The sequence below is a fragment of the Leptolyngbya sp. FACHB-261 genome (assembly GCF_014696065.1).
Classification (GTDB): domain Bacteria; phylum Cyanobacteriota; class Cyanobacteriia; order FACHB-261; family FACHB-261; genus FACHB-261.
On record NZ_JACJPL010000028.1, the window covers coordinates 114483 to 172153 of the forward strand.

The following is a 57671-nucleotide window of genomic DNA, read 5'->3' on the forward strand; positions in this document are numbered from 1 at the left end:
ATATCCAATTTCTCCCTCAGCTGTTCTTTTTGAACTCCTGAAGCATCAGTCCCGCCTTGCTGCTCTCGTTCGAGTTCCTTCTTCTGTACGTCAAGCAAACGCTCGATTGACGTTAGGTGAGCTAACACCTGTCTAGCAACTCGTTTAACCAAGATTTGCTCAGGTCGGCGCTTGACTAACCCTTCCAAGGACTTACAAAATTCGTCTAGCTCTAGACAAGAGCTGAAAGGTGCTTTTGTTAGCTCGGAGAGAAAAGAAGGTAGTGATAACGAAACCAAGTCAAAAGATTGCTCATGACCTTGCTCCTGAAGCCAATCCCTAGCTTCAGTTAAAGCTGTTGCCACTGGTTGTAGTGACTCGCTTTCAAATCCTGGCGTCTCTACTAACAAGATCTTCTTAGTAATCTGGGCTTTACTCGCCTCTAGAATAAATTGTTTTTCATTAGCTGTTAATACCTGCCCGGAATCAGTCAGCAGGCACAAAACATCGCAGCCCAGAAATAGACGTTCAAATTGGCTTTGCGCAGAGTCTACATCTGACGAACACTCGAAAATGAGTTCAGCGCTCTCTGGGCTAGAAGTTGGCGCTCCCAAGCTAATTCGGTCACCGGCTTGTAGCACCTGGCTCCCTTGTACTTGTTGTCCATTAACGTATGTACCATTTTTGCTGAAGTCGCAAATCTGCCACTTGGGGTGGCTCTCACCCAAAGAAGGGCTTAAAGAAGGGGCTGCAACAGACTGCACTTCAGCATGATAACCAGAGACAAGAAGGCAAGAATCTGAAATTAGAATTGAAGACTCTGGATGACGTCCAATCACTAATGTTTGAGCTGTGGGAACTTCGTATAGTTGGTGCCTCCCACAGGCTTGTCGCAGGATGATCTTGGCAAAAGGTTTCGACAAAATCTCCTGAGATTGATCAGGCAAAACAGCAATCTTAAACTCATAGAGTGCTGCTAGGCCTTTACAACGATATAAATAGTCATGTAGTGCTTGAGCTAAAGCTGAGTTTTGACAAACAATCTGCAAGGTAAGCTGGCCCGTTTGTAGGGATTTGCCAATTTCTTCTAAAGCTTGAGCAATCGAACTAAATTGCTCGTTTTGCTCAACTCTACTCAGCACGAGCTGGCGAATTTCCTGAATCTGCTTAGCTAGTCTCTCAGATTTCGGAGACATGGACTGGATGCTTCTCATGGTACCTGCCAAATCCTGATTGTTTTATCCAGACTACTGCTAGCAAGAGTTTTGCCACTAGGGCTGAAGGCGACAGAATAAATAGGATCTAAATGCTCATCAAAAGTATGAAGTCGTTCGCCAGTACGTAGATTCCAGAGATTAATTTTGCTGTCTTCACCGCCACTAGCCAGAGTTTGACCATCAGCGCTGATCGCAATGGCATGAACTGCCCCGTTGTGTCCTTCAAGTGAGCGCAGCAATTTTCCTGTGTACAGATTCCAGAGCTTGATACTGCCGTCTGCACTCGTGCTGGCAAGAGTTGCGTTATCTGGGCTGATGGCAACAGTGCTGACTTTACCTGAGTGCCCTCTCAATACCCATTTAAGCTGACCTGAATGCAGATCCCAAACTCTAATAGTATTGTCTGCACTACCTGCCACCAGAAACCAGCCATCTGAACTAATAGCCACCGAGGAAAAGGCAGCCGTATAGCCAGAGAGAGTTTTGAGTAGCTGTTTTGTCTTTAGATTCCAGAGCTTGATTGTATGATCCTCGCTTCCACTAGCGAGTATTTGGCCATCGGGACTGATAGCAATAGATAAAACTGGCCAGAGGTGCCCTCTCAATGTATGAAGCAATCTACCTGTGTGGGCATCCCAAAGATCGATCGTGCTATCTTCGCTACTACTAGCGAGGAGCCGACCATTGGAACTGAGCGCAACCGAAGTGATCGAGCCTGCGTGGTCGGCTAGGGTTTGGACTTGGCTACCCGTTTTCAGATCCCAGACCTTTACTAAGTTGTCTTCGCCGCCACCAATTAAAGTCTGTCCATCAGGACTAAACGCAACAGAGCGGATCAATGCGGATTGTGCAGTCAATGTCTGGACTAAGAATTTTTGGGTTGGAGAGGCTGGAACTGAAATGTGAGAGCTGTGGGGCTTAGTCGAGTGCAATCCGAACCCCTTAGTAGCACCAACCATTGAAATGAAGACAATAGCTACTCCCGTGACAAACAGCCCACTGCCAACTAGCAAAGAAATTCTCTTAGGGGTGAAGAAAATCTTGATCCTTTGGGCCAGCGGCTGAATATCTGTTTTGTGTCCACTGTCAGAAGCAGGCAATAGCGTCGAAGGTAGCTCAGCAAACAAGTCTTGCTCTGGTTGGATGCCAGTTGGCTGTTTCTGTGGAAAAGCTGGCTTCAGAGGTGAGACAAGCGCAGCCTTTGGTGCTTGCTGGAGGGGCACGACCTTAGTAGGGGTGTAGATTGGAGAGTTTATGGGTGGCGTTATCGGCGAGGGAGCATTAGAAAGCTGAAGTGCTTGGATGACCTCTGCCACAGTTTGGTAACGATCCTCGGAGTGTGAACGAACCATCTTTGTTAGCACTGCTGCTAGCCCATCACTAGCCTCAGTCAGATGCTGCCAGATAATCTCTCCTGTATCTGAATCCTCTGCAAATTCTTTGGGGTGCGATCCTGTTAGGGCTTGGATAGCAATTTTACCCAAAGCGTAAATGTCGCTGCTCGGCTCTGGTTTACCCTCTAATTGTTCAATCGGTGAATAGCCTTCGCTGATCACCGCTACTGCTTTGTCAATTTGCAGCAGTTGCACTGGTGTAGCTGAGCCGAAGTCAATCAAGACTAGTTTCTGATCTTGACTGCAACGGATGAGGTTTTCGGGTTTAATATCGCAGTGGATAATTTTCCGTCTGTGCAGAAAGTCTAGAATGCTTAGAAATTCCACTAGTAAATCGATAACCCGCTCCTCAGCCCAGCGCTGCGCAGGTACTAGTTCTTGACTTAGGGGTTGGCCTTCAATCAGCTCCTGCACGAGGTAAAACTCTTGGTCTTGCTCGAAGTACGCCAGCAGCCTAGGAATTTGAGGATGTTCCAGTTGTTCAAGCACCTCTGCCTCAGCTTTGAATAGGCGCCTGGAAAGTTCCAGGCTGGTTGAGTCAAAGCCTGTAGGTTTTAAATGTTTGACAACGCATTTAGGGTAGCCTGACAAACCTGTATCTCGGGCAATATAAGTCTGACTGAAGCCGCCCTGACCTAGGCTTTGGATGATTTGATAACGCCCGTGTAAAAGTTGAGCCGAGGCCAAAGATCCTGACAAGTTAGAGATATGACTGCCGGGGCCATTATTTTCAGACTCCAACAGATAATCTCGATAAACCTGATTGGTCAAGTCTGGGTTAATGCCCTGAAGTGCATTCTGGAATAAATCTTTCCAGCCAGTAGCATCTCCAGGTAGCCCATTGGCCGTGATTTGCTTAACTTGTTCATCCAAGACGTCAAGATTCCCCTGACTATCAAGAACCGCTAAACGAATTGCTTCAACACATTGCTTAGTTGTTTGGATCTGTGCAACCTTCATTTTTCACTAAAGCCTTTCCAGAGACTCTCTGGCTTCCGACAACAGGTCAACCGCTGTTTTACAAGTATTACTAGTCAGAACATCCCATCGACTACGGCGCTACTGGCATCTAGTACGCTAGAACTTGCTGTCTCTACAGCGCTCTCTAGCTTGCTCATGAGTTCTTCCATTTTCTGAGTTGTGATCTCAAGCTGCTGAGAAAGCTCCTCTTGATCGAGGCATTGCAATCTATCTGAATTATTCTTGGACTACAGGCAATACTTCTATCAATCAAAACCAGTCATTAAGCATGCCCCGATCAATAGCGCTCCTTGTATTCTCAAAGGCCCCATAAACGCCTAAAGCAGTTATAGGCTGACCAACTACTATCCCAACAGGATTCATAGACATTAATGTTCCTACAGTAATCTCGGCTCCTGCTAGAGCCATACGTTTTGCCCAACCCTCTGTCACGCTATCTTCAGGGTTATTAAAAATGTCAATAGACGCTCCAGTGATAGGGCCTGTATTAATTCCTATTGTTTCAAGGCTGGGAACACCATAGACTGCTATAGCGAAGTGTGCTGGATCGATGAATCCATTCCCACCTCCTTGAGCGTTGTCGTAGGCGTTGACATGAACTTGATAGAGATCGTCAAAGGAGAGTCTGCCTGATCCGCCAGCAGCAAGACGACTGTCGATCAAAGCTTTTTCTTGGCTAACCAAAGACGTTCGAATGTTGTACCAGGGATTGCCTGGTTCTGTGCCGTGCCCAACGTAGTTGGTTGCAGAGTTCTGAGCCCAGGCACCACTGGGAATACCGTCGATGTTATACCCTGGCATGTATTGGGCGTAATCACGGTAAAAGTCATTATCTTCTGTAGGTGGTCGAAGAGTCGTATCATAGCCAATTAAACTCATGACACCGTTAACAGTCCCGTTAATAGCGTTAGAGATTAAATTATTTTTGGGAACCATTACTTCATCGTTAGGTCCATTGGTAGTGTATTCTGCTGCTTCTTCAAGAGTGTATTTAGAGCGACCTCCTCGAACAATTTCCCGCTCATAATCACTACTTACAGGGGGCTCGCGTTCTAATCTCTGAATTTCTGACAACAAGCTTTTAGATGCTTGAAGTTTATCTCTAGCTTGCTCTATACGAGCTGTTAAATTCGCTACACTCATGACTTCAGTCTTCTTAATAGGTAAACCAAGACAAGCTAGTGCTATGTTGGTTTCGGCAATTTCCTCAGTCTTAGGTTCGAAGGTTTCGTCGTTTTCAGGTTTTACCGGGGAATATCTTTGAGGTGCCTCTGCCGCTTGGCTTCAGGAAGCAGAGCCTCCAAGTATGCATTCCAAGGCTCCACCTTGAAACGAGTTTTGTTACTCAGCCATCTAGATGTGTTGCTGTTAGAGGTTTAGATCGCCTCTAAAGCGTCCCTGGATTTTGTTAGGACTTCTACTGCTTTTTGGCAGCTTTCATTACTGAGTTCAATGCCCTCTACCAGAGCTTCTGTGGCATCCACAACACTGGTTTTTGCTGTCTCAACTGCCCCTTCCAACTGGGTCATCATCTCGTCAAGTTTGATGGCGGTGCCATCAAGCTCAGTAAACAACTCACCTTGGGACGTGCTGACTTCTTCCATTAATCCTTGAATGGACTCTTCCATGCCGTCTGAAACCGTTTGAATGGAAGTGTTGAAGTGTTCAATTGCGCTGTCAAAGTGTTCGGAGAGGGATTGTTTTCCGCCTTCAATCGCAGGTACAACCTGCTCAGTGATAGTAGAGTCCAGCCCATCAACCTGACCTTCTAACCCTGACTCAAATGCAGTGAGTTCGCCTCCAAAGCCATTAAGCTCTTCGATCGCCTGCCCAATTGCTTCTGCAACTTCAGTGCCAATCTCTTTTTCACCAAGGTTGTTTAGGGCTTCTTCGGCTTCGGTGATGTCACTTTCCATGTCCAGTTCAGCCAGTCTGTCGTCAATTGCGGCGATCGCTCCCTTCGTTGCCTCCAATTCCTGAGTTAACTCACTTTGAGTTGTGTCAATAGTCTGCTTCAACTGAGTGATCATCTGGGTAACAGAATCCACTTCAGCCGCAAGCTCTGTTTTGCCTTCGCTTACCTGTTGAATGAGGGATTGAGCGCGATCGCTCAGCGTTCCCCAAGCCTCATCAACCGCTTGACGAATCCGCGTGAGTTCAGTCTTAAGGTCAGTGAGTTTGGTCTGGGTCGTTTCTGTTGCGTCTGCTAGAGACGAAAGTTTGCTAACAGTTTCACTTGCAAGGGTTTGTAAATCACTCATCGGTTTTCTCCTAATTCGGGGTAATTGATATATCTATACAAGGCGCTTTAGCTCCAGGGGATACCCAGTTTGTCAGCTGCATCTTGGGCGCTGGTGACACCCTGTCGCAGAGGCTCAATTAACTCTCGTAGCTGATCGACCAAGCTGCTTAACTCTTCTCGCTCAGTGGAGATGTTGCCCTCGGTCCCAGACAAGTCTGAACCCGCTTCTTGAATAGCGCTAGTGACTTTCTCCAGAGCATCTTCAATACTGGTTCCCAGGGTATCTACTGATTCTCTAGCTGTCTCCAGAAGGGAGTTGATTTCGGTTTGAACAATGCTGTCTTGCAGAGTAGTTAACCCGTTGCTTAACTCATCCAGGTTAGAGAATTCATCCACTATTTCCTGAACTTCAGTATCAATTTCTCCATTGGCTTCCTCTAGAGAATTGGTGGCTTGAGAAATATCTTCGGCGATCGCACTCGTTGCTGTTTCAATCGCCTGTTTTGCCGTATCCACACTTTCCTCAACCGTATTCACTACCTGATCAAGCTGCTGTTGACCGCCCTGAATTTTGCCCTGCCCTTCACTCAACATATTCAGCGCAGTTTCACCTGCTGTTGAGAGGGATGTTAGTCCTTCTTCCAAACTGGTGTTAAGTTCAGTGAGTTTGGTTTGGGCTTCTTGCAGTTCGGTTTCAAGTTCGGTGCGATCGCTCATTACCTCACTTTGCAAATTCTCAAACTCACTGCCCAAATCTGAGATACTTTCGGTCAATTCTGTCTGATGCTCTGTGATTTCTGTTTGCAACTCATCCAAACTAGTTTCGATCTGGTCAACCAATCCACTAAGCTCCTCCTGCATCCCACTCAAACTTTCCTCAAATGTATTGATTTCTTCCTGAACTGCACTTGCTTCTTCGGTCAGAAGCCGTAACTTTTCAGGTAGATCCGTCGCCAGTTGTTCTAAAGAACTGGTTGCTTCACTCATGGTGATTACCTCTAATAAATTGTGAGAAATGCTGGGCTTGAAATTCTCAAGGTTCAAGCTTAAAACCCGAACGATGCTGCCTTAAGCTCGATAGTTGATGTTCCCTTCTGAGGGAAAATTTTGGGTGGCGATCGCAACCATTGAGCTTCTAAACCCAAAATCTTCTGCTCCTGATCTAAATCATGCATCAGCCCGAACTTCATTAAGCATTCGGTGCATTCTCATCCCTGATAGATCCCCCAAACAAATTTACGGTAGATTCAGTGAGATTTCCCTCCGGCAATATTGCATCAGTGATTGCATCAGGGATTAAACCTCCATCAATGCTATTCAAAGCTGTCCGCAACGGGTCTTCTGTCTTAACGTCTAACGAAATGCCAATGCCGGCGGGAAGGGGAACATCTGCGCCCAAACCAACTTCTCTAAATCCATCGCCGTCGACATCATCCCAATGCCCACGGACTCCTGCTCCTGGGCCTAAATTTGCGCCTATTCGTGTTGTTTCGTCGTTCTCTATTTCTGCACTGCTAGTTCCCTCAGTAATTGCCACTGATGCAAGGTCTGCCGAGCCTCCAAACGAGAAGCCATCAGTCCCAGCACTCGCTTCTACCGCAGCGGTCCCTGCGCCTAGCTCAACTTCTAAGACATTTTCTTCTGGCAGATTAAGACCATTAGCCAGGTCCACTTCAGTTCTTGCACCGCGGAAATTTCCTGAAAATCCTCCACGAGTATTGCCGTTGGCGTCTTCCCAAGTCCCAACTTTACCCTCGTAGGTGCTAATATCATACTCCTTTATAAGGGAGCCTTCGCCCCGAACAGAAGCAACCCCAGACGAAATCCTTGCGCCTCTTTCATCTACCTCTACCTCTGCATAACCAGCTTTGAAATCAATGCGCTCGGCTCTTATCCCCAGCGGGCCAAGCCGTCCCTCTACGTTTTCAACACTCCCTTGCAAAAGGCCGGACGAAATCCTTGCGCCTCTTTCATCTACCTCTACCTCTGCATAACCAGCCTTGAAATCAATGCGCTTGGCTCCTACTTTGCCCTCTCCAGGCCCTACCATTCCTTCTCGGATCGAGATTCCGTTTCCTCTTAAGTCTGTGAGAGAGTTTTGACTCTCCTGGATGCGGGATTTTGCATCTTCAATTCGGGCAACTAAGCTGTCAATTGATTCAGCCATTCCACAATCCTGCTAGTAATTTTTATTGGGATTTCTAAGCCAGCATTTCTTCGATCATGGTGTTAGCTGCGACCATCACATTTCCGGCAGTGACGATTTCCTGAGTGAGAGGATCAAGTTCACTCATAACAGATAAGGCCTCTTGCATTTCACCCCTAGTTTCTTCTGTCTCGCTCGCAATTTCCTCAACAGCTCCACCTGTGACTTCCTCAACTGCGTCACCAATCACAGCTTTGTGGGTGTTTTCGCACTCGTCCGCAAGCCCTGAGATTACCTCGGTGACATCTTGTTCGTACTGGTCAATGGCTTCACTCACGTCGGTGCTGAAGGCTTCGAATAGCTCTTTGAGGTTGGTTTCGCAGTCATTGCTGGCAGTGGTAACTGCTTCGGAGTGAGTAGTTTTCAACTCCTCGCTGAGTTCATCAAAGTTGGTTTCGATCGCTTCTCGATGAGTACCCTGCAGTTCGCTGACGAGTTCATCAATGTCAGTTTCAATTTCAGAAAAAGTGTCTACCTGGGTTTCTGCTTCGGTGATGGTTTGATCCAGGGTTTCAAAGGCTTCTTGCGTGGTTTGAATTGCCTCTGTCAGACCATCCTCAAGCTGGGTCACTGCCCCTTCAAATTTGCTTAGTGCCTGTTGAGCTTCGGTCATTTCTGTCTCAAATTCCGTGATGGCGGTGGAGAGTTCTTCAAACTCTCCCTGCATCTCGGTGATAGTACCGTTTGCCTCTTTGAGTTCTGTGGAGATGTCGGCGATCGCCCCTTCCAACTCATCTAGAGCAGTCGTGATTTCGGTTTCCGCGGTTTCCAGTTGTGTATTTGCATCGGACAAACTTTGCTCTAGCGCTTCTAGCTGAGCGTCCAATTCATCGCCCTGGCGTAGTTCTTCTGTCTCAGTTTCCAGTTCTGTGGCAAGCTCTCGGAAATCTCCACAGGCCTGTTCCAGTGTTGTAAGCAGTCGTTCAAGTACCTCTGAGGTTTCTTCAACATTAGTAGCGAGTTCAACAGCTTCAGCCATAATCAATTTCTCCGTTCAACATTGGCTGGACAAATTTTTTGGAGGTCTTAACCGAGGGTTTCCTCTACGTTTTCGAGAGTAGGCATCATCTCTTGGATAATCGCCACCACATCACCGCACTTGTCGATAATCTCGCCAAAGTGCTCATTCATTTCTTCACAGTCGGTTACAGCTTCTTCCCCGACTGCAGCAACCGCATCGACTAATTCTTGAGCTGATGTGGTGATTCCTTCACCAATCTCATTGAATTTTTCCTGAATTGTGGTGAAAGCATCACTGGCAGCTGTCTCTAGGGCCACATCCAGTTCACCTAACTCGGTGCTACTGGTCTCAACCAGGAATTCAAAATCTGCTTGCAGTGCTTCTAGTTTTTCGCCTATCAACTCCATCAGAGAGGTAAACTCATCAGTGAGTTGGGTTTGGCTTTGGGTGAACTCACTGCGAACCGATACAATGGATTCTTTCATGCCGTCAATCTCTCCTACAGCTTCATCCTCCAGCGTGTCTACTTCGGAGCTAAATTCCTCTGACTGAGTGGTCATCGTATCCAGATTCTGCTGAATTTCAGTTGCTTTGGTTTCGATTTGCCCGATCATTTCTTCAGCACTGCTTTGCAAATCGCTAAGTTGACTGCGAACTATTTCTGCAAATTCAGTGAGTTGCGTTTCAATTCCTTGAGAAGTTTCCTGAATGGGGATGAGGGTATCCTTTGCCGTTTGGACTTCAGTTGTCAATTGTTCTTCTAGTGTTTCTAGCCGTTGACTGAGAGTTTCAAAGCTAGAAAGTGTTTCCTGCTCTTTAGACGTCAAAGTTTCACTCAGCGAGTCAATCAACTCCTCTAGCTCATTCACTTCCTCAAGGGCGCGATCGCCCTCACTAGAGAGTTCTCGCATCTTCTCAAGATTCTGATCAATTAAGTCAGTGATATCTGCTGTGGCCATAAGGTTCACCCTTTAGAAAGTAAGGAGTCGCTTGAAGAGTTTTACGGATGGTACCGATTAGCCTGTTCCATTCCTCAATCAGAGGCAAGCCGAAAAACTATGAAAATTGTTCAGAGAGGTGATCAATGTACAAGCTGTTGAAAGTCCCTTTGAATAGGTTGCTACTGACATATCAGCGCAAGGACGACTAACTATGAAAACCCGCGGCGCAGACAATATTTGCAGCGTCTCTAATCTCTTTCTCAAGGGAGAAGCTTGGTGCTCGAATATACTGAGATAGCTCGAATAGACAAGAGAATTTATTCTCTTGTCTTGAAAGTATCAGGTCGGCATCTCAGCCTATGATCTGCACTCGGCGAGGTACCAACATGCATCAATACACTCTTTACTGTGTGCTCAAATGCTCTCTGAGCATCTCCGTAAGGTTTTCATACTTTCTTGATTTCTACCTGAGCAAAGAGTAAGGTCAGCTCAAGGAGGGGTTTTTCAAACTACTCTGTTCTGATTGGCCAACCTGGCCGGACTGTTCCTTGTTCGAGGAAGCGCCCATGGAAGACCAAGACGAACTCTTACGTCAACTGATTGCCGAAGTGAGACGACATTCGCTAGGAAGTCCAGCATGGCGTAGGGGCATGAGCCGTCTACTCATGCTCATTCAGAACTTCCCAGAATTTAGAAGGTACTCCAGGCCAGATTGTCCAGACTACCTTCTAGATGCCTTAAATCGAACTTGGGAGTGGCTCAGTCGTAACATTCAAGATTTTCAGCCCCGTACGACTTCAATTCGGGCAGATCTTGTGAAATGGATCGACGGTTACCTTTACTGGCGGGTCAAAGATCTAGCCTCACCAGGCTCTTGGGGTGGAATTAGTTCGCCACTGTCCCTAGACGAAACCATTAAGGAAAGTGACAGCGTAGAAAAAACTACCTGGCTAGAACGTTTATCGGATCAGGGGCAGCTCATAAGCACCTTGAGCTCTCATACTCAAGATGGTTTAGAGCTTTACATTGCGCAACTCCAGAGGCAGACGGAACAGCATATTGCTACACGCCTCGCTCGATACATTGAGCAAGATCCAGACCAGAAGCTTCAGAAAAGCCATCCTCGTAAACATCCTCAGTGCAACTGTCAGTTACTCAGTAAGAGGCTGCTATTTATTTTCAAAAATCCTCCAGATAGCCTGGCCGATATTGCTCGGGAATTCAACGTTAATTACCAGACCTTAGTTGCCCATTGGAAGCAAAAAGGTCTACCCCTTCTGCGAGAGATCGTACTCGAACTCGGATACAAACCAACCAAAGATTATGAATGACTTGGAAAGAACCTATTTGACTGTTCCCTTGGGAAATGAGCCTCATCGCCTAGCCCAGCAGTTCGCTGCTGAGCAAACAACGCCTGAAAAAGGTAGCCAAATTTATTTGAATACCTTGGCAGTCTATGCTGTCCACAGTTACTTAAAATGGCTACAAATAGAAACGGATCTTAGCCAAGGGGATAGTTGGCATCCGGGCCTACGGACCTTATTTGATGTTGCCGATTTACCTCTGCCCAGCATTGGTCGGTTAGAGTGCCGCCCCGTAGCCTCTGGAGCGACGAATCTACCCTTACCTCCTGAAGTGACTGAAAATAGAATCGGTTATGTAGCGGTTCAGTTCAACGAACCACTTAACCAAGCACAGTTGCTAGGATTCTGGGCGGTCGAGCCAGCTGCTGCCTTAGACGTAATACCACTCGATAAGCTTCGGCCACTTGACACTCTTCTAGACCTCATCTCCACTGTTACAGACACTGTTGCAGATGAAAATCTTGGTTTGCTTTCCAGCCAAAAGCGGGTGAACCTGAGTGACTGGCTCGACAATGTATTTGAAACGGGGTGGCAGTCTCTAGAAGACTTATTCAGCTCAGGAACAGTTGGTTGGGCCTTGGCTAGAAGTTCAAAGGAGCTGCGAGAAACAGGCACTGACTCTCAATCCCTTGGCCTTACCAGGGGTAGACTGATTGACCTGGGCGTGTTGCTGTCCGGTCATCAAGTGGCTCTCATCATCACTCTTCTACAAACAGCAGCTGAGGAGATGGATATTCGTGCGGAAGTACGACCTGCCGGTGGGCAACTTTGTCTACCGCCTGAGTTGCAACTCATCGTCCTAGATCACTCAGGAATTTGTCTGCAAACACAAGCACGAAACGCAGATAATCGAATTCAGCTTGAGTTCAGCGGTGAAGTGGGAGAACAGTTTAGTATCAAGTTAGTCCTCGGTAATGTCGACCTCACAGAAGACTTTGTGATTTGAGTGCTGCGGTGAATGATTGGGGGGGAGACAGCTATGGGAAAACGGGTGATCCTCACGTTGCTGAAAGGAAGCCTAGAGCAGGGCTTTCCAGCCATTCTACGCATCCGAGAAACGAGTGCCTCTTCTGAGACTGAACTTCAAGAGATAGGCCATTTACCTCCAGCCCCAAATCTTTCAAAAATATTCAACAACTGGTGCTCAGCTTATCGCCAGATTGTGATGCCCTCTCGGCTCAAACCTAAGCCAAGCCAAGTCACCAATATTTCTTGCCATCACTTGGCTTTGGAGTTGAGCCAAAGCCTCAACCAGTGGCTGAATTCTGAAGTGTGGGAGTGGCAAAAGATCCGAGACCGATTGCAGCGTCACTTGAACGAGACTGACGAAATTCAGGTCATTCTTGAGACAGAAGACGTTCTTCTACGACAGTTGCCTTGGAATTTATGGGATTTATTCTCCGCGCACTACAAGAAAGCAGAAGTCGCTTTGAGCGCGCCTCAGTATCAGCCATTGTTAGCTAGACCCAGCACGAATAGCAATAAAGTCAGAATCCTGGCAGTTTTGGGTGATAGCACAGGGATCGATACCCAAGCAGATCGGGCGTTGCTAGAGCAATTGCCCAACGCAGACATTTGCTTTCTAGTAGAACCACAACGCAAGGCATTGAATGAACAGCTTTGGAGCCAGAAGGGCTGGGATCTACTCTTTTTTGCTGGGCATAGTTCAAGCCAAGCCGATCGAGAAACGGGTCGAATCTACCTCAATCAGACCGATAGCTTGAAGATCGATGAGTTGAAATATGCTCTAGAGAGAGCCGTAGAGGGCGGTTTAAAAATTGCTATTTTCAATTCCTGCGACGGCTTAGGCTTGGCACGAGAACTAGCTGAGTTACAAATCCCGCAAGTGATTGTCATGCGAGAACCTGTGCCAGACCAGGTTGCTCAGGAGTTTCTGAAACATTTTTTAGAAGCTTTTGCACAGGGAGAATCTCTCTATTTGGCTGTGCGCTCAGCTCGTAAAAGACTGCAAGGCTTAGAGAATCTGTTCCCTTGTGCGACATGGTTGCCCGTCATTTGCCAGAACCCAGCTGAACTACCACCCACCTGGCAAGGGTTGTGCCACTCAGATGTTGAACAGAGGAAGCGAGAGCAGCCAATCTCGCTAGGCCAGTTCAGTTGGCGCAGGTTGCTCTTAACCAGCCTTGTGATCACCTCTCTGCTAACCGCTACACGCTACGTGGGATGGTTACAACCCTGGGAGCTCTGGAGCTTGGACCAACTAATGCAGCGGCGACCCATGGAGAAACCTGATCCGCGTCTATTGATAGTTGCTGCTGCAGAGGAGGACCTTGCCCAATACGCCTCGGGAGCTTCGCTAACCGATACAGCCCTAGCTCAACTCCTGGATAAGCTACAGCAGTACCAGCCCCGTGCCATCGGTTTAGATATCTATCGAGATCGCCCTGTTGGTTCTGAAGGTAGCGATCTGGCCATGCACATACAGAGCAATGACTCCCTGATTGCAATCTGCCAAACCGGCGAAGTCAAACGGGGCGGCGTTGCTCCCCCACCCGAGATCCCAATTGATCGTTTGGGGTTCTCAGATGTTGCTGTCGATCCTGATTTCATTCTTCGTCGTCAGCTTTTGTCGATCAATTCAAATCCCTTATTTCCCTGTCAAACAACCTATTCTTTCAGCCTTTTGCTGGCGCTTCGTTACCTTGCCGCACAGGGTATCCAGCATCAAACCAACTCGGATGAGTCCATCCAAATTGGCGAGACTGTCTTCAAACGTTTGAGGAATCATACAGGCGGCTATCAGGCCATCGATGATCGAGGCTACCAAATGCTGCTTAACTATCGAGTTGCCGAACCACTTGCCCAAACGATCAGCTTTAGTGAAATTTTAACGGGACAATTAGATTCTCGGTTAGCTGATTTAGTGAGAGATCGAATCGTTCTCGTTGGAGTCACCGCTCCCTCCGTCAAGGATGATTTCTTGACGCCTATTAGTATCAGTCAGCAAGATAATCCAACAACCCGAGGTTTGCTGATTCAGGCCCAAATGATCAGTCAAATTCTGAGCACAGTTCTCGATCAACGGCCCTTATTATGGGCCTGGCCTCAGTGGGGAGAGTTTCTCTGGTTTTGGATCTGTTCCTTGGCAGGAGGTCTGCTGGCCTGGCGAATCCGATCGCTCCTCTGGCTGGGAGTAGCAAACGCTGTTGCACTCGTTGTTCTAGGGAGTTTTTGTTATGTCCTTCTACTGATCAATGGCTGTTGGGTACCTCTCATTCCAGCGGCTCTGGCCTTGATGTCTACCAGCGGCGGCGTGGCTTACGTGCTACCTAAGAGCCATCCATAGTCGTAGAATTTGGAGTGCGAGCAATGTCTTGGCAACAACAACTGACGACTCAATCTCTGCCAAAAATAACCCTGGCACAAACAACGCTTGTGGCTGCATTCATACTTGCCGGACTTGCAAGTAACCCTGCGAGAAGTTGGGCACAATCTACGCCGCCAACAGCCCCAGAAACAGCAGCTGCAAACCTCCCGATTCTGAGGCGGGGAGATCGAGGTCAGCTGGTGCAAAGGTTGCAGTTTGCGCTCATCAATCACCGCTTCTACAACGGTCGAGTCACAGGTATTTTTAATTCTCAAATCGAGACGGCAGTTAAGCAAGCTCAACAGCGCTTCAGGCTTCAGGCAACTGGCGTAGTGGATGTGTCAACTTGGAATGCATTACTCAACACTCGCGTGAGGCTGATTGCCCTGCCCTCTCAAGGGGCTCCAGGGCTTCGACAATCCGCAGCTACACGGGAGCGCTGTCCTCGCGTAAACCAACCGCTTACCGCCTTAATTCCTTCCACGAATTTGGCATTGACTGTTGCTAGCCATCCGACCTTTTGGGTGTATATTCCTTACTCGGCCACGCCCAATAATTCTGTGGAATTTGTCCTTCAGGATGAGCAGTACCAGGACCTTTACCGAGCTCAGCTACCTGAGGCATTTCAGTCACCTGGTATTGTCAGTATCAGTCTTCCACTCACTGAAGCTCCCCTGGAAACTGGCAAGCGCTACTATTGGTATTTTCTGGTTTATTGTGACGACCCAGAAAGGACGACCGAGCCTGCTTTCGTCACTGGGACTAGTCAGCGCATCTCCTTAGACCCAACCCTTAGCTCCCAACTGGGAACTGCAGTATCCCCTTGGGAACGTGTTCTTTTTTATACCCGTCGTGGTTTATGGTCTGACGCTTTGACCACTTTGGCAGAATTCCGAAGAACTGAACCAGAAGATGTGTTCCTCGCCGTCGCCTGGAGCAATTTGCTTCAAGATGCTGATCTGACGGAGCTTAAATTAGAGCCAATTGTTGACTGTTGTACATCATCAACGCCTGGACAGACTGTTAAAATCCAGAGATAAATTTGGGGTGCAGCAGTGTTCAAATGCAACTCCTACGTGACGCTTAAAGTTATCAAAAATCTTGGTCTGCTATTCACTATTCTTTACTTGCGAGGATTGGGAAGTGCTGAGCCCGTCCTTGCACAAGCAATCGTGCCAGCTCCAGATGGCACAGGCACCCAAGTTGATCGTGAGGGTAACCGCTTCAATATTGGGGGTGGTCAACTTTCGAGAGATGGGGCAAATCTCTTCCAAAGTTTCAGTCAGTTTGGCTTGAACGAGAGTCAGATTGCCAACTTTCTTTCAAACCCCAATATCGTCAATATTCTGGGGCGAGTCACGGGTGGTGACGTCTCGGTGATCAATGGGCTGATTCAGGTGACGGGTGGGAACTCCAACTTGTTTCTAATGAATCCATCGGGCATTATTTTTGGCCCCAATGCTCAGCTGAACGTCCCAGCCAGTTTCACGGCAACGACTGCTACCAGCATTGGCTTTGGTTCGCACTGGTTCAATGCAATTGGTTCTAATGATTATGCCGCGCTAATAGGCACACCTAGCGCCTTTGCCTTCGCAGCTAATCAGCCCGGTTCAATTATCAATGCGGGCAACCTAGAAGTCCAATCTGGCCAAACGCTAACTCTACTGGGCGGCACCATTGCTAGTACGGGTCAACTCTCAGCACCAGCAGGTCAGGTAGTTGTGACTACGGTTCCAGGCACAAATCTGGTGCGGTTGAGCCAACCAGGACATCTGCTGAGTTTAGATATTCCACTGCCAGTTTCTGGGAATCAACCGGGCAACTGGACATTACCAGTTCTATCCTTACCTGAATTACTAACTGGCAGAGGTGAGGAGAATGTGGCAGGGCTGTCTGTGGGTCGTGACGGCCAAGTAGCCCTCGCTGGGTCTGGCGGCCTCTTAGTCGAAGCCGGGGACGTGGTCGCACGCGCTGTTACAGCCGGGACTGCCACCCTGTCAGCGGCCCGTAATTTAACCTTGGTCGAAAGCCAACTGCACACAACTGGAGATTTGAATCTACTCGCTCAGGATACGGTCAGGGTGCGCGACAGCACCGCGAACCCGTCTCTTGTGCAGGCGGGCAGCAATCTCTACATTCAAGGCAACCAGGGCATTGATATCCTGGCACTCAATCATCCTGAAATACCCTTTCAAAGTGGAGGCAACTTAAGCTTAGTCAGCAGTGGCAATGTTTCTGGTGATGCTCACTTTGCAAGTGCCGGTGATTTTTCAATTCTCAATTTAGCGGGTGGCTCTGGCAACTTTGTCAGTCTCTACGATCCTGTGATTACCGTGGGTGGAGATTACAACGCCGGTGCTTACACAGGGGTTGCGCTTAAAGTTGTGGCAGGCGGAAACATTGCGTTCGGGGGCAATATTAGAATTACGGGACCGGATACCAATCCTGGTTCTATTCCTACTACTGACCCAGACGCTAATATCTTAACCAGCAGTTCAGCCTTGATCCTTCAAGCTGGAGCCAACATTTCAACTCGCAGTATTAGCACTGCATCGACTGAGGCAACCGGTAGTGGTGGTCCCATTCGTCTGTCAGCGGGTGGTGATATTACAGTCAATGCTCTAACCAATGAGCAAGGAACGGCAATCGCGCTTAACTCAACCTCTGTTGGCAACGTTACCGGCAACGCTGGGGATGTCACGTTGAACGCGAATGGAAATATCACCATTATTGGCGGCCCCGATATTAACAATAGACCTGCTGCTATCAACGCAATTAAAGCACCTGGCTCTGGCAGTGGGAATGCTGGCAATATCAACCTTTCCAGTGGTGGAGCTATTAACATTACAGGCTTATTAGATACTGGAAACAGCTCTTCGGGTGGAACTGGCGGGAGCATTATTCTTGATGCTCAAAATGATCTTACTGCCGGAGCCATTAATTCCGGAGGCACGGGCAGCGGTAATGGCGGCAATATTTCCCTGACCAGTAGAGCAGGCACTATTAGAACCACAGGTAGAGTGGGCTCTAGCACTAGTGGCAATGGTACTGGCGGTGCCATTGCCTTAAATTCTCCGAACGGCATCACGACTGCGACCCTAGAATCTGTAGGCGGAAGTAGTGGTGGCCTGATTAATCTTGATTCTGAAGGGGATATCACTACAGGTGTGATTACACTCGGTTCCAATGCAGGAATGGGTGGAGGAGAGTTAATTGTCAATACGCCTAGAACCATTGACCTGTCAGCAGGTATTGTCTCAACTGGCGCAGATATCTCTTTGGCACAAAACGAGCTGCCCAGCAACATCGTGCTACCCGAGAGTGTCAACACGGGTGGCGGAGATTTCTCCTTACGCTTTGGCAGTGACTTTCAATTAACCAGCTCTATTTCAACGGCTGGTGGAGATTTTTCTCTAGCTAGCCCTGGGACGCTAACTATTTCCAATTCTGTGCAGACGGCTGGAGGAGATATTACCCTAACTGGTTCAACCCTTAATATTACAAACCCTCTAGATTCCAGCTCCAGCGCTAATGGAGGAGATATTACCCTCAGCGCAACCGCAGGCACAGTTACCAGTCGTGATCTCATCTCTTCAGGAGCAATCAGAGGCGGACAAATCAACATATCTGCTCAAACTAACATCACCACTGGAGCGATAAACTCCAGTTCTAATTCTGGTGAGGGTGGTTCGGTCAGTCTTAATCCTCAAGGTGACATTACCGTTACCTCAATCAATGCAGGCGGAGGAGCCAGTGGTTCAGGGGGAAGAGTTGATGTAACCACTGACCGTTTCTTCAGAGCAACAGGAACTTTTTCTGATCAAAATGGGATAGCTGCAAGCATCTCTACTGCTGGTGGAACTGGCAGCGGAGCCATTACCATTCAACATGGGGGCGGAGCAAATTCAACTCCATTTATTGTGGGAAATGCTACGACTAATGGTACAGCTGGAGCGATTACCAGTGGAGCTGCAAATACGATTGCCCCAACTCAATCTTTCCTCGATCCCTTCACTCAAGGCAATATTCAAATCGTTACTCAAGCGCAACCGCCAACATCGCCACCACCGTCACTAGTGCCATCGCAGAGTGATGTATTACCAATTTTAGGGCTCAATCCAACCACGGATTTTCCCTCAAATTTTTCCTTCGCTGGTAATGTTCTTCCTACTGAAGTTGATCCAGTTGCTGCTCTTGAGCGGATAATCACCCGTCAGTTTGATGACTATTTGGATCTGCCTGGGGATGTTCCCAGTCTCGATCTGAGGGATGCTCGCGCAATCCTCAGCCGGATCGAAAGGGAAACAGGAATTAAGCCGGGAGTGATCTATGCAATTTTTGTACCTGAAGAGATAGCTAATAAAGCACCAGTCGGCCAGACCAGTTTAGAACCAATCAGTGGACAACTTGGCCCGCAAGGTGCAATCCTCAGGCACTTAATAGAGCAACAGATTCGACCCCAAAACAGGCGTCCAGAGCGAGGCAGTGACCGACTAGAACTTGTGCTGGTTACAGCGCGAGGACAGTTGATGGGTCAGCTAGTGCCCGATGCGACACGCGCTAAAGTATTGGAGTTGACCAAGAGGTTCCAGGGCGAAATTAGAAACCCAATTCGCAGGAGAAGTACGACCTATTTAGGCCCAGCTCAACAAGCCTATCGTTGGCTAGTTGAACCCCTGCGCACAGAGTTGCAAGCCCAGGATATTGATAACCTGGTCTTTATCATGGCCGATGTCGGTTTGCGCTCTATGCCACTAGCTGCAATGCACGATGGTCAGAGATTTCTGATTGAGAATTACAGCGTTGGTCTAATGCCCAGCCTCAGCTTAACGGACACTCGCTATGCCAGTGTGAAAGCTGCCCAGGTTTTAGCGATGGGGGCGTCAGAATTTACCGATCAGGAGTTCTTGCCTGCTGTACCAGTGGAGCTGTCTGCGATCAAGCAAGGCTCTTGGCAGGGCCGATTTTTTCTGAACCAAGACTTTACCTTGGAGAATTTGAAGGCACAAAGCCAACAGATTCCTTTCGATATTATTCACTTGGCAACTCATGCGGAGTTCCAACCTGGCTCGCCGCGTAATTCCTACATTCAGCTTTGGAGTGAATCAAAGCTGCGGCTGAACCAACTCGAACAGGTAGGCCGACGGGAATCTCTTGAATTGCTGATCCTGAGTGCCTGTCGAACAGCCTTGGGGGATCGAGACGCAGAGTTAGGCTTTGCAGGGGTTGCAGTTCAGGCTAGAACCAAGTCTGCCTTGGGAAGTTTGTGGTCGGTTAGCGATATAGGCGCCTCGGGATTAGTTGCGGAATTTTATCAGCAGTTGAGGACAGCCCCAATTAAGGCGGAAGCGCTAAGGCAAGCACAACTAGCCATGCTAAGGGGACAAGTGCGTTTAGAAGATCGCCAGCTGCGTTGGTCAGGGGGAAGCTTACCTTTGCCCCCAGAGCTTTTTAGATTGGGAGACCTTGAGTTATCCCATCCCTACTACTGGTCAGCTTTTACAATGATTGGTAGCCCCTGGTAGATCTATTTACCAGGGCAACTTTAATCAAGTACTAACGCACCCAATGTAGCCATTCATTGATTTTGCCTGTAGAGAGCCCGTAGATATGAATTCAGAAGGCTGGAGAGATAACTCTTGTCTAGAAAATGTTTAGAAGCTGCTAGCTAGAGTTGAAGAAATAGAACCATGAGCGCTAGACTGAGCACCCACTCCCCGATACTGCAGACAGGCGGCAAATTTATGAGTTGCAGGCACCGTGAAGCGTTGGGCTCTTAGTGCTGCGCCTCGGTACTGACCAATAATCTCACCTGAGCTAGTCGTAACAGAGGACTTAGCGTTGTAGGCAATACCACGGTAAGAAAGTTGCATTGGTCTATTCTCCAAAATTAGTGAGCTGAGCGAGAGGGGCCAGTTGATCAACCACTACTGGTATCTAGTGGAAGTGTCTTTAAACTTAAGCAGTAATTGAGAATAACGAGCGTTAGTGATAAGGGTTAGTTTTCAGCCAAGAACCACTTGCAGGTCAACTTGCCATCGACCAAAAGCCATTTAGCAGTCAAACCGTGTTTCTTAGGCTGTTGTGTAGGTAAATCAAGAGAATCAATCTTAATATGAGGCGTTTGAAGAACTAAAGAACTCATAATTTAACTCCAAGAAACCGTTGTAATTCATCGACTGTGGAGCCCCACACCTTTAATAATGAGCTAGTGAAAAGCATGGGCTCGTTGAGCGCAATTGCTTCCAGATAATCTCCAAGGTTTTGGTGCAGGCTCCCAGTACGATGTCTCTGGGATTCGAGAGCGCTCTTCTCGATTGCTCTCTATTGATATAGAGGTTCAGGTTGAGCGGGTTATGCAGCCAGCCCCGCAAACGCTGCTACTGAGGATTATGAAGTTTTGCTACAGGGGAGCCTGCAACCTCTAGCTGCCAGTAGCAGAACATGAACGCGGCAGGCTGGAGCAAACCTATCTGGCAGAAATCTCCGCTCAACATCAGTCCTTAGACTTCTTAGATCGGCGGCTTGCTCCAAATCTTTAGAGAAAATTCAGGTTAAAAACTGTTTTGTTTATCCTTGCCTTTGTCGTCCGCTATCTGTATATGCCTTAGGTGAAGTTTATTGCACAAGTCTTTAAAATTGCTGCTTATTGATGCAGCAATTCTCCATATAAGTCCTGCATCTATTAAGAGTCTTTGCAATACGACTAATTGGCCAGTTCAACACGCTAAAACAGCGTGGTCAGCCGTCATACAGAGCGTTGTAAGGGTGCCGCTCGGCTGAGATCGAACAACACAAAACTATTCCCTAATATTTAGAGTGGGGGGCGTCGATGCCGTTTAACGTGGCGCTCGCAGATCTTGTTTCACCCTATCTTGTCAAGGGTGAAAATCTCGGGCCTAATCATGCCGCATTGTCGGTTATTAGAGTCACCTCATTTGACCTTGCCTCCGACGCGTTTGGTATTGTCATTCGAGGTCATTGCGAATTCAATGGGCGCGCGCGCCTTGACATTGGCGCAGGTCGCCTTGATGTTAATGCCGCAGTAGATGAGGCTGAACCGCCGTTTGACCCCAACCGTCGTTCGCCCGTCTTTGACCTGAGAGAGACCACGCTCGACTTCGAGCTGTTCGTGCCACGCGTAGGCTCTGACATCATTGCGAGTGGCGTCAATACGATCACCGCAGGTGGCTTCACGCCAACCCGAGACGTCTTGGATGTCTGGGATAAGTTGCCGCTCGATCCTGCCCCATCTGACTTTCCGACCAGCGGCTTCGTTCTCGATCTAATTTTGAACGCGCCGACCGTTAGGCCGCCGTTTTTACACCCGGCCAAGATGACGTCAGAGGGCCTGCTGATTCCGGATCCCTCCTTCCAGGAAGTAGCGATTCGCCTACCCAAGCTGCGCTTCCGTCTAACGCATGGCAATCCGGTTGATAGCCTACTGGACTTTGATTTGGTGTCAGTGGGGGTAGCGGGTCTCGATGACCCGGCTGAGATCGGTGCGGCGGAACTGATTTCGATGGAGCCCCCTTACGCCTTTGTTGGCGGGGCGCAAGACCGCACGGTCGGCTTCGGCTTCCGCAAAGCCGTGCTGGATCTCTCAGATGGCTTCACACCACCAGCGATTACCGAAAAGTTTGGCTTCGGAGATGACTGGGGTGGGCTCTACCTGCCAGAAGTCCGGTTCTTTGTGGCACCAGAAGGGGCACGCGACTTTGCCTTTGAGGTCGGCGTTCAAGATCTCTTGATCGGCTTTGGCCAGCACGCAGGAGTTTCCGGCGACTTTGAGGCTGCGTTGATCAACCAAGGCTCCGGCGCACTTCAGATTAGTGCCCGCTTCTTCGAGCTTTCTGGACGAGCTTACGGCATCGAACGCAGGAGCGAGACGCAAGCAGCCGCCCGCATCCCCGAACAAACCCGCATGGTGGTTGATATTCAGGGTGGTCGGGCTCCCTACAACTGCACGGTGGCAGTGGGGGGCGGGGCGGCGCAGGGCGGCGGCCAGCGAGCCTTCAACATCGACCTCAGCGGCTCAACAGTGCAAACCATTGTTATCAATGTTGCTGACTCGACTGCCGGAACGGCGCTTACAGCCACTTTAACGATCGACGCTCAGCGCTACACCGCCCAGCCGCTTTTGCCGACTCCAGGCACACAGCCTGCTCCGGCACTGCCAGTAGCACTAGTCGTTAATCTTGCCGATAGCCTGCGCATTGTTGTTTCAGCTCAGAACGAGCGCGAAGTCCTGCTTACCACTGACCCAATTGATCCGACCGTCTGTTGGAGTGTGGTCGGCAGTGGCGAGTCAGAGAGCCCAGCGCAGACCAGCTTTGCCGTCCCAGTGGCAGCGGGCGAAAACAAGACCGTGCGTGCTCGACGGCCTGGCACCCCGGTGCCCACTTCGGTAGATTTCTTTTTCTACTTCAATGAGCCGGAGAGCGTGCCGCCAGCCAGCGAAGCGGAGACGCTGGGCCAGTACGGGGCAACCTCAGACAACGTCTCTAGCCTGCGTGCCAAGAGCCGCTTGCGCGTCGATGGCCGTGATGCTGGGGCGCAAGCGCCTCTACAGGCTTATGGCAGCTATTTCAATCTGGCCCCATCCGGCTCCAGCTTCAGCGTGAGCGGTGAAGCCAGCTATGAAGGGCTGGATGGCAAGCGCGACTATAACTACGCACTGGCACGGCGTCGGGCCATGACCGTCCAGCGCCTAATCCAGAACGCCTATCCCGCCAAGAATTTCGTGATCTCGCTTGACCCAGAGCCCCGGGATCCGAGCAACTATGGCGGCTTAGCAACCTGGACAGCTAATTGGAAAACCCACAGCGCCCCCAATGACCGCGATTGGTGGAAGGCGACGCTCAACCTGCCACCCGGTCTGAGCCAACCGGAGCAGCAGGCCGATGGCGTTCTTACGCGTCCAGCTACACCATCAGTCCCAGCTGAAATTCCGATCAGAGACGAGCCGCCACAGCCACCTCGGGCCCCGGATTGGTTCCGCTCCCTCAAGCTCAAAGTGCGCATCGTCCGCAACACCCTGGTGGCCGGCGAGATCGAGGGCGAAATCGACATCCAGACCGCGACCGAAGAAAAACTGGCCCAGTCCGGTGAACTTGGTAGCAACGCACCGCCCGACGTGCGCACGCTTGAGAATGGCGCACCCTTGGGAGCCGATAACCCCGCCGATGGCATCACTAAAATCCGGCTACTGGCCCAAACGGACAATGCCACAGGTCAAGTCACCACCCTGATCCAGATTGGGGCTGACCCTGCCGACAAGGACGGCTTAGCTGCCCTCGGCTGGCTACCCGGTGAAACGCCCCCTGCCAGCAAAGATTTTGGGCTCACCCTGCTAGGCTCCTATATTTCCTTCTGGCCGTTGCTAGTCACCGTTTCCGAAGGGAACCAGGGCCGAGTTGAGGATGCCCTCCTGGCGGGCGCTGCCTTGGCGCTGCCGGGTGTCGTTGCGGCCCTGCCCTGGTTCCGGGTCGAGCGGGTCATCTTGTTCGGCGGCGAGTATCTCCAACGCGATCGGGGCGGTGAACTAGAGGCCTTCCTACTGTTTGATGTCGAGGCCGATTGGTCTGTAGAGATCAAGCTCGGTGACACCGTGCTGATCGAGATCGAGCGCGATCACCCGTTAGCCGTACGTTACAAGGCGATTGGCTTACGCTTTGGCAACCGGGGAGACGATGGCACACCACAATTCGCCCTACGCCCGGTTTTTGACTCTGCGCGCGGCTACACCATTGATGTGGCACGCAACGGCTCGTTGAAGGTGGCGGAGCCTTTTGACAAGATCCTGAGGGTGTTGGGCGCGCGCATTTCGCGCACCAATCCCACCGCGTTCGAGGTGGATATTGGCATTGCGGTCGACTTGGGGGTCGTAGCCATCGACCGAGCCCGTGTGCGCGTCTATCTCGACGAACCCCGTTTACCGGAGCTAACGGCGCTTGCCGCCCGCATCGATGTGCCAGGAGCCATCGTCGGCCATGGCTATCTGGAGATTGGTGAGGGCAAGATTGGCGGTCAAATTGACCTTACAATCCGACCCGTAAATCTGCGCGTGGCTGCGGCTCTAGAAATTACCCAGATCACGGCTGAGGATGGAGGACCTGCAACCGGCGTCTACGTCAGCCTCGATGTGGTCCTGCCATTCGGCATTCCGCTGGGCTCGTCGGGGCTGGGCATTCTCGGCTTCCGGGGCATCTTCGGTATGCACTACGAGCGCAACCCAGCCATTGGCTCGGGCAGTAGCATTCCGGCTCTGGCTTGGCTCGCTGAAACCGGCGGAAAGCCGCACTTCCTGACCAAGCCTGACAGCAGCCTCAGACTCTGGACGCCCAAGATCGACCGCTGGTCGTTCGGCATTGGGGTATTGATCGGCACGATGGAAGGCGGGGTGCTCATGAACCTCGACGGCACCTTCCTGCTGGAACTGCCGGGGCCACGCGTCCTAATTTTGATGAACGCCCGCATCCTCACACCGCCGCCTAGCTTGGATGGCTTGGGCGCGACGGCAGGCATCCTGGCAGTCATCGAGATCACGCCAGAGCATTTCTTGATCGGCATCCTAGCCGAATACAACATCGAGAGCCTGATCAAAATCCGCGTGCCGATTGAGGCGTTCTTCCCCTTCGGCAACCCAGCGAATTGGCACATTTATTTGGGCGAACGCTCTAATCCCATTGAGGTCAACGTCCTCGACCTCGTGAGTGGCACCGGCTACTTAATGTTCAAAGGCAACGGCTTGGATGCCTACAAGGGCTTGCCAGAAGTTGAAGGGTTCGCCATCGGCCTTGGGGCGGCAGCCTCCTTTGTCTGGGGCGATGTCAGTATCGGCCTTTACCTACGCATCGGCGGCAGCATGGATGCCGTCATTGGCTTCGATCCGTTCCTGCTGGGCGGTGTGTTTGAGGTGAGTGGTGAACTGCGGCTGTTCATCATCTCAATCGGCGCCCACGCCAAGCTAACCGTGATTGTCCGGGAGACTACAGACGGCACAGACGGCAATGTTCGGGCCTACATCAAGGGTGAAGCCTGTGGCCACGTTGATTTCTTCTTCTTTGAGATCGAGGGCTGCGTCACGATCGAGATCAACAGCCCTGCCCTTGACAAGCCACCGCTGCCGCAGTTGGTCAAGAAGCTATCGGTTAAGAGTCGCTCACCAGCCTTACTGCTTGGCACTGGGGTCGATCGCCCCGTGGACACCAGCCTTGGGGACGGTCTGGAACGCGATGCCCAGCCAGCCTTCGATGATCCAGACCTGATTAGCGTGCCCATCGACTCGATTCCGATCCTGTCGTTGGTGATGCCGCCCAAAGCTGAGGGGCTAACTTTCCTCGGCACTGCGGTCCAGGGTTCTTCAGGGCTACCGGCTAGTGGCTATGTGCCGCGCGGCTCGGAAGAGTATCACTACGAACTGACTAGCGTCAGCTTGGAGCGAATCGAACCCGCGGGACCGGCGGTGATCGGCAGTGGCACACCAGCCACTTGGTGGACGCTCAAAGAAGCCACCGAGCCTAACGCGACCGCACAGTTAGCTCTGCTGACCTGGGAACCGACGCCTGCACCTAAGGCAATCGAAAAGAGCGAGGTCCTCAAGGAGTCGATTGAAGACCGCTGGGGTCGCATCTGCGACGATGCAGCTCCGCCCACTTCGGTACTCTGGACCTTCCGATTTGAGCGACTGGGAGCCTCGGTTGTGGGCTGGGATTTAGAAGGAGTCGCTTGGCCTGACCCACCTCAAACTAAGCGCTCGAGCGAACCCGACACTGCTTTCAAGGTGACTGAGCGCTGGCGCTCAGGTCAGGCTAAGCTCGATAATTTGCGCGGCATCGTCCCAGCCCTAGTCGTGGGTGGTCTGGTGCGTTGCTATCAACCCAGTACCCAGCCTCCCACCACGCAACCGACGACCCAGCCCACGACCCAGCCAACCACGCAACCCACGACTCGACCTACTGTGGTGGTAGGTGGACGCGGTCCAGTCGCCTTCAAGCGCACACCAACAGTGGGTAGCTTGGTTGGCCCAACCGATCCGGTACTCGCTCGGCTAGCGCGACAACCAGCTCAGCAGCCCTTCCGTATCACGCCTCGACTGTATGCGAAAGCAGCCAGGTTTGAGCCGCTAGCAGCCACCATCAATCTTGCTACAGTGCTGGGTCGCCTGGAACGCGGAGAAACCGTTACCCGGGCACAGCTGATCCAGACGACCGCAACCACTAGCGGCATTGGGGCCGTCTCCACGCAACCGGGTGGTAAGAACTGTGAAGTGCGGCTTCTGGAGTCACCAATCTTCGACGATGGCCGCATTATCGTTTTTGGCAATCCTCAGAAAACAGCGGCCGTTGCTAAGGCGCTAGAGCAGGCTGGTGTGAGCCATGGCCCTCTGGATGATGTCGTCGTCCTGCACACTGGCCCCTTCAAGGCCACCACGCTCCTGTTGTTCACGCGGCGAGAACTTTTGGGTAGCAGGCGATTGATCGTCCGTACGCTTGATGCCGATGGCAACGAGCTGCTGCGGGTTGCCGCCAGCCTAGAAGACCGAATCCCACTGAAGCCCCTACCTGCTCGTTGGGCTTCTGCTACCGGGCCTTGGGCAGATGACATCGCTGAGCTGCTGGCCTGGTCTGACTATCCAACGGCACAGGGCACCCTGCCGGTGCTACTCACCATCCCCGCAGGTGAAAAAGCTGACCGGATCGAAATCGGGGTTCTACCCAGGCCAAGCCAGCCAGGCATAGCCTCAGGACCAGGAATAGTTGCCGGCATGGTTGCAGTACCGAAATCTCAGCTTGTGCCAGCCTATTTCCTGGCTGCAATCGAAAGCTTGCGCCTCTCGGAAGTAGCACGAGCAGAGTGGGACGAAACCCAAATCAAGAAAGAACGCGAAGTGATCACCTCTGTACTTGGACCCGCCAGCACCGAAAATGCCTTCCTGTATCCGGGAGCCCTGTACAAAGTCAGCGCAACTTGGACCGGTAAAAGCAAGAGTGGCGGCACCGCATCTGATAGCCAGACGTTCTGGTTCAAAACCGATGACCAGGCGCCACTCCGTCTCGATGCTTGGATGCTGATGACGCTGCCAAATGAGGGTGAAACCTGCGTATTTGGTGCCGAACCCTTGCGTCTGATCTTCAACACTCATGATGTGGACCGGCTCTATGCCGCCTATGGCAAGGAATTGCGCATCCGACTCCAGGCAGCCTCGGCCCATCATCCTCAAAGCAAACCCACTGTGCCGCACCCGTTCCCGATCAATTCAGTGACGCTCAAGCCAGCCAAGGCCGAGATTTTGTCGCCCTGGGAGGAAACTCTGGTCGAGGTGCTGACGGAACCGCGCATCCCCCTCAATGAAAATCGCCCGCCGCAAACTAGGGGACACTGCATCCCTATTGATGAAAATCGCTCGCGGCAAAGCACAGTCACGGTGCCTATTCCGCTAGATCCCTACACCGACTACATCCTAGATGTGGAGATGGTGGATTTGGGCGCATCTGAAACGGCGACCGGGCCACGGGTCTATCGTCGGCACTTCTCCACAGGCGCTTACGGCACCTTCTCTGATTTCTCAGCCTCTCTACAGGCAGTTCTGGTGTCGCATCGTTCGGTTGCAGCTGGCGGCATGACGGCAATCCGGACCTTCTTTGCCGGTCGTGACCCGCAGGGTGCTGAACTCGATGAACAGATGCGGGCTCAAGGCTTGGAGGCCATGCCTGTCCCCGATCGGCCTCGTGTCATCGTGTTCTGGGAGCAGATCGGGGACAATCTGCCGCAGCCAACGGCAGTGCTAGTCGATGCCCCCGAGCCGCTGTGGCGGTCGCAGCCCTACCCAGACAAAATTCCCGACGATACAGGTCCTATCCCGTCTGAGCGTTGGGCCTTCACAGACAAAGACTGGCTGAAATTAGCACCTAAGCCAGGAACTGAGTCTGCCATTGCCGCGCAGGGCTTAATCCGCGCTCCGGGTCTGCAACGATCTCTGATCGTATTGGCAGCCAACAGCCGCGGACAGCGGCTCCAGCTCGATCTGGTCGAGCCGGCCTTTACAGAAGCGTATTTAGACAGTCCCGAGCAGCGGCTGACGGTGGTGGATATCACCTTCACGCAAGCGCCGTGGGAAGAATGAGGGAGGAATCGACATGACACGCATCATCGATCCGGACCGCTTCGTTCTTCTAGGCACCTTGATTGACTGGGCCGCTGTACGACGGCGCCACCTGAATGAACCTCGTGCCGAACAATTAGCCAGGCAGCGCCAGATCTCAACCAAAATCGTTCAGCTGCGCTGGTTGGTTCACCCTGAGCTGGGTTACCCCACCGAACCCTTTAAGGTCTGGCGGCGACCGGCCTTACCGCTGCAACTGGAGAAAGCGATCACGCCGGAGATTCTCAACACGAGCTTTGGCTTCCGAGTGATCAAGTGGGATGAGCCGCAGGTCTTTATCCGGGCGCGCTTTCAGGTCTCGGGCAGCAATGCTTCTGTGGTTGCTTATGCAGGCGCTCCCTTTGCTTCGGCAGCAGTGGACCTTCAGACCCTACTGACTGGAAGCCAAGAAGCGAAGTTCAGTGGTCCAGCAATCCAATGCCTAGTGGTAATGGCCAACGCCGATCTGCAAAATCTGGTCGGTATCAGCGACAAGGTGGCTGATGACCCTTCCTGGCAGCTGGTCGAGCAGGTTGGCTTGCCGGTAACCGCAGATTGGGCCGGTGTGTTCAACCTCGGCGCGCTCCAAGGCATGCAAGGCGCCTTGATTCAACCCCCGGCTGCCGCGCTCGACCGCTATCGTCGGGGCGCTCCGCTCTATGGCTGGGAGGCAGTGCTGGAAGGCACTACGCCTGCACCGCCCTGGCAACTGGCAAACCCTGCAGCGATCATCCAAACGTTGCGGAACAACCTGCTGGGGCCACTCAAGCAGATGATCACCTCGCGGCCCCCCAACCAGCACAACAGCTTCGAGTTGCAAAATCAGCTGCCGCCACCGGGAGGCGGTGATCCAGCAACAACGCGATTCAAACCGATGAGTACGCTGCTGTTTGGCGCCTCAACCGACCCGTTGCTGTCTCTGATTGCCGGCTTCGGTACCGCTTTCGACGATATTGATCTCCCGCCCATCTCCATATCTGACCGTAAGCTCTTCGACAACCCATCCCGCAGCGACTGTGACTATATGGTCACAGCTCGATATGAGCGAGGCGCAGATGGCAAATCGGCTCCTATTGAGTACGCTGCGATCCTGTTCTCGCCACGACTAGCAACCACTCCCCCAACGCCTGCCAACCTCAGCGCCGCTGGTGATGGTCATAAATCTCCCGCAGCGCTGGACCAGCCGTGGCAGGGAGTGATCCGGCTGGGTTGGGACAAAATTCCAGATACCCTGCCGTTCCGGGTTGGTAGTTACGCTATGGCCCGCAGCCAACAAGCCCCCTCAGGAGGAGTGGTCGCCCTGATGGGCAAACGCCCCTTCGACTCTGCGCTCCAGCCGATCAGTGCCACTACCAGCTTGGAGCAGGAGCAGACGCTTGGCCGCTTGCAGGCCCTGGACGAAACGTACGACATCGCTAGCACACCTAGCCCGAATGGCTTGCGCTATGGCCTGGCCCATCAGGATCTCTTTGGTCTGTGGAGCAGTTGGGCCACAACTGGACACCAAATCAGCGAGCCAGCCGCGCAGTCTGTTGCGATCCTGTCGTCCCGGTTTGAGGTCACCGCTCCGGCTAGTGGCTCAGCCTGCCAGGCTCAGCTAGTTGTTGAGCTTACCTGGGACTGGAAGGTGCGTTCACCTCAGCAGCTAGAGTTGGTTGGTCGTCTCTATCCTCAGGCCAAACGAGGGGTTGCACCTGCCGACATCTCGCTGCCCAACCGATTGCCGAAGTCTCTAGTGGATCTAGCGAGTCCATCGTTCAAAATCACCTTTTCTGGTGGCAACGTAGGAACGCCGGATCCAGGCGGCACGATTGAGTATTTGTCAGACGACGGCAAGAACATTGTGCCCAATCCCCCTACTTTGGCAGGCCCGCGTCGCTATCGCATCACCATCAGCTTTGAGTTGGACTTCGCCTCAACCGGACACATTGGCTTGGCGCTCTGGGCCAGGGGACAAGAAAACCGGCTACCACAGCGATTGGGTCCCTGGTCAGCACAGCCGTCGATTGTGTCTGCCTCCGATCCACGACCCCCAGTGCTCAACATTCAGCACGAAGATGTCCTGCTGGCGAGCATGGCAGACGCCAGTGGCGAACACCATGCGCGTTTGGCCTGGGACAGTGTAGCTGGCGCAGTTGGCTACTTTATCTATACAACGACCGAAACTAAGCTGCGGGTGGATCGGGGACTGGCTGACCCCAACCTCAGTGAAACTCTCTCCCAACGTTTAGTCGCTTTGCGTGATGCCTTTGCGGCTCAGCCAACGCCGGACCAAGGGCCTTCGCGCCGCTCGTTCACTCGCCTTAACGATCAGCCCCTCACCGGGACGAGCACCCAAATCACCCTGCCACGCGGCTCAAAGGAGATCCATCTATACGTGATACTGGGGGTCAGTGCCAGTCAAATCGAATCCGCCTGGCCAGATGCCAGCGATCCAGACCGACGCCGGCGCCCAATTGCCTACGCTGCCCCTCAAGTTGCGGCTCCGTCACCGCCAACTCTGGAGGTATCCCGGATCCTGGACAAAACGGTCGATCCTCACGTCTACCGAGCGGCCCTCCGCATCCAGACCCGTTCCGGCGCGACTGTTAGCCGGATTGACCTACACCGAGTGCGCGTGCCAGAGGCTTCGCTGAGCCTGGACACCATGGGGCCACCCATTGCCAAGCTCAGTGGTTCTGCGCCGCCCTGGGAGGTTACTGCTACACCTGGTACAGGACCGGGAGAAGCCCAACCGATTGGCACCATCAAAGGCAGTGACAGCCCTGAAGGTTCGTGGAAGCGCGTCTTCTATCGAGCGGTAGCTTGGTCTGGTGATGATCTGACTAGAGGCATCTACGGGGGACGGTCATTGCCGAGCGCAGCGCAGGAGGTGGTGATCCCGACCTCAACGGCACCCCAACTGTCAGCGATCAGCAGTACCTGGCCGGGCGGTGCGCTCAGCGATATTTTGCTCACCGTGACTAGTGAGGCTCCAATTAACGAAACACCACTGGGTCCACACCGGCTTAAGGTAGACGTGCGCGCAGCCCGACCAGACGGGTCGTTGCAGCCGTTATACGCCTATCCGGTGATCGCCTCCAACAGCTCTCTGGATAACACGCTGGAGAAAATCCCCACAACGCAACCAGCTCCTGAGATAGGGGGGCTCTGGCGGCAAGCGGGAGCCGCACCAGGGACCACGCAATACAAAATCTTAGTCAAGCGCGCCTCCATTGATGAAGTGCTGAAGGTGTGGATTCAGATGAGCGATCCACTGGGACGCGCCACCGAGCAAACCCTGGAGGTTGCAGCCGGTTCGCCGCTGGCAGCGCCCGTGATCGAGATGCCCGTGGTCACTAAGGTGCTGGGCAAGGGCTTCATATTCAGCTTCGAAACCTCGGTGCCGGTAGCACCAACACCGATTGGGCCCTACTTGCTCAAGGTTGGTTTTGCTGCTGGGCCACTGCTGCCAATTCTGTTGCCAGGCAGGCGTCTGCCTCAGAGGGGTCCATCGGTGGGGGTTGAGCTTCCCTTGTCTCAGATTCCTCTGGCATCAGCGGGTGAGGACGCATTTAACGAGGCCAAGCCCATCCCAGTGCGACGCACCAAGCTTGCTGGCAGCTCAACCCGGATTACCGTGTTCCTGCGCGGCTCGTCAGGCCAGATAACCGTTGTTTTAGAAGCGCCGGATGGGCGTACCAAGAGTGTCCGGAGGAGCTTGCAGTAATGGTCAATATCATTCCGCCCCAGACTGTGCTGACTCCTACAGGGGCAGCCAATGAGCTTCAGTCTGAAGGACTAGACGCGCTAGGCCTCACCGTCCCTACTTTGAGCCCAGCTTGGGCAACTGCAACCCCGGTAGCGGCCAGCGATTACGACGCTGACAATTTAACGCTCAACCTGACCGGAGTCAGAGCGCCGTTTCGAGCCATCCGCACCTTCGTGTCGGCGCCAACCATCTGGAGCGGCGCTGATGGCGCTTCCCTATCAGGCCCTGTTGCCGTGCTGCGCCTCCATCCTGAGGCCGCGCGACGGCTTGAGAGACTTGTGGCGGTGCGGTATGGCGCTCCGGTCATTCGGCCTGTGCCTGTTGCGATAATCATCCGGGGGATTACGCTGCCTGCCCCAGTCCCAGTTCCGGAATGGTACCTGGCGGGTGAGCCGCTCGGTTTGGGAGGCAGTCTGACGGTTTCCTTCCACGATGGCCGGGGCTTACCCATTGACCCGATTGCCGTTGCCGCCATGTTCAGTGATCTGATTACTTGGCGACCAGCGCTACGCATGAGCCAAGACTCTGCAGCAACTGTGGCGGACCCAGGCGGGCTGGATGGCATTGTCTCCTTGGCCTCGGGAGTCCGTTGCCACGTAATCGATCCACATGGTTGGGCTTATGCGCCGAGTCGTGAGTTGGCTCGGCTCAAGGTAGTTGATGCATCAAATGTTGAAATCGCAGCGGTTGCCAACAGCGGTCTAGTGGATCTAGCTGCAGGTCAGCGCTTAGGCCGGTCTGCCAACGATGAAGCTGCTGATTCTGAGAAGCCCTTGCAGTGGGGTTGGGCCACCAGTGGCACCTTGGCTCGTACGGTCCTGGTTCCGCCAGACTTACCGGCAGGCGTAAATTTGGCACGGCAGTTCTTCCGGGTCATGGCGGTAGACCTCAATTGGCATCTGCTGGGCAACCGAAGCAATGACGATAAAATTCCTGACTTTGCCCTGCCCAAGGTTCGTCAATCCGTCCCCAACTTTGACTACCTAGTAGATGGCATGGATGTGCTGGGTGCAGCGGCAGAAATCGCCACGGGCTTTCCGCCGGGGGGTGGGGCTGGGATGTTTGCCCTAGCCGTATCGCCAGTCATTACCCCCGAGCTAGCCGTGCCGCCAGGGACCGGGGGCATCGGTCATTGGCCAGCCTTTCCACTCCCCAATACCAAAACAGCTCTCAGCGCAGCCACAGATCCGACCAACGGTCTCAGCGGCCACTGGCGTAGCCCTGCTGATAGCGAGAGTGCCGATTTCGATGTGGTTCTGACCATCCTGGCGAATGCCGTGCCGGACGGTGCTTATGTACGCATATTCCCGCGCCGCTTTGTCGAGATCCAGGCCATCGGCGAGCAGCCCTCTTTTGTACGGGGTGATGGCGGTGCAGCGCTGGCAGTGGCAGGTACCGCGACCCGGATTTTGCTGGTGGATCCGTTCGGTCTGGCCCCATCTGGAACCAAACCCAATCCAGCCAAACTCGAAGTGGACATAGTGGTCACCAGCCGTATGGGTCAGCGGCGCCTGTTCTCGGTAGTGGCTGTGACACTCAGCGATCCACCTGAAGTCTGGGATGTCTCCCTCGCAGCCTTTGATGGTGACGCGCTCCTGAATACGCCCCCGCTGACAACGTTGTTTTCGAGCCTCAACACGCTATCAATTGCACCCGTGCCGCTGTTTGGGTTGCCGCGCCCCGTAACACCACCCGGCGGCACTCCAGGCAGCATTGCTGCTTTAGTTCGGCAGTTGGCAAGCGAGGAGCAGCCGCGTCAAGGACCCCGGCTACCGACCCAAGCCCGGTTTGAAACCATCCTGGCCCTTGGAACTTCAGTCACACCAGACCAGCAATTGAGTTGGAAGGCTGTGTTGAGTGGCGCGCGTTGGACTTGGGAGAGCCGGGTGGCTCGTCCTGACCTCGGCAATCCTGGCAATCCCGCTGGGCCGGATGTCCATGCAGCGGGCGTTCGTTGCGAGGGGCAACTGGCCTATGATTTGGCGCTGCACGCACTGAAGCGAGCCCAGCCAATTTTGCCAGTCAGTGCTGAGTCGCTCGGTTGGCTCGTAAGCAGCGGTGGCGACAACTGGGATGAGCCGGGTCCGGACAGCAGTGGCACCGTCTCAGCGGCAATGCTGGAGACAGTAGCCGCCTTTTGCGACACACCTGAATTAGCGCTTCCAGGTATCCCGATTCCCCAGCCAACCGATTCGATTCAGACGGTGGTCAATAACCTCGCTGATGCCCTTGGCTTGCCAGCGCCAACCTTCAGTGTTGCTAACGAAGATGAACTGCGACGCAAGCTACAGCGAGAGGTTGTCACAGCTAAGTTTGGTCAGCGAGATGCTCTCTGGGCACTGCATCGGGCGATTGGGCAAGCACGGGAGTTCATCTACATCGAGAGCCCGACCTTTGCTCGCACAGCCCGACCCAGCGGCACACCCAAACCGCATGAGGTGGATCTGGTCGAAGCCATTCGTCAGCAGTTGGCAGCCAACCCCCGGCTCAAAGTGATGATCTGTGTGCCGCGTGTACCTGATTTCGCCGCAGAGAAAGCCCCTTGGGTGAGAGCTGCATTGAAGCATCGCAAGGACGCCATTCAGCAGCTGATTACTCAAGATCGTAACCGGGTTGCAGCCTTTCATCCGATTGGCTTTCCGGGACGTCCTACAGCGATTCGCTCGACTGTGGTGATTGTTGATGACATTTGGTGTCTAGTTGGCACCAGCCATTTTCGTCGGCGGGGCATGACCTTCGATGGAGCGGTGGATGTCGTCAGCCTCGATCGCACAATGGCCAACGGCTATTCGAGTGGGATAACTCGCTTCCGTCAGGAGTTAATGGCTGCCAAGTTAGGCGTTGATGTCCCCGGTTCACCAGCAGTGACTTCGGCCATCTGGACAAGGCTGGCGCAACCAGAGGCCGCCTTCGATACGCTTGCTGATTTATTACAGCAAGGCGGGCTAGGACGTTGTAGCCCGATTTGGGCAGGCCCAACCGATACCAATGTCATTGAACAGAGTGCAGATGTTGTAGACCCGGATGGCGTCGATGAAGACGGCAGTAATCTTCTGAATCTGTTTAAGACTCTGCTGTTGGAGGGTTGATATTGGCTGCAACAGTAACTGCAAAAAAACTGCAAAAATTGAGCAATACAGTTGAGAGGCAGAGGCTCTATTCTTTGGTTGGCCATGTCAGTTGGTCCAGCCAGAACATGTTGATCAATTAGCCACTTGATGAACCAATCGGAGTCAACCGACGAGCAACCTTCTGGGCTGGCTTCCCGCCTGTTCGAATCAGCTCAAGCCCTCAACTGCGAGACAGAAGATCTGCTGGTGCTCCTGCTTCAACTCTTCGAGCGAGAACTTCAAGATCAAAACATTGATCTCGACGAAATAGGCTGCATCGAGCAGCTCAGGCTTGTGTTGGGTCTATAAATTGCCTGTCCATCAAAACTAAACGAAAAACTAGGCAGAGAACTAGGCAATCTGCCAAGTTTCCTCGGGCAAACGACGGTAAATGCCTTGCTGTCGTTGCATAAACTGGTAGCCGATCAACTCGCGGCGCAGAGTTGCACAGTCTGGGTGGCGTCGTTGCAAAATCTCGTTGACGCTGCGCTCTGGATAATCCACCCCCTCCTCAAATTGGCCCACGAGCCATTTCAGAATCACCCAGCGCTTCTTGCGGCTAGCGGGAATCTCTTTGAGTCGCCCCTCCTCTAGGAAGTTACTGAGGATCTTGCGCTCCCAAGCTTGACCCTCCACTTCTGTGACTAGGGAGGCAAGTTGAGCTGGGGAAAAGACGATCTGGTTGAGCTGTGTCAGGGCCTCTGTATTCAGCTGGTACCAGTGAGTGTTGCCCTCAGGGCGCATCTTGACCAGCTTCAATTCCTTGAGCTTGGCCAAGTGATGAGAGATGGTTGGCTCTCGCAACTCCAGCAAGGTTGCCAGTTCTTCCACACTGCACTCACGGTTGGCGAGTAGGCCAAGCAGCTTGAGGCGGCTCTCGTTAGCCAGGGCCTTAAAGAAGCTCAGCAGGGTCTGCAATTCTTGGTTTTCCACACGGGCTCCCTACTTAGACAGGTATCTAATTAGAAGTATATCGAATTAGATAGGCCAAGGTAGAGGAGAATCAGCCAAGTTGCCCCTGTTAAGGAACTGTTGGCAGGGTTCGGTAGCTGTTTTGAGAGTGGCTGTTCACACAGTGCAGTTACCGTCTGAAATGCGAACGTCGGTCGAGCCAAGCTCTGGCTTCGTCTTCTGAATTCAATTGATGGTGTGCTTGAGTGGTCGGATCGTAAATCTGCCAGCAACCGTTTCTCTCTTGCCAAACCTGCAATTCGGGGCTTTGAACCATGCCTTGAGCCAACTTCTGCAAGCTTAGTTTCAGTATGGATAATAGCAACTCAGAAAAACGCGAGGAGGTTAATTTTGGGCTTGATTGAGTCAAAGATAAGAAGTGATTTGGTGAAGAAGATCGCATTGCTAGAAATGCTCCTTTTAATAAGCAAGCTATTGGCTATCTCTGTCTAGATCCAATCTACGCAAAGCTCGTAACTAACACATTCCCCTTTGCTGCCAACCCATACCTATTAATCGGCTAATTTGATTGCATAAAAGTGCAAATCTCTGTTCGCCCTGAACCCGCTTCCAAAGCTAGCCTTAGCAGAGCGAGCCAAAAGTTTTTCGTTTTCAAAGAGTTCTTACAACCCTACCGATTAACCCGCCGCTCCTTTATCATCTATCATCCAAGCTTTGCGCTCTTTTCTGTTTCTTCGACGTGGGCAGACGATAATGCAGTACATCAGCACCCGCGGCAGCGCCCCTGCCCTCACTTTTCCTGACGCCGTCCTAGCTGGCCTAGCCAGCGATGGTGGCCTGTACCTGCCGGAAAGCTATCCACAGTTTTCTGCCGCCGAGTGGCAAAAGCTGGCAACGCTACCGTACCCCGAATTGGCAGCCAGGATCATGGAGCCCTATGTGGGCAGCAGCATCCCTTACTCAACGCTGCTGGCCTTAGCTCAACAGACTTACAGCAAATTTCATCATCCAGCCATCGCGCCGCTGAAACAGCTGAGCCATGATCACTGGCTTCTAGAACTATTCCATGGCCCAACCATTGCCTTCAAGGATTACGCCCTACAGTTTCTGGGACGGCTGTTCGACTATCTACTCGAAAAGCGCTCCAAAAAACTGACGATCATCGGTGCAACCTCCGGTGACACTGGCTCTGCTGCCATTGAGGCCTGCCGGGATAAGTCAACCATGGACATTATCATCCTGTATCCCCATGGTCGGGTATCCGATGTGCAACGGCGGCAGATGACAACCGTTGCCTCCAGCAATGTCCACACCATTGCGCTGGAGGGGACCTTCGACGATTGCCAGAACATGCTGAAAGCTCTGTTTAGCGATATGTCTTTGCGGCAAGAGCGCCATTTATCGGCGGTGAACTCAATCAATTGGGCCCGCATCCTGGCACAGGTTGTTTACTATGCCTACGCGGCCCTTGCCCTGGGCGCACCCCATCGCGCTGTCTCCTTCGCAGTGCCAACTGGCAATTTCGGCAATGTCTTTGCGGCTTACGTTGCCCCCCAAATGGGACTACCGGTCAAGCATCTCGCCATCGGCACCAACAAAAATGATATTCTCACCCGTTTTTTTGAAACTGGCAGCATGAGTATCACCGGGGTGGAACCCAGCATTAGCCCCAGTATGGATATCCAGGTTTCTAGCAATTTCGAGCGTCTGCTCTTTGACCACTACAAGCGGGATGGCGCTCAGGTTGCGTTAGCAATGAACGGCTTTCGCCAATCCGGAAAGTTCCAAATTAGCGCCGAAGGCCTGCTGCAATTACAGCGAACCTTTAAGGCCTACCGCCTTGATGACGATCAGACCCTGGCAGTGATCCGCAAGGTGTACCAGGAAACGGGCGAACTAATTGACCCACACACCGCGATTGGCGTTGCCGCAGCGGGACGGGCCATTGAGCCCGGCATTCCAGTGGTGTCCCTGGCCTGTGCCCACCCAGCCAAATTTCCCAAGGCTGTCAAGCAAGCGACAGGCGTCCATCCACCGCTACCAGACTGGCTGGCCGACCTGCACCAACGCCAAGAACGGACTACTGTTTTGCCCAATAGCTATAGCCAGGTGAAGGAGTTTGTTCTGGGCTGCACTTCCAGCTCGCTGGCCAGTTGAGAGGCCAGCTGAGAGACCAGTTAAGAGTTCCAGGGCAGGATAGTCGCAGAGAAGGGGACAGAGAAGAGTAAGAGCTGTGGCTGCGCTACCTCAGCAATGAGCAAACGCAGCTCTACCTCGGAGGGCTGAGCTTATGGAGATCGTTCCGGATAAAACAGCCTGAGCGAGAATGCTAGCTCAAACGCCACAGAGCCGGCATGACAGCCTTCTCTGCGGCTAACCCACCAGCGGGTACGAACCGCTAACAGGCTAATTATGAATACATCTACCGAATTGCCTAAACAGGCTGAACTGACCAAAAAATCAACCAAAGCTACTGAACTAGCAACAAAAGCAACTCAAGCAGCTGAGCATGACTTTACCGGCTTCTGGGAAGCCTTCCTCTTGGGTCTGCAAGGAGAGGAGTTGCCGGTGGATATGTGGGGGTTGTTCAGCCTGGACGGCTGGCAACGAGGCTGGAAGGCCCGGGAAGAGCTCCATTAAATAAATTGTGAATAGAAAAAGGGCTAGGGCAGTGACTCTGCTTGCCCTCCTACCGGTTTGAGCTCTGGACCCTGAGTTCAAAACTCGAAGTGGTGGGAGATTGTATTGCTCCGTTAAATTGCTGCATTGAATAAAGTGAATAAAGTTTCAAGGTCCGGGCTGCAATCCCCAAGCTTTGAGAAGCTTCTACGGATGCTTAGTTTGAGCCGTACCAATTTTGGACCTAATCCAGATGCTTTCAGCCCCTTCTCCCCAGCACTCGCAGCACTCCAGAAACCTCCATAGAAACCCAGGTGTTTGGCTCAGTATGCTCCTGGTGACTTTAGTAACGAGCTGCTCCTCTGCCCAGCCGCCTCAATCGACGGGTGAGGGGGGCCCACCTACGGGTTCCCCAGCCTCTCCTCAGGCCACCCAAGCACCCAGTTCTGCTGCCTCTGCGCCTGCCAGTCCTGCACCCGACGCGCCCAAGTCCAGCCCATCCTCTCCAGCTTCAGGCTCGTCCTCAGCTTCGGCGACTTCATCTGCTCAGCTTCCCTTGGCTCAAGATCAAGTGCTGCAGCGACTAGATGGCATTCCGGTGTTTACACTCGCGAATGCTAAGGGTGCTCCGATTACTGCATCATCGCCCCAGGTTGCTCAGGGCGCTCCCATCGTCACCTTCTTCTTGAGCTATCAAGAAGCTCAGCAACTCCTCACGCAGCTCCGCAGCCAAAATCCCAGCGTTGGGCGAGAGGCAAAGATCATGCCCCTGTCATTGAGCCGTGCGCTCCAGCTGGCTCATCAGCAAAACCCTGCGCAAGGAAGTGCTTCCCCAGGTGCCGCCCCACCAAGTGGTCAACAACGCCCGATTTTTCAATTCAGGCCTAATCCAGAAAGCCTGCAGGCCGCTACCAAAATCCAGCAGGCCAATGGACAGTCGGGACAAAGCATCTCCGGGGTGCCTGTGTTCTTTCTCAAGGGAGCTAGCCAAAACCAGCAGGGACTCGTCACCATCAGCCGGGACGGCAAAAGTGCTATTCCCTTTTTCTTTGATCAGCAAGATGCCAAGAAGCTGCTCGATCAGCTGCAACAAAAACAACCCGATCTTGCCAAGTCAACCCGGCTAGAGGTCACCAGCCTGACCCAGGTGCTTAGTTCCGAGCTTGACCCAGCAACCAAGGCTACGACTCAGCAGTTTACATTCGTGCCTTCCCGAGCTGAGGTGGAATCGGCTCAAAGTCTGAAGACAAGTAAACCAGCAAGCTAGGTCTGGAAAGGCTCAGTCAGGCAGACTCGTCTTCGAAGTCGATAGCTAGGACAGTTGCATGGGGGTCCAGGTCTGTCTCACTTAAGGCAATCACCAGTTCCCCCAGCGGATCTCGACTAAAGGAATCTAGGATGGCGCAACGACTGGTATAGGACAGTGGCTTGCGGTTGGATAGCAACTGGACGCCCTTGACTCTGCGGATCGGCACACCCCGAACCGTGACGCTGTCATAGGGTTTCAGGAGCAGATGCAGATAGACTCGCTTGCCCTTCCGGGTTGAGGGACCGTAGAACTGCCAGGGCTCCAGCCCTGGCTGCGTGCCAAGAATGCTTTCGTGATGCAGAGCCATCCAGGTCTGTACTGTCTCTAGGCGCTCCAGCAACTCTGGCTGAATCTGGCCATTGCCCATCGGACTGACGTTGAGCAGTAGGTTGCCGCCCTTTGCTGCCGCCTCACACAGGGTATGGATAATCTGACGGGCCGACTTGAACTGCCGATCAGCCGGGTTATAACCCCAGCTTTCATTGATGGTCAAACAGGTTTCCCAACTCCGCTCAGGGGGTTGGGCTGGGACAAATTGCTCAGGCGTATCGAAATTGCCATAGCCCGGCAGGCGGTCGTTGATCAAGATCTCGGGTTGCAGTTCCCGGATCATCTTGTGGATTGCCTCCGTCTGCCACTGTTCCGGCGTGCGCTCCCAGGCGCCATCAAACCAGAGAATATCGATGGGGCCATAATCGGTCAGTAGTTCGCGCAACTGGGCAAACAGAAACTGAGTGAAGCGCTGCCACTGCTCAGTGCTGGGCTGTCGAAACTGGCCAAAGCGATAGGGCTTATCGGCTTCGGTGAAAGCGGGATAGTCTGGGTGATGCCAGTCGATGAGAGAAAAATATAGGCCGACACGCAGGCCCTCGGCTCGCATCGCTGTTACGAATTCCCGCACAATATCTTTGCGGTAGGGCGTGTGCTCGATCGAGAAATCAGACTGGCGGGTGTGAAATAGAGCAAAGCCATCGTGGTGCTTGGCAGTCAGGATGACGTACTGCATCCCTAGTTGTTTTGCCAGCGCAGCCCACTGTTGGGGGTCATAACTTTGTGGATTAAAGGTCTGTGCCGTCCGCTGATATTCCTCAACTGGAATGTCGGTGCAGAAGGGCAAACTGAAGACACCTCCCACTAAAGGCCAGGACAACTCGCAACCCTGCTGGCTACTGTGGCCCCAATGCACAAACATGCCAAACCGAGCCGTATTAAACCAGCTTTTGATCATTCGCTTGGGTTATTGAAGAACCTGAATTCTACCGAACATAGGAGGCACCGTTAATGTCAATTGTGGTGCCAGTGGCGTGGGGAGCCAAACCAGAGGCTAAAAATGCAATCACATTCGCCACATCTTGGGTCGGAGCAGGCTTTCCCATTGGAATATCTCGCGTGACATAATCTGCGCCTCGCTCCTGCATGACTTGTTCAATGCGTTCGGTATGCACAAAGCCGGGAGCAATGGCAAAAGCAAGAATATTATCTTTGGCAAAGCCACGGGCAATACTGCGGGTCAGCGCAATGACCCCGCCCTTGGACGCAGCGTAATGCATGTACTCAGGTCCATCGCCTCGGAAAGCAGCTCGGCTGGCAACGTTGATGATTATGCCGCCCTGTTGGCTTCTAAAGTGCTGAATTGCTGCTCGACATAAATTGGCTACGCTCACTAAATTGACTTGTAAAGTTGTTTGCCAAGCCCCTGACCAGATTTCCCATTCATCCTCTACCGCAGCACTCGGCATCACAGCGGCATTGTTAACCAGAACATCAACTCGTCCTTGCCAGTTAATCGCTTGTTGCCACAATTCAGTTGCGGCATCGGGCAGGCTTAAATCAGCTGAGACCAGTTGACAACGGTTTGGTCTTATCTGTTCAGCCACTGCTTCTGCTTCGTTTCGGCTACTGCCATAATGCAAAACCACATCGGCTCCAGCCTGACTTAGCGTGCGAGCAGTGGTAGCACCAATACCACGGGAGGCTCCGGTTACCAGAACGACCTTTCCCTTCAAATCAATCATGTTCGATAATCATGGTTAACGGGGATAGCGCTGTAATTCTGTAGTACGTTGGCGAGTCAAGCGAGCAACGCAATCGCTGAATCTGGCGAATTGACCGGTGCCACTGTCCGGGCCTCCCCCTTCAGACTCACAAGCATCATCTCGATATTGAATCCAGGACCGCTGAGCTGCGACCAAGCGAGAGCGTTCAGCGGCGGAAAGTTGTCGGATCAAGCGTTGATAAACCTGGTTGAGTTGCCGATCTGCGGCGTCGGCTGCTTGCTGAGCGCAGAACTGCACTTCTGGTGTGCCTTGAGGATTCTTGCAATCAGGCTGCTGTGCCAATAGCGTCCGCGTCGGAGTTAGTACTAGAGGGAAAGCGACAACAACGGCCAGTGAAATAGAGCGCAGCATGAGCTTGGTCAATCGGAATACCAACATTATGAGCATAGTTACGAACAGAGTTCAGCCCAAGAGCTCTCTATTAGTCCTTGAGCTGAAGCCTGAACAGGCTTTGTCGGTTTAGCTGTCAATCCCAGAGAGCACTAGCTTACCGATTGTCTTGCCTGATTCGAGTTGCGTATGGGCTTTTGCTAAATTTGCTGCATTGAGCGAACCGAGGCTTTGAGTCATGGTTGTCTTCAAGACATTTTGCTCAATTAATTCTGCAGTTTGGTTCAATAAATCGTGCTGCGATTGTATGTCCTCGGTTGCATACATAGACTTCGTGAACATCAGCTCCCAGACAAAAGTTGCACTCTTGTTTTTGATTAGATTCAGATCAAGCGGTTGTGCTGTTTCGACAATCGAGCAAATCTTGCCCTGTGGCTTGATCACTTCTGCCATGCTCTTCCAGTGTCCATCGGTGTCATTGAAGCACAGGATGTAATCAACCTCCTGAATGTCTAATTTCGCGAGCTCATCCTTTTTTTCACGATGACTAATGCAGTAATCAGCACCCATCTTCTGACACCACTCAATAGTTTCTGGCCTGGATGCCGTGGCAATCACTTGCAGTCCGGCAACCTGCTTGGCTAGTTGAATCGCAATTGAACCAACTCCGCCCGCACCACCAATAATCAGCACGTGACTAGCTTGATTCTTGGCAGTTTTGCTTGGTTCGATTGCCAATCGTTCAAATAATGCTTCCCAAGCTGTGATCGTAGTCAACGGTAATGCGGCGGCTTCCTCAAACGATAGATTGGTCGGTTTGCGGCCAACAATTCGCTCATCCACAGCCTGGTATTCGCTGTTACTACCAGGGCGAATGAGACTACCTGCGTAATACACTTCATCGCCTGGTTTGAATAACTGCACTGCTTCTCCAACCTGCTCCACAACTCCAGCCGCATCCCAGCCTAAAATTCTAGGGGTGCTTTGCTTTTCAACGATGGAAGCACGAACCTTGTAATCGACTGGATTGACAGAGATCGCTTTGACTCGAATGAGTAGATCTCTAGCACCAAGTTGAGGTTGGTCAAGATCGATTTCGGTAAAACAGTTGGGATCACTCGCGAGACGACATTGGTAAACAGCAAGTGCCTTCATGGTTTCTCCTATAGTTTTTCTGGCGAGAGCATAGGGCCTCAAAGCTCAAGCGTGATGCTTTGATTCTGGGAGCTACCTTGGAGATTGACAAGTACGCACATATTTTATGGGTAGTATCAAAAGTTATCCTGTAGAGATGGGGCTGTGCGAGATAGAGAATACAGCCATCGCTATAGCTGTGCTATTGAGGCAATCCTAGAGGTCATTGGTAGACGGTGGAAGGGAGTGATTCTCTGAGCCATGTAGAGGCAATTCAATGGGAACGGTTTTAGACCTTCTGGTTTAAACTTTCTGGAAGTCGGCAGGCACAGCTGGATTGCTCAACAAATATCCTTCCGCCAAGCTTCGATATTGTTCAAGTTGCTGTTGCTGCCAGGCTGAATCCTTCCCTAGTTCCTCGGCCAACAGTTCAACAACTCGGGGAGCTGCCTCCATGCTTGCTCTGGCATTGAGCAGCAGGGCGCGAGTACGGCGGGCAAGCACATCCTCAACGGTACGAGCCAGTTCATAGCGAGCGGCCCAACGAACCTCTGCTTCTCGGTAGGGCAATTGTGCATGGAGCAAGATGTCTGCACCCGGCAGGTCTCGCACAGCTTCAGCATCACTGCCATACATGCCCAGAGGCTCAGCTTCGGGCGTTGCCGTCCAACCATGCAGATGCAAGTTGCTGGTCGTTGAAGCCTGGGCTGGCAGCCTAGCCAGTTGCATGGCTTGATCGACGACATCCTCGCCCATTTTGCGGTAGGTCGTCCATTTGCCACCAGTAATCGTAATCAACCCAGATCCAGACACGCGAATTACATGATCACGGGAGAGAGAGGCGGTTGAGCCAGCCCCAGCGGTTCGCTCGGGCTTCACCAGTGGCCGTTGACCGACAAACACACTCAACACATCTTGTTGAGTTGGCGGGTTAGCCAGATACTGAGCAGCTGTGCGCAGGATAAAGTCAATTTCCTCCTGAAGGGGACGCGGCTCAAAGGCAACGTGCTCGACAGGCGTATCGGTTGTGCCAATCACAACTTTGTTGTGCCAGGGCACCGCAAATAAGACTCGTCCATCTTCAGTGTGGGGAATCATGATCGCACTATCACTAGGCTGAAACCGCTTATCCACGACCAGGTGAATGCCCTGGCTCGGTGAAAGCATATCGGGCACATTTGGGTTATCCATGCGCCGCACAGTGTCAACGAAAATGCCCGTGGCATTGATCACTGAACGCGCTTGTAACTCGAATCGCTCGCCGGTTTCAGTATCTCGAGCAGAGACCCCTGTGACCCGTTCACCTTGTTTCAGTAGACCTGTGACTGGAAAGTAATTCAAGGCGATGCCACTGTAATCTAAAAAAGTACGCAGCAGTGCAATCGCAAGGCGAGAGTCATCGAACTGCCCATCGTGATAGACAATGCCGCCTTTGAGCCCCTGGGGATTCAAGGTTGGCATACGAGCCAGGATTTCTCGTTTACTTAAGAAGTGGCTAGCCCCTAAACCCAGTTTTCCAGCCAGAATGTCATAGACCTTGAGACCTGCCCCATAAAAAAACTTCGACCACCAAGTGTAGGCAGGAACGACAAACGTTAAGTCACGCACGAGATGCGGTGCGTTGCGGCGAAGCAGTCCACGTTCGCGGAGCGACTCGCGGACCAAGCCAATGTTGCCTTGTGCCAGATAGCGAACACCACCATGTACCAACTTGGTAGAACGACTGGACGTGCCCTTAGCGAAGTCGTATTGCTCCAAAAGTAGAGTTTTATAGCCACGATTGGCTGCCTCAACCGCAGTTCCTAAACCCGTAGCGCCCCCGCCAATTACGATCAGATCCCAAACATCAGGTTGACGAAGGGCAGCGATCAAATTCTCACGATTGATTAGTGCGTTCATAGTCAGTTTCCTGAGACGATTGACGTGTTCATAAAAGTCTTTGCAGCGAAGTCTTTACCGTGGCAGCTTAGCGAGAATGGTGTTTTTCATAGGGGCAATCACAAGGGATTACCCCTGTAAATTTCATTTGGGCTTCATTCAGGCAGCTTTGAATTAGGACGAGATCTGGGATGAGATCATTTAGACCACTTCCTGCCATCTCGCCCGCTCGACAGCCTGACGCCATGAGGCAAGCAAGGCATCGCGCTGGTCGGTGCTCATATTTGGTTCAAAGCGCTTATCGACTTGCCATTGCTTAGCGATTTGTTCTTCACTCTGCCAATAGCCAACGGCGAGCCCTGCCAGATAGGCAGCTCCCAAAGCCGTTGTTTCTGTCACCTTAGGACGCACAACCGGCACACCCAGAACATCAGCTTGGAACTGCATCAGCAGATCGTTACGCGAAGCGCCACCATCCACCCGCAACTCAGAGAGTGCCAGGTTAGAGTCTTGGCGCATAGCATCGAGCACATCTGCGGTTTGGTAGGCAATGCTTTCTAAGGCAGCACGGGCAATGTGACCACTAGTCGAGCCCCGTGACAGGCCGACAATCGTGCCACGTGCGTAACTATCCCAATGCGGCGCACCCAAACCGACGAAGGCAGGCACAAAGTAAACCCCGCCATTATCGGGAACGCTCAGGGCCAGCGGTTCAACATCTGCACTGTTCTTGATAATGCCTAGCCCATCGCGCAGCCATTGCACCACGGCTCCTGCAACGAAGACACTGCCCTCAAGCGCGTAGTCTATACGGCCATTAATCCGCCAAGCAATTGTAGTGAGCAGTTTGTGGTACGACGTCATCGGCTTGCTGCCAGTATTGAGCAGCATGAAGCAGCCGGTGCCGTAGGTGTTTTTGGCCATGCCGCGTTCTAGGCAAACCTGACCGAAGGTTGCTGCTTGTTGGTCCCCAGCAATACCAGCAATCGGCAAGCGTGCGCCTAGGATGCCCTCGCCAGTGTAGCCATACACCTCCGAAGAGCTGCGCACCTCAGGCAAGAGAGAACGGGGGATATCCAAGATCGAGAGCAACTCGTCATCCCACTCGCCAGTGTGAATGTTAAACAATAAGGTTCGGCAGGCATTTGTCACGTCCGTGATGTGCAGTTCGCCATCAGTCAGTTTCCACACCAGCCAGGAGTCAACCGTCCCGAACGCCAGTTCGCCTCGCGCCGCTTTTTCACGTGCTCCAGGCACCTGATCGAGTAGCCACCTTAGCTTTGTGCCACTGAAATAGGCATCGATAATTAGACCTGTTTTGTTTTGGAACGTTGGCTCGTGTCCGGCAGCTTTTAGCTGGTTGCAGTAGTCCGCTGTGCGGCGATCTTGCCAAACGATAGCGTGATGAATTGGCTGACCCGTTTTTCGGTCCCAAACAACGACTGTTTCGCGTTGATTTGTGATGCCAATGGCAGCAATATCACTGGCCCGGATGCCAATGCGAGCCAGCGCTTCGCTGGCGACACCCAGTTGAGAGGACCAAATCTCATCGGCGTCATGTTCAACCCAACCGGGTTGCGGAAAAATTTGCCGGAACTCCTTCTGACCAGTCGTGAGAATATCACCGTTTTGGTTAAATACAATCGCTCGTGAACTAGTAGTGCCTTGATCGAAAGCCAGGATGTACTGGGTCATGTATACCTCTTATTTCTTACAGTGAGCTATTGGCAAGCTGATTATTGACAAGTTGACTATTGGTGAATCTGCTCCATTTCCTGCCTATAGACTTGTCTAGCCTGGGCACGGCTGAGCGCCCGACCAATCAATGAGTCGTAAATAACCGCACCGATTAAAGCTCCAATGATTGGGGCAATAATTGGCACAATCCAGACGTTACTGCCAATAAAGCCGTTGTTTTTAAAGCCTGCAATCACACTAAATAGGCGTGGACCGAAGTCGCGAGCCGGATTGATCGCGTAGCCATGCATCCCGCCAAAACTGATGCCAATGGCAACCACCACTAAGCCCACCATGAATGGTCCTAAGTTCGCACCTGGAGGGGCGTTATTCTTATCGCCAATCGCCAAAATTAGACCCATGAGCAATGCTGTACCGACAACTTGGTCGATGAAGCCTGGCCAGAAACCAGGGACTGCTGGGAAGGTCGAGAACACCCCTGCTGTATGCTCCAAAGTCGGATCAATCTGTATCCATTTGGCGTAGTAAACCGCGAAGACAATCGCGGCACCAGCAAACGCACCCAGGAGTTGCGCCAGGATGTAATATCCACTTTTCGCCCAGGGAAAGCGCCCAGTAGCGGCGAGGGCAATCGTAACAGCAGGGTTGAGATGGGCACCGCTCACAGTCCCCGCGACATAAACCCCCATCATGACAGCTAGTCCCCAGCCCAAAACGATATTGGTATACCCGCCCTTAATCACCTCAGCAGGAATGACAGGCGTGCTGGGAAACAGGGTAACCATTGCAACGACACCCAACCCAAAGAGGATGAGCACCAGGGTGCCGAGAAATTCTGATACAAACTCTTGACTTCTCTTGAACCTCATCACGTATCTCCTTTGAGGTATTTATTCTGAAGAATTAGTCAAAGCCAAACTGACGGGTGACCAACGGAAGCGGATGGTGAGAGCCCATCGGCGACCCTACTCTTCCTGGCATCACGCTTAAAAATGCCTATATTCGGACGATATCCCGACCTGAACAACACGTCAATGGCTCTGAACAAATGTTCAAGCTTGAGGTAAAACGCTGGTCAGTGGGGTGGAGGCCAGCCTGCAATAAACACTCGGAGCCGCTGTCAGCAGGCCACCCAGAGGAATGTTAAGCAAGATTACAAGAATAGGTCGAAGTCCGGTTGCCCAGCTCCCAGGACTTAATTTAGATAGCTAGGCTTGGATCACTGAGCCCTGTTCAGCCGGTGCCACTGCTTTGAGATCCAACCCGAGCAGTGAAATTGAAGCTAGATATTTGTGTTCTGATTTATGTATTCTGATTTATGCTTTTCTCAGCTGTTATTTGTAGACTGAGGTTGTAATTCTGTGCCCTGGTAGTTTCACAAGTCATGATTTAAACAACTAGTTAATCGACGAGTTAATCAACTAGTCTCTGTGGATATTGCCATTAGCTAACGTCCTTTTGTATCCCTACCTATCGCTACATCGTTGTATGATTTTGGCCGGTTCAATCAGAACGCATTATGAATTATGCTGAAGACCAAAGTACGCTTGCCGTGCAGGTTGCACGACTGTACTATTACCAAGGTTTGACCACTGAAGGCATCGCCCAAGAGCTAGGACTTTCTCGACCAAAAGTGTCGCGTCTACTCGCTCATGCTCGACAAAGTGGGCTAGTCGAAATTCGAATTCACGACCCCCAAGAGGGACCTCAAAAACTTGAGCACGATATCCAGCAGCGTTATGGTATTTCCCAAGTCAAGGTGGTAGCTGTGCCCCCCAATTCCGATGAGGAGGAGTGGCTGCAACGCGTCGCAACATTCACTGCCAATCATCTCAATGGGCTCATCCATTCAGAAATGGTCGTAGGCCTGGCTTGGGGAAATACGCTCGATGCCATCTCCCGTCAACTGAACCCTAAACGCTGTACTAACGTAGATATTGTTCAACTTAACGGCTCAGGCAACGTTTACACGATTAGCAATTTTTACACTAGCGAGATCTACAGCCGCTTTGCTCAAAATTACGGTGCGCGGGCCCATTTCTTCCCTGTACCTGCATTTTTTGACTATCCAGAGACTAAGCAGGCCATGTGGCAGGAGCGCTCAGTTCTGCGTCTCATTGAGCTAACAGAGCGAGCCAATCTCTTGGTGTACAGCGTTGGTGCAGCAGGCGCTCGGGTTCCCAGCTACGTCTATGCGGAGGGCTATTTAGAAGCTAAGGATTTTGAAGAACTTGACCGTGAGGGTGTGGTGGGCGACATTGCTACCGTCTTTTTCCGCAAGGATGGCACTTATCAAGATATTCCCTTAAATAAGCGGGCAACCGGTCCAAACCTTTCACTTTTCCAACAAGCAAATCACGCGTTATGTGTCGTATCAGGTTTAGGGAAAGCTCGTGGGTTGCATGCGGCCCTAATAGGGCGCTTCATGAATGAGTTGATCGTTGATGAACCGACTGCCAGAGCTTTACTACAGTTTTAATAGGAAGTTTTAATGAGAAGTTCTGATTGAGTTGCGTTTTCAACGGGACAAAAAGCCCAGCCGTGAGAGGATTTCAAGGCGTCTTGTACTAAAACAGCAGCTCTCTCCAGATGAAACCTCTACCGCAGATACCGGAGGCCGTACCGGTTCGAGAACCCCACCAGAAACAATGGGCTAGGCTACTCCTGGTCCTGGTTGCCTTTTTGCTCCTCCGCTTAGCCTTTTGGTTTGGAGCCTTTCCCAACCCAGACGAAGCCTACTATTGGCTTTGGGGACAGCATCCTGCTCTCTCTTACTACGACCACCCACCCTTGCAAGCTTGGGTCGAGGGCCTTTTTACAACCTTGCTGGGTCGCTCCAAGTTTGCCTTGAGGCTGCCAAACTTGCTAGCTAACGCCGTTTTTTTCTACACCTATTATCGAATCGTGGGCTACCTCTATGGCGAGAAAGCCAAAAGCTATTTTGGGGTGATTCTGCTGTCAGTCCTGGCAACTCCCTTATATTTTTTGTTCCTAGCCTTAGCTTGGCCCGATCACTTACTGATTACATTGACCTTGGTTTCAGCTCACCTGCTGATTACTTTTTTAGATGCCTACAAACAGCAGCAGCAAGGCCTCGAGTGGCGTCTTTATGGGGCTGCTGCTGCACTCGGCTTGGCTGGTCTGACCAAGTACAATGCCATCCTGGTAGGGCTAGGGTTTCTGACTGCTATTCTAGCTGACCGGGATCTGCGTCCCCTGCTGCGCAGTCGTCATTTCTATATTGCAGTGGCAATTGTTGCCTCTGCTTGCTTGCCTATTTTCTTATGGAATTATGCTAACGACTTTCAATCTTTTCACTACTATTTCACTCGTGTGAGCGATGGAAATAAATTTCAGTTTAGGGTCAGTCAAACCCTAGGTTTTTTGTTATTTTCAATGCTCATGCTCTCTCCTATTCACAGCTTTGGCTTGTTCACTGGTTTGAGACATTCCCTTAGCTCAAATCCGTCTGACTCAGTTTATCCGGCTGTCACCTTCTGGGTATTAATTGTTTCCACAGGAATTCTCACTTTAGTTTCGCTAGTTTCTACAGCTCTGTATTACTGGAACATCACTGCCTATTTGCTCTTATTTCCTTTACTTCCCACTATCTTTTTCAATCGGGCAGGAATCTTTATCGGTAGACGGTTATTTTGGAGTGGGCAAGCCTATGGACTTCTATTTGCGGTCCTATTGGTGATCCACTACGTTTTGCTTCCCTTCTCGACGCTAGCTAGCCAGACGGCAGATCCAGACTCACGGATGCTGTTTGGCTGGCCAGAAGTTGCCGCAGTCGTTAATGAAGCAGCCAGAGAACTGGGTGAGAACTCGTTTTTGCTCACCACTGACTACCGTTCTGCCTCGGCTTTAGCCTACCAACTCAACGAAAAAAATGTAACTGTTATCTCAGAGCGACTGGATCAATTCGACTTTTGGTACAGCGGTGACCAAGCCCTCCGGGGCAGGAACTCTGTGATTTTGGCCGATGACTGGCATCCTGCTGACCGGAAAGTTTTGGCACTGTTTCAGACAACCTCATTGCCCTTAAGGGTTCCAGTCAAACGGTTCGGAGTTTGGATTAAAAACTACTACGTGATCAAGGGCTATCACTTCCAAAAAGGACAAGTCTGAGTGCAGGCCAAGGCCTTTGCAGCCAAGGCTTTTCTAGCCCAGTGCATCAGTTCTTCGCCACTCTAAAGCCCTAAAGAACTGATGCTACAATAATTTGATGCCCATCTTGCTACCCCGATGAGCGGCGTTACCCTGACCCTGTTGCATCCTACTCACGGCACTCCCATTCAGACTTGGACATTTGAGGATGCCGGATTAATTCGCATTGGTCGAGGATCGCACAACGACATCGTAGTCAGTAGCTCCGAAGCCTCACGAGAACATGCAGAATTGCGTCGCTGTGAGTTCTACTGGGAACTAGTTAATTTAGGCAGAAATGGAACATTCGTTAATGGTCAGCAAGTCACCCAAATTCGTCTAGTTGACGGGGCTTTAATTAACTTATCAAAATCCGGTCCAGCTCTTCAATTTCAAACTGGAACTACCTCTGAAAATCTAACCAGTTTGCACACTTCTTTAGCTTTACCGACACCGGAGCTGTTCATCGAAATTGATGAAGCTGAAAAGCAGCAACAGGTGGCGGAAATTGTTGAGATGGAATATTTTCAGGAGTTGGAGCAGAGAGCTGAGGAACTCAGGCGAAGCATTGAAGCTGAGCAGTTAGAATTCGAACAATCATCAGCGGTATTGCCTGAAGAGCCTGCTACTCATCCTCCACTAGAACCCAGCCCTTTCAATCTAGGAGAGCAGTTTACGCAGGGCTTTGTTGCTCCAACCCAAGCCAAAACATCTGGTCCACCTAGTTTCACTCCTAATTCGAAAGGACAGCTGCTGAGTGAAAGCTTCGTCAAGCTTTGCACCCGAGATTTGGCTGACTTAATTGGCCCGATTGCTAATTTCCTGGTGAAGAAAACCTTGGCCGCCAATCCTCAAACTTCCTCAGCAGAGCTTGTGGAGGCCTTAGCTGCTGAGATCCCGGATCCTCAAAAGGCAATTGAGTTTCGCCGCCGCTTACTCGCCTGAGCCAAACTCAAGATATCCAAGATCAAAATATCCAAGATGGCGTTTGAATGCGAGAACGCTTGCAAAAAAAGGAATGCCCTACCTTTAAGGCAGGGCTTTTAGATCGGAAGTAGAACGGAGAGTGTCATTGCTTCTTGCAATGCTGCCGCAGTATGGTTTCGCGTTACTCCAATTGCCGAGCGGCCAGTCTGGCAAACGTCCCTTCTTGCTTGACCAGCTCGTCAAAGGTACCGACTTGCATCACTCGACCGGCTTCGATTACATAAATGCGGTCAGCATTGCGAATTGTGCTCAGCCGGTGGGCGATGACAACGCGAGTAGCCTGCATGCGACTCAGGCTCTCTGTGACAATTGACTGGGTTCTGTTGTCCAAGGCACTGGTTGCCTCATCCATCAAAATTAGCTTGGGTTTCAGGACCAAGGCGCGGGCAATGAGCAGTCTTTGCCGTTGCCCCCCGGACAGGTTGGTTGCGCCCTCACTGATCACCGTATGCATGCCCATCGGCATCTGCTTGATGTCATCGGCAAAACCGGCACTGTAAGCAGCCTCCCAGGCTTCATCCATGCTGATCAGAGCACCGCCTGTGATCAGTTCAAAGATAGAGCCTGTATTGATTCGGCCATTTTGCAATACCACCCCTAATTGGCGACGGACGGCAGTCACATCCAACCCGTTCAAGTCTTGACCGTCGTAGTAGACCGTGCCGGAGGCAGGTGTTTCAAAGCCTAGGAGCAAGCGAAAGACAGTGGATTTACCGCTACCGGAGGGGCCCACTAAGGCAATGAATTCGCCCGGCTCTGCATGCACGCTGACATCATCCAGGGTCAAGGGACCATCTTCGCGGTAGCGGAAGGTGATGTGCTCCAGCGCCACTCTGCCCGTTAGTCTGCCAGGGTCGGCCATGCTGGGGTCAACCTCAGGCTCAGCCTGCACAATCGTTTGGGCACGCTCCCACAGGGGCACCACGGCTAAAACATCAGTCAGGGTATTGCTTAGGCTGGTGGCTCCGCTAATGAAAATGCCAAACGCTGCATTGAAGGCCAGAAAAGAACCAGCCGTCAGGCCAGCAGTGCCTTGACCAGGGGCCTGTTGCATAAACAGAATCGCGAACCAGAATAGCAAGACCGAACTGATCGTGGGCAGCGTTTCATTGAACACAGAGAGGCTGTCGTTAATGCGCTGAGCTGCCGCTTTCAGTTTTTTCTGTTGACTGTACTGCCGCGCCCAATAAGCGAAGGCACGTCCTTCTGCAGCAGCAACCCGCAGCTTAGCCACGCCATTAATTAACTCCACAGTCAGTCCCAGCAGCACACCATCCATCTGCTGCAAAATCCGAGTTTTGCGCAAAATCAAGCGGCTAGAAACGGTGGTGACCGTGATCGCGACAGCCGCCAAAGCACTGGCAATCAGAGCCAATTGCCAACTGTAGACAAACATCAGGCCCAGATTCAGCAGGGCAAAAACCCCGCTGAACAGGGTGCGCTGCGTGGCGCCACTGAGGGTGCGCCGGATCTGACCCACTGCCAGGACGCGAGATTGAATATCCCCTGAGGAGTACTGTCTGAAGAACGAGGGGCGCAACCGCAGCAGGCTGTCCCAGACAGCAGGCTGGAGGGCTGAGTCGGCAGCAGTTTCTACCCGCAACGTGAGGATGCCTCGGGCTAGACCAAAGGCTGCTTGCCCAAAGGCGACTGCGAACAGGGCCAGACCAATTTGGAGGATCAAGCCGCGATTGCCGTCGGGAATGGCATTGTCAATCAAGATCGCGGTGGCCTGAGGCGTCAGCATCCCCAGCAGAGTTGCCGCCAGCCCAGCCAGGATCACAAAGAACAAATCCCGTTCGTGACCCCTGACGCCAAACTTAAACAGATCTAGAGCCTGTTTAATGCGGCCCGACAAAGGCCGGTAGAACATATAGGCTTCTGGTGCTAGCGCCTCTGCCACTTGTGCATTGACCGGTGTGCGCCGGTACTCGACAGGGTCGAATTGTTCATAGCGGCTCCCAGCAGTAGGCAACAGCGCAACAGGACGCTGGTCACCCCGGGTATAAGCCAGCAACGGCCCATTGTCCCGTTGCCACCAGTTGCCCAGCAGCAGGACGCGGCGAGTGCGGATGCGGGAAGCGCGGGCGATGGCTTCCAGGGGCTCCCTCAGCCTTGCAAAATCTTCAGAGCGAGCGGGTGGACAGATCTCTATGCCCATTGCCTTGCCCACCGCTCCGGCAGCCACGAGGAGTGGTGGTCCTTCCCGACGAAAGTCGGCGCTTTGGGGATGCAGAACGGAGACCAGATCGCCCAGAGCCGCTTCGGTCACCTGCTGGTTAAGACCTTCCCGTTCCTGAAACCTTAGAAATTCTGCTTGCAAGGCCTGCTGCTCCAGCAACACCAGACTGTGCAAGATCCGAGCATGCAATTGGCTGAGCCCCGCTAGCAGCAGGTCAAAAGATTCAATCGCTGTCGTGTCTGCGGTAGCTAGCTCAACTGTGTCTTCTGCTTCTAACCACATGCCTGTTCCCAGAGGCACCAAGCCAGTAGCGGCGTCCAGGCTGATTTCCGGCATCCCTAGCCAGCGCACCTGTCCCTGCTGTAGCTGCACCCAGCTAACGGTTCCAGGCTTGGCCTGCAAAGTCTGGCCCGCAACCAGCGACAGATAATGAGTGCCTGCCGCCTGCAGACTCGATGGGGGAGGGGTGAGGCTAACGAGGGCCGAGCCTAACTGATGGATCCAGGTCTCCAGCAGTGCTGCCTCAGACTCCAAGTTGAGCGCTAACGCTTCTGGGGTCTCTAAAGACAGTTGCAAAAGTTCCGTTTCCTCCAGGGCAACGGCCAGCAAGCTCCGCTCCTCGCCAGCCTCCAGGTAAGGAGCAGTTCCGAACAGAGCTTCACCTGGAGCCGCAGTGAACAGGTAGTGGCGGGCTCCATCTGGAACGCCATCATTAAAGCGAACTGTGAACACAGCCATCGCACCCGACTGAAGCAACCAGACCGTTTGGGGGTCGTCCAGAAGCAGGGGGGCGTTGCCTCTCAGTCGGTGCTGCTGTCCTTGAGAATTTTTATCGGCGGTTAGTTTAAGCATTTTCATTAATCTCTTACGGCTTTTCCCTATGCCATTCCTATATCTCTTGCCTATGTTTCTTGGGGTGCCTATGTTTCTTGGGGAGCTTCGTGGTTGTGGATCAACCGACTGTAAGCTCCTGGCTGCTGGCTCAGTTCTTCATGGTTGCCACGTTGCACTACTTTGCCGCGCTCGAAGACGATAATTTCATCGCAATCGCGAATTGTGCTTAAGCGGTGGGCGACAACAATGCAGGTGCAACCCCGCCGCCGCAAGTTGCGGTCAATAATCAGTTCGGTTTCCGCATCGAGGGCACTGGTTGCTTCATCTAGAACCAGGATCGAAGGATTGCGCACCAGGGCTCGGGCGATCTCTAGGCGCTGCCGCTGCCCGCCACTGATGTTGGCTCCGGCTTCAATCAGTTCGGCGTTGTAGCCGCCGGGCATGTGCAGAATCAGGTCGTGAATGGCCGCATCTTTGCAAGCTTGGACCAGATCTCGCTCCGGCACCGTGTGATCCCAGAGGGTCAAGTTTTCGCGGACGGTGCCGCCGAACAGAAAGATGTCCTGCTCAACCATCGCGACAGAGTTGGCTAGAACTTGGCGGGGAATTTGCGTTCTCGGTCTGCCGTCAAACAAGATCTCGCCGGACCAGGGTTCGTACAGGCCACACACTAGTTTGGCAAGGGTCGATTTACCAGAGCCGCTACCACCTACGAAAGCCACACGCTGCCCCGGCTTGACCGTCAGGCTGAACTGCTCAATCAGAGGGGCATCGAGATGGTTGTAGCCAAAGGTGATGTTACTCAGCTCGACGTAGCCCTGCAAGCGGAAGGAATTAACCGCCACTGCGGTACTGGTCTCTGGTCGGGTTGACTCTGGATCGATGGGGTTATTTAGGACATCATCCAGGCGGTTCAAATCGCCCTCGAGTTCTTGAAGTGTGCTGCCGAAGTTCACTAGATTGTTGACAGGGGTGAGAAAACTTCCCATCAAACTTTGAAACGCAACCAGCATACCAATCGTGAGATCACCGTTGATTACACGTAGACCTCCGACCGCCAAAATTGACATGGTGGTTAGCGCATTTAACAGCGAGGGCAACGCAGACAACACCTGATTTTGCAGGCCCAATTCTTGTTGCGCGTTGACTGCCTTAGCGTAATATCCAGCGAACTTGGAGAAGATGTCAGATTCCAGTCCCGACGCCTTGACAGTTTCCATGGTTTGGATGCTGCCGATGGCGATGCCGTAAACTTTGCCGTATTCCTGCGCTAGGCGGATGTTGGCATCGACGCGGGTTCGAGATAACGACTGGAGGGCAATGAAGTTTACTACCGCAAACAGGACGCCGATCGAAGTTAGAACCCAGTCATACTGAAGCATGACTATGACATAGAAGCCCATCATGATCCCATCGATCACTGTCGTTGCCAATCGCCCCGAAAGAATCTCAGCGACCTTATCGTTTAAATCAGCGCGGCTGCTAATTTCTCCAGCAAAACGTTGAGCATAAAAGCCAACCGGTAAGCGCAAGGTATGCCAGAGAAATTGGCTAGACATGCCCACCGAAAGCTTGAGCATCAAGCGACGCAAGTAGTGCAATCGCAGTTGCGCCAACAGCGCCCCCAGCACCGCTGTAATGATCATGCCGAGGATCAGCGGGCGCAGCCAAGTTTGGCGACCTTGGATTAAGACTTCATCGACAAAAATCTGGGTAAAGGTTGGTACTGCCAATCGAGGAATGGTTAGCAGCAGCCCGGCCAGCACACAGTAAAAGATGGCACCGTGAGCTCCTTGCAAACGCTGGCCCAGCGACGAAAAAATGCTGGCTTTCCGCCCGCCCTTCTTGAAGTCTGGTCCTGGCTCCAAGACTAGGGCAACGCCTGTGTAAGCCTCACCAAATTCCTGAAGTGAAACGGTGCGAGGACCTGTGGCAGGGTCGTTGAGATAGACCTGATCAGAA

General features: G+C 52.4%; 35 protein-coding genes (2 of these 35 cut by a window edge). 15 read left to right on the forward strand and 20 right to left on the reverse strand.

Features of this window, described 5'->3' with window-relative positions:
* From H6F94_RS24415 to H6F94_RS24450, 8 genes are all read right to left on the reverse strand, one after another.
* A protein-coding gene (locus tag H6F94_RS24415; protein WP_190804885.1) for an FHA domain-containing protein crosses the window boundary here: on the reverse strand, positions 1–1175 show its 5' portion. It extends 1090 nt beyond the left edge of the window; the window shows 1175 of its 2265 coding nt (coding positions 1–1175); its start codon is at positions 1173–1175; its stop codon lies off the left edge, out of view.
* A 14-nt stretch (positions 1176–1189) separates the two neighbouring features.
* Entirely contained in the window at positions 1190–3550 is a 2361-nt protein-coding gene (locus H6F94_RS24420; protein WP_190804886.1) for a WD40 repeat domain-containing serine/threonine-protein kinase, read from the reverse strand.
* Positions 3551–3820: 270 nt separating this feature from the next.
* Entirely contained in the window at positions 3821–4714 is an 894-nt protein-coding gene (locus H6F94_RS24425; protein ID WP_190804887.1) for a hypothetical protein, read from the reverse strand.
* A 233-nt stretch (positions 4715–4947) separates the two neighbouring features.
* Positions 4948–5832, reverse strand: coding sequence for a hypothetical protein (locus tag H6F94_RS24430; RefSeq protein ID WP_190804888.1), 885 nt, complete (start codon positions 5830–5832; stop codon positions 4948–4950).
* A gap of 47 nt (positions 5833–5879) precedes the next feature.
* The gene (locus tag H6F94_RS24435) at positions 5880–6800 is read right to left on the reverse strand and encodes a coiled-coil domain-containing protein (protein WP_190804889.1); all 921 of its coding nucleotides are present in this window, start codon (positions 6798–6800) and stop codon (positions 5880–5882) included.
* A gap of 202 nt (positions 6801–7002) precedes the next feature.
* Entirely contained in the window at positions 7003–7980 is a 978-nt protein-coding gene (locus H6F94_RS24440; protein WP_190804890.1) for a hypothetical protein, read from the reverse strand.
* Positions 7981–8014: 34 nt separating this feature from the next.
* On the reverse strand, positions 8015–8998 hold the full coding sequence (locus H6F94_RS24445) for a coiled-coil domain-containing protein (protein WP_190804891.1): 984 nt from the start codon (positions 8996–8998) through the stop codon (positions 8015–8017).
* A 47-nt stretch (positions 8999–9045) separates the two neighbouring features.
* Positions 9046–9939 carry a coiled-coil domain-containing protein gene (locus H6F94_RS24450; RefSeq protein ID WP_190804892.1) on the reverse strand — a complete coding sequence of 298 codons (894 nt, stop codon included), beginning with the start codon at positions 9937–9939 and terminating at the stop codon, positions 9046–9048.
* A 548-nt stretch (positions 9940–10487) separates the two neighbouring features.
* Between H6F94_RS24450 and H6F94_RS24455 the strand changes: the two genes are divergently transcribed.
* From H6F94_RS24455 to H6F94_RS24475, 5 genes are read left to right on the forward strand one after another with little or no spacing between them, the layout of a single operon-like run.
* Positions 10488–11252, forward strand: a complete 765-nt coding sequence (locus H6F94_RS24455; RefSeq protein WP_190804893.1) for a hypothetical protein — start codon at positions 10488–10490, stop codon at positions 11250–11252.
* Positions 11245–12231 carry a DUF1822 family protein gene (locus H6F94_RS24460; protein ID WP_190804894.1) on the forward strand — a complete coding sequence of 329 codons (987 nt, stop codon included), beginning with the start codon at positions 11245–11247 and terminating at the stop codon, positions 12229–12231. Before H6F94_RS24455 ends, H6F94_RS24460 begins: the two co-directional genes overlap by 8 nt.
* Before the next feature lie 33 nt (positions 12232–12264).
* On the forward strand, positions 12265–14592 hold the full coding sequence (locus tag H6F94_RS24465) for a CHASE2 domain-containing protein (RefSeq protein ID WP_190804895.1): 2328 nt from the start codon (positions 12265–12267) through the stop codon (positions 14590–14592).
* A gap of 23 nt (positions 14593–14615) precedes the next feature.
* Positions 14616–15653 carry a DUF928 domain-containing protein gene (locus H6F94_RS24470; protein ID WP_190804896.1) on the forward strand — a complete coding sequence of 346 codons (1038 nt, stop codon included), beginning with the start codon at positions 14616–14618 and terminating at the stop codon, positions 15651–15653.
* Positions 15654–15689: 36 nt separating this feature from the next.
* A complete protein-coding gene (locus H6F94_RS24475; protein WP_190804897.1) occupies positions 15690–20138 on the forward strand; it encodes a CHAT domain-containing protein in 4449 nt (1482 codons plus the stop codon).
* Positions 20139–20267: 129 nt separating this feature from the next.
* On the opposite strand, the gene H6F94_RS24480 is transcribed toward H6F94_RS24475, so the two are convergent.
* On the reverse strand, positions 20268–20486 hold the full coding sequence (locus H6F94_RS24480) for a DUF4278 domain-containing protein (protein WP_190804898.1): 219 nt from the start codon (positions 20484–20486) through the stop codon (positions 20268–20270).
* A 959-nt stretch (positions 20487–21445) separates the two neighbouring features.
* Between H6F94_RS24480 and H6F94_RS24485 the strand changes: the two genes are divergently transcribed.
* The 4 genes from H6F94_RS24485 (at position 21446) to H6F94_RS24500 (ending at position 35929) form a co-directional block, all read left to right on the forward strand.
* Positions 21446–28741: a hypothetical protein gene (locus H6F94_RS24485; RefSeq protein WP_190804899.1), complete on the forward strand. Its 7296-nt coding sequence runs from the start codon at positions 21446–21448 to the stop codon at positions 28739–28741.
* 13 nt (positions 28742–28754) lie between these two features.
* On the forward strand, positions 28755–32468 hold the full coding sequence (locus H6F94_RS24490; protein ID WP_190804900.1) for a hypothetical protein: 3714 nt from the start codon (positions 28755–28757) through the stop codon (positions 32466–32468).
* Complete coding sequence (locus H6F94_RS24495) at positions 32468–35599, forward strand: phospholipase D-like domain-containing protein (RefSeq protein ID WP_190804901.1); 3132 nt, start codon at positions 32468–32470, stop codon at positions 35597–35599. Before H6F94_RS24490 ends, H6F94_RS24495 begins: the two co-directional genes overlap by 1 nt.
* A gap of 129 nt (positions 35600–35728) precedes the next feature.
* Entirely contained in the window at positions 35729–35929 is a 201-nt protein-coding gene (locus H6F94_RS24500; protein ID WP_190804902.1) for a hypothetical protein, read from the forward strand.
* 42 nt (positions 35930–35971) lie between these two features.
* Here H6F94_RS24500 and H6F94_RS24505 read toward each other — a convergent pair whose 3' ends face one another.
* Together H6F94_RS24505 and H6F94_RS24510 are read right to left on the reverse strand one after the other, a co-directional pair.
* The gene (locus H6F94_RS24505; RefSeq protein WP_190804903.1) at positions 35972–36553 is read right to left on the reverse strand and encodes a DUF2087 domain-containing protein; all 582 of its coding nucleotides are present in this window, start codon (positions 36551–36553) and stop codon (positions 35972–35974) included.
* Positions 36554–36701: 148 nt separating this feature from the next.
* On the reverse strand, positions 36702–36848 hold the full coding sequence (locus tag H6F94_RS24510) for a hypothetical protein (RefSeq protein WP_190804904.1): 147 nt from the start codon (positions 36846–36848) through the stop codon (positions 36702–36704).
* A 437-nt stretch (positions 36849–37285) separates the two neighbouring features.
* Here H6F94_RS24510 and thrC point away from each other — a divergent pair, with 437 nt between their 5' ends.
* From thrC to H6F94_RS24525, 3 genes are all read left to right on the forward strand, one after another.
* Positions 37286–38689 (forward strand): threonine synthase, encoded by a 1404-nt coding sequence (gene thrC / locus H6F94_RS24515; RefSeq protein ID WP_190804905.1) that lies wholly within the window; start codon positions 37286–37288, stop codon positions 38687–38689.
* A gap of 255 nt (positions 38690–38944) precedes the next feature.
* Positions 38945–39172, forward strand: a complete 228-nt coding sequence (locus tag H6F94_RS24520) for a hypothetical protein (RefSeq protein ID WP_190804906.1) — start codon at positions 38945–38947, stop codon at positions 39170–39172.
* Between the two features lie 307 nt (positions 39173–39479).
* The gene (locus H6F94_RS24525) at positions 39480–40418 is read left to right on the forward strand and encodes a Tic22 family protein (RefSeq protein ID WP_190804907.1); all 939 of its coding nucleotides are present in this window, start codon (positions 39480–39482) and stop codon (positions 40416–40418) included.
* A 16-nt stretch (positions 40419–40434) separates the two neighbouring features.
* On the opposite strand, the gene H6F94_RS24530 is transcribed toward H6F94_RS24525, so the two are convergent.
* From H6F94_RS24530 to H6F94_RS24560, 7 genes are all read right to left on the reverse strand, one after another.
* Positions 40435–41688 carry an alpha-L-fucosidase gene (locus H6F94_RS24530; protein WP_190804908.1) on the reverse strand — a complete coding sequence of 418 codons (1254 nt, stop codon included), beginning with the start codon at positions 41686–41688 and terminating at the stop codon, positions 40435–40437.
* A gap of 28 nt (positions 41689–41716) precedes the next feature.
* Positions 41717–42475 carry an SDR family NAD(P)-dependent oxidoreductase gene (locus H6F94_RS24535; protein WP_190804909.1) on the reverse strand — a complete coding sequence of 253 codons (759 nt, stop codon included), beginning with the start codon at positions 42473–42475 and terminating at the stop codon, positions 41717–41719.
* Positions 42476–42490: 15 nt separating this feature from the next.
* Positions 42491–42868, reverse strand: a complete 378-nt coding sequence (locus H6F94_RS24540; protein WP_190804910.1) for a lysozyme inhibitor LprI family protein — start codon at positions 42866–42868, stop codon at positions 42491–42493.
* 108 nt (positions 42869–42976) lie between these two features.
* On the reverse strand, positions 42977–44002 hold the full coding sequence (locus tag H6F94_RS24545; RefSeq protein ID WP_190804911.1) for a zinc-binding alcohol dehydrogenase family protein: 1026 nt from the start codon (positions 44000–44002) through the stop codon (positions 42977–42979).
* 282 nt (positions 44003–44284) lie between these two features.
* Positions 44285–45880: a glycerol-3-phosphate dehydrogenase/oxidase gene (locus H6F94_RS24550; RefSeq protein WP_190804912.1), complete on the reverse strand. Its 1596-nt coding sequence runs from the start codon at positions 45878–45880 to the stop codon at positions 44285–44287.
* Between the two features lie 180 nt (positions 45881–46060).
* Positions 46061–47554 (reverse strand): glycerol kinase GlpK, encoded by a 1494-nt coding sequence (gene glpK, locus H6F94_RS24555; protein ID WP_190804913.1) that lies wholly within the window; start codon positions 47552–47554, stop codon positions 46061–46063.
* Between the two features lie 56 nt (positions 47555–47610).
* The gene (locus H6F94_RS24560) at positions 47611–48426 is read right to left on the reverse strand and encodes an MIP/aquaporin family protein (RefSeq protein ID WP_190804914.1); all 816 of its coding nucleotides are present in this window, start codon (positions 48424–48426) and stop codon (positions 47611–47613) included.
* A gap of 650 nt (positions 48427–49076) precedes the next feature.
* Between H6F94_RS24560 and H6F94_RS24565 the strand changes: the two genes are divergently transcribed.
* From H6F94_RS24565 to H6F94_RS24575, 3 genes are all read left to right on the forward strand, one after another.
* Positions 49077–50036, forward strand: a complete 960-nt coding sequence (locus H6F94_RS24565; protein ID WP_190804915.1) for a sugar-binding transcriptional regulator — start codon at positions 49077–49079, stop codon at positions 50034–50036.
* Positions 50037–50146: 110 nt separating this feature from the next.
* On the forward strand, positions 50147–51688 hold the full coding sequence (locus tag H6F94_RS24570) for an ArnT family glycosyltransferase (RefSeq protein WP_190804916.1): 1542 nt from the start codon (positions 50147–50149) through the stop codon (positions 51686–51688).
* Positions 51689–51805: 117 nt separating this feature from the next.
* A complete protein-coding gene (locus H6F94_RS24575) occupies positions 51806–52651 on the forward strand; it encodes a DUF8082 domain-containing protein (protein ID WP_190804917.1) in 846 nt (281 codons plus the stop codon).
* Positions 52652–52814: 163 nt separating this feature from the next.
* Here the strand turns inward: H6F94_RS24575 and H6F94_RS24580 are convergent, their stop codons facing one another.
* Together H6F94_RS24580 and H6F94_RS24585 are read right to left on the reverse strand one after the other, a co-directional pair.
* Positions 52815–55727 carry an NHLP bacteriocin export ABC transporter permease/ATPase subunit gene (locus H6F94_RS24580; protein WP_190804918.1) on the reverse strand — a complete coding sequence of 971 codons (2913 nt, stop codon included), beginning with the start codon at positions 55725–55727 and terminating at the stop codon, positions 52815–52817.
* A gap of 68 nt (positions 55728–55795) precedes the next feature.
* On the reverse strand, positions 55796–57671 hold the 3' portion of the coding sequence (locus H6F94_RS24585) for an NHLP family bacteriocin export ABC transporter peptidase/permease/ATPase subunit (RefSeq protein WP_190804919.1). Its footprint extends 332 nt past the window's final position; 1876 of the gene's 2208 nt are visible here — the last part of the coding sequence; the start codon falls outside the window, past its right edge; it ends in the stop codon at positions 55796–55798.

Coding starts and splice junctions, on each gene's coding strand:
- H6F94_RS24420 (WP_190804886.1), bottom strand. CDS start 3,550: ATGAAGGTTGCACAGATCCAAACAACTAAGCAATGTGTTGAAGCAATT.
- H6F94_RS24425 (WP_190804887.1), bottom strand. CDS start 4,714: ATGAGTGTAGCGAATTTAACAGCTCGTATAGAGCAAGCTAGAGATAAA.
- H6F94_RS24430 (WP_190804888.1), bottom strand. CDS start 5,832: ATGAGTGATTTACAAACCCTTGCAAGTGAAACTGTTAGCAAACTTTCG.
- H6F94_RS24435 (WP_190804889.1), bottom strand. CDS start 6,800: ATGAGTGAAGCAACCAGTTCTTTAGAACAACTGGCGACGGATCTACCT.
- H6F94_RS24440 (WP_190804890.1), bottom strand. CDS start 7,980: ATGGCTGAATCAATTGACAGCTTAGTTGCCCGAATTGAAGATGCAAAA.
- H6F94_RS24445 (WP_190804891.1), bottom strand. CDS start 8,998: ATGGCTGAAGCTGTTGAACTCGCTACTAATGTTGAAGAAACCTCAGAG.
- H6F94_RS24450 (WP_190804892.1), bottom strand. CDS start 9,939: ATGGCCACAGCAGATATCACTGACTTAATTGATCAGAATCTTGAGAAG.
- H6F94_RS24455 (WP_190804893.1), top strand. CDS start 10,488: ATGGAAGACCAAGACGAACTCTTACGTCAACTGATTGCCGAAGTGAGA.
- H6F94_RS24460 (WP_190804894.1), top strand. CDS start 11,245: ATGAATGACTTGGAAAGAACCTATTTGACTGTTCCCTTGGGAAATGAG.
- H6F94_RS24465 (WP_190804895.1), top strand. CDS start 12,265: ATGGGAAAACGGGTGATCCTCACGTTGCTGAAAGGAAGCCTAGAGCAG.
- H6F94_RS24470 (WP_190804896.1), top strand. CDS start 14,616: ATGTCTTGGCAACAACAACTGACGACTCAATCTCTGCCAAAAATAACC.
- H6F94_RS24480 (WP_190804898.1), bottom strand. CDS start 20,486: ATGCAACTTTCTTACCGTGGTATTGCCTACAACGCTAAGTCCTCTGTT.
- H6F94_RS24485 (WP_190804899.1), top strand. CDS start 21,446: ATGCCGTTTAACGTGGCGCTCGCAGATCTTGTTTCACCCTATCTTGTC.
- H6F94_RS24490 (WP_190804900.1), top strand. CDS start 28,755: ATGACACGCATCATCGATCCGGACCGCTTCGTTCTTCTAGGCACCTTG.
- H6F94_RS24495 (WP_190804901.1), top strand. CDS start 32,468: ATGGTCAATATCATTCCGCCCCAGACTGTGCTGACTCCTACAGGGGCA.
- H6F94_RS24500 (WP_190804902.1), top strand. CDS start 35,729: ATGAACCAATCGGAGTCAACCGACGAGCAACCTTCTGGGCTGGCTTCC.
- H6F94_RS24510 (WP_190804904.1), bottom strand. CDS start 36,848: ATGGTTCAAAGCCCCGAATTGCAGGTTTGGCAAGAGAGAAACGGTTGC.
- thrC (WP_190804905.1), top strand. CDS start 37,286: ATGCAGTACATCAGCACCCGCGGCAGCGCCCCTGCCCTCACTTTTCCT.
- H6F94_RS24520 (WP_190804906.1), top strand. CDS start 38,945: ATGAATACATCTACCGAATTGCCTAAACAGGCTGAACTGACCAAAAAA.
- H6F94_RS24525 (WP_190804907.1), top strand. CDS start 39,480: ATGCTCCTGGTGACTTTAGTAACGAGCTGCTCCTCTGCCCAGCCGCCT.
- H6F94_RS24530 (WP_190804908.1), bottom strand. CDS start 41,688: ATGATCAAAAGCTGGTTTAATACGGCTCGGTTTGGCATGTTTGTGCAT.
- H6F94_RS24535 (WP_190804909.1), bottom strand. CDS start 42,475: ATGATTGATTTGAAGGGAAAGGTCGTTCTGGTAACCGGAGCCTCCCGT.
- H6F94_RS24540 (WP_190804910.1), bottom strand. CDS start 42,868: ATGCTGCGCTCTATTTCACTGGCCGTTGTTGTCGCTTTCCCTCTAGTA.
- H6F94_RS24545 (WP_190804911.1), bottom strand. CDS start 44,002: ATGAAGGCACTTGCTGTTTACCAATGTCGTCTCGCGAGTGATCCCAAC.
- H6F94_RS24550 (WP_190804912.1), bottom strand. CDS start 45,880: ATGAACGCACTAATCAATCGTGAGAATTTGATCGCTGCCCTTCGTCAA.
- glpK (WP_190804913.1), bottom strand. CDS start 47,554: ATGACCCAGTACATCCTGGCTTTCGATCAAGGCACTACTAGTTCACGA.
- H6F94_RS24560 (WP_190804914.1), bottom strand. CDS start 48,426: ATGAGGTTCAAGAGAAGTCAAGAGTTTGTATCAGAATTTCTCGGCACC.
- H6F94_RS24565 (WP_190804915.1), top strand. CDS start 49,077: ATGAATTATGCTGAAGACCAAAGTACGCTTGCCGTGCAGGTTGCACGA.
- H6F94_RS24570 (WP_190804916.1), top strand. CDS start 50,147: ATGAAACCTCTACCGCAGATACCGGAGGCCGTACCGGTTCGAGAACCC.
- H6F94_RS24575 (WP_190804917.1), top strand. CDS start 51,806: ATGAGCGGCGTTACCCTGACCCTGTTGCATCCTACTCACGGCACTCCC.
- H6F94_RS24580 (WP_190804918.1), bottom strand. CDS start 55,727: ATGCTTAAACTAACCGCCGATAAAAATTCTCAAGGACAGCAGCACCGA.